General features: G+C 63.3%; 43 protein-coding genes and 1 pseudogene (2 of these 44 only partly in view). 31 read left to right on the forward strand and 13 right to left on the reverse strand.

The annotated features are described in order from the left end of the window. Together ACFWIX_RS04300 and ACFWIX_RS04305 are read right to left on the reverse strand one after the other, a co-directional pair. Positions 1 to 110, reverse strand: partial view of a tRNA (cytidine(34)-2'-O)-methyltransferase gene (locus ACFWIX_RS04300; RefSeq protein ID WP_377214847.1) — the 5' portion only. Its footprint begins 358 nt before the window's first position; the window shows 110 of its 468 coding nt (coding positions 1-110); its start codon is at positions 108 to 110; its stop codon lies off the left edge, out of view. Positions 111 to 167: 57 nt separating this feature from the next. After that, complete coding sequence (locus ACFWIX_RS04305) at positions 168 to 1,109, reverse strand: J domain-containing protein (protein WP_377214848.1); 942 nt, start codon at positions 1,107 to 1,109, stop codon at positions 168 to 170. Positions 1,110 to 1,245: 136 nt separating this feature from the next. On the opposite strand from ACFWIX_RS04305, the gene ACFWIX_RS04310 reads away from it, so the two are divergent. The 5 genes and pseudogenes from ACFWIX_RS04310 (at position 1,246) to ACFWIX_RS04330 (ending at position 6,163) form a co-directional block, all read left to right on the forward strand. Continuing rightward, on the forward strand, positions 1,246 to 2,475 hold the full coding sequence (locus ACFWIX_RS04310) for a cysteine desulfurase family protein (RefSeq protein ID WP_377214849.1): 1,230 nt from the start codon (positions 1,246 to 1,248) through the stop codon (positions 2,473 to 2,475). A gap of 165 nt (positions 2,476 to 2,640) precedes the next feature. Continuing rightward, complete coding sequence (gene mnmA / locus ACFWIX_RS04315) at positions 2,641 to 3,768, forward strand: tRNA 2-thiouridine(34) synthase MnmA (RefSeq protein WP_377214850.1); 1,128 nt, start codon at positions 2,641 to 2,643, stop codon at positions 3,766 to 3,768. A gap of 13 nt (positions 3,769 to 3,781) precedes the next feature. After that, a pseudogene (locus ACFWIX_RS04320) lies at positions 3,782 to 4,606 on the forward strand (ABC transporter ATP-binding protein); the annotation flags it as partial. Between the two features lie 91 nt (positions 4,607 to 4,697). Further along, the gene (locus tag ACFWIX_RS04325) at positions 4,698 to 5,105 is read left to right on the forward strand and encodes a chorismate mutase (protein WP_377214851.1); all 408 of its coding nucleotides are present in this window, start codon (positions 4,698 to 4,700) and stop codon (positions 5,103 to 5,105) included. Between the two features lie 35 nt (positions 5,106 to 5,140). Beyond that, positions 5,141 to 6,163, forward strand: a complete 1,023-nt coding sequence (locus tag ACFWIX_RS04330) for a hypothetical protein (protein ID WP_377214932.1) — start codon at positions 5,141 to 5,143, stop codon at positions 6,161 to 6,163. 76 nt (positions 6,164 to 6,239) lie between these two features. Here ACFWIX_RS04330 and ACFWIX_RS04335 read toward each other — a convergent pair whose 3' ends face one another. Further along, positions 6,240 to 6,962: a DUF4166 domain-containing protein gene (locus ACFWIX_RS04335; protein ID WP_377214852.1), complete on the reverse strand. Its 723-nt coding sequence runs from the start codon at positions 6,960 to 6,962 to the stop codon at positions 6,240 to 6,242. Between the two features lie 189 nt (positions 6,963 to 7,151). Between ACFWIX_RS04335 and mtrA the strand changes: the two genes are divergently transcribed. The 7 genes from mtrA to secA all read left to right on the forward strand — a co-directional run bounded on the left by mtrA (position 7,152) and on the right by secA (position 17,349). Beyond that, entirely contained in the window at positions 7,152 to 7,826 is a 675-nt protein-coding gene (gene mtrA / locus ACFWIX_RS04340) for an MtrAB system response regulator MtrA (RefSeq protein ID WP_377214853.1), read from the forward strand. A 34-nt stretch (positions 7,827 to 7,860) separates the two neighbouring features. Then, on the forward strand, positions 7,861 to 9,624 hold the full coding sequence (gene mtrB / locus ACFWIX_RS04345) for an MtrAB system histidine kinase MtrB (RefSeq protein ID WP_377214933.1): 1,764 nt from the start codon (positions 7,861 to 7,863) through the stop codon (positions 9,622 to 9,624). Continuing rightward, positions 9,621 to 11,339, forward strand: a complete 1,719-nt coding sequence (locus ACFWIX_RS04350) for an LpqB family beta-propeller domain-containing protein (RefSeq protein ID WP_377214854.1) — start codon at positions 9,621 to 9,623, stop codon at positions 11,337 to 11,339. Before mtrB ends, ACFWIX_RS04350 begins: the two co-directional genes overlap by 4 nt. A gap of 95 nt (positions 11,340 to 11,434) precedes the next feature. After that, complete coding sequence (locus ACFWIX_RS04355) at positions 11,435 to 12,397, forward strand: ComF family protein (RefSeq protein WP_377214855.1); 963 nt, start codon at positions 11,435 to 11,437, stop codon at positions 12,395 to 12,397. Between the two features lie 131 nt (positions 12,398 to 12,528). After that, on the forward strand, positions 12,529 to 13,254 hold the full coding sequence (gene hpf / locus ACFWIX_RS04360; RefSeq protein ID WP_377214856.1) for a ribosome hibernation-promoting factor, HPF/YfiA family: 726 nt from the start codon (positions 12,529 to 12,531) through the stop codon (positions 13,252 to 13,254). 31 nt (positions 13,255 to 13,285) lie between these two features. After that, a complete protein-coding gene (locus ACFWIX_RS04365) occupies positions 13,286 to 14,494 on the forward strand; it encodes a winged helix-turn-helix domain-containing protein (protein ID WP_377214857.1) in 1,209 nt (402 codons plus the stop codon). Positions 14,495 to 14,607: 113 nt separating this feature from the next. After that, a complete protein-coding gene (gene secA, locus ACFWIX_RS04370) occupies positions 14,608 to 17,349 on the forward strand; it encodes a preprotein translocase subunit SecA (RefSeq protein ID WP_377214858.1) in 2,742 nt (913 codons plus the stop codon). Positions 17,350 to 17,354: 5 nt separating this feature from the next. On the opposite strand, the gene ACFWIX_RS04375 is transcribed toward secA, so the two are convergent. Then, entirely contained in the window at positions 17,355 to 17,807 is a 453-nt protein-coding gene (locus tag ACFWIX_RS04375; protein ID WP_377214859.1) for an Rv3235 family protein, read from the reverse strand. A 66-nt stretch (positions 17,808 to 17,873) separates the two neighbouring features. After that, positions 17,874 to 18,659, reverse strand: a complete 786-nt coding sequence (locus ACFWIX_RS04380; protein WP_377214860.1) for a LysM peptidoglycan-binding domain-containing protein — start codon at positions 18,657 to 18,659, stop codon at positions 17,874 to 17,876. 179 nt (positions 18,660 to 18,838) lie between these two features. Between ACFWIX_RS04380 and ACFWIX_RS04385 the strand changes: the two genes are divergently transcribed. Further along, complete coding sequence (locus ACFWIX_RS04385; RefSeq protein ID WP_377214861.1) at positions 18,839 to 19,369, forward strand: hypothetical protein; 531 nt, start codon at positions 18,839 to 18,841, stop codon at positions 19,367 to 19,369. Positions 19,370 to 19,410: 41 nt separating this feature from the next. Here ACFWIX_RS04385 and ACFWIX_RS04390 read toward each other — a convergent pair whose 3' ends face one another. Further along, a complete protein-coding gene (locus ACFWIX_RS04390; protein WP_377214862.1) occupies positions 19,411 to 19,626 on the reverse strand; it encodes a helix-turn-helix domain-containing protein in 216 nt (71 codons plus the stop codon). Positions 19,627 to 19,780: 154 nt separating this feature from the next. Between ACFWIX_RS04390 and ACFWIX_RS04395 the strand changes: the two genes are divergently transcribed. From ACFWIX_RS04395 to ACFWIX_RS04405, 3 genes are read left to right on the forward strand one after another with little or no spacing between them, the layout of a single operon-like run. Beyond that, positions 19,781 to 21,247: a CpaE family protein gene (locus ACFWIX_RS04395; protein WP_377214863.1), complete on the forward strand. Its 1,467-nt coding sequence runs from the start codon at positions 19,781 to 19,783 to the stop codon at positions 21,245 to 21,247. A gap of 56 nt (positions 21,248 to 21,303) precedes the next feature. Next, positions 21,304 to 26,157, forward strand: a complete 4,854-nt coding sequence (locus ACFWIX_RS04400) for an NAD-glutamate dehydrogenase (protein ID WP_377214864.1) — start codon at positions 21,304 to 21,306, stop codon at positions 26,155 to 26,157. A gap of 27 nt (positions 26,158 to 26,184) precedes the next feature. Next, positions 26,185 to 27,651, forward strand: a complete 1,467-nt coding sequence (locus ACFWIX_RS04405; protein WP_377214865.1) for a sensor histidine kinase — start codon at positions 26,185 to 26,187, stop codon at positions 27,649 to 27,651. Between the two features lie 130 nt (positions 27,652 to 27,781). Here ACFWIX_RS04405 and ACFWIX_RS04410 read toward each other — a convergent pair whose 3' ends face one another. Continuing rightward, positions 27,782 to 28,030 carry a WhiB family transcriptional regulator gene (locus ACFWIX_RS04410; protein WP_003804966.1) on the reverse strand — a complete coding sequence of 83 codons (249 nt, stop codon included), beginning with the start codon at positions 28,028 to 28,030 and terminating at the stop codon, positions 27,782 to 27,784. Positions 28,031 to 28,261: 231 nt separating this feature from the next. Here ACFWIX_RS04410 and ACFWIX_RS04415 point away from each other — a divergent pair, with 231 nt between their 5' ends. Further along, entirely contained in the window at positions 28,262 to 28,792 is a 531-nt protein-coding gene (locus tag ACFWIX_RS04415; protein WP_377214866.1) for a hypothetical protein, read from the forward strand. Here ACFWIX_RS04415 and ACFWIX_RS04420 read toward each other — a convergent pair. Continuing rightward, positions 28,753 to 32,817, reverse strand: coding sequence for an FtsK/SpoIIIE domain-containing protein (locus tag ACFWIX_RS04420; protein WP_377214867.1), 4,065 nt, complete (start codon positions 32,815 to 32,817; stop codon positions 28,753 to 28,755). The genes ACFWIX_RS04415 and ACFWIX_RS04420 overlap by 40 nt on opposite strands. 229 nt (positions 32,818 to 33,046) lie before the next feature. Here ACFWIX_RS04420 and glf point away from each other — a divergent pair, with 229 nt between their 5' ends. The 6 genes from glf to ACFWIX_RS04450 all read left to right on the forward strand — a co-directional run bounded on the left by glf (position 33,047) and on the right by ACFWIX_RS04450 (position 41,201). Next, positions 33,047 to 34,234, forward strand: a complete 1,188-nt coding sequence (gene glf, locus ACFWIX_RS04425) for a UDP-galactopyranose mutase (RefSeq protein WP_377214868.1) — start codon at positions 33,047 to 33,049, stop codon at positions 34,232 to 34,234. Beyond that, a complete protein-coding gene (locus ACFWIX_RS04430; RefSeq protein WP_377214869.1) occupies positions 34,231 to 36,270 on the forward strand; it encodes a glycosyltransferase in 2,040 nt (679 codons plus the stop codon). Before glf ends, ACFWIX_RS04430 begins: the two co-directional genes overlap by 4 nt. After that, positions 36,267 to 37,136: an ABC transporter permease gene (locus tag ACFWIX_RS04435; protein ID WP_377214870.1), complete on the forward strand. Its 870-nt coding sequence runs from the start codon at positions 36,267 to 36,269 to the stop codon at positions 37,134 to 37,136. Before ACFWIX_RS04430 ends, ACFWIX_RS04435 begins: the two co-directional genes overlap by 4 nt. After that, entirely contained in the window at positions 37,136 to 37,885 is a 750-nt protein-coding gene (locus ACFWIX_RS04440; RefSeq protein WP_377214871.1) for an ABC transporter ATP-binding protein, read from the forward strand. Before ACFWIX_RS04435 ends, ACFWIX_RS04440 begins: the two co-directional genes overlap by 1 nt. Before the next feature lie 54 nt (positions 37,886 to 37,939). Then, the gene (locus tag ACFWIX_RS04445; RefSeq protein ID WP_377214872.1) at positions 37,940 to 40,105 is read left to right on the forward strand and encodes an acyltransferase family protein; all 2,166 of its coding nucleotides are present in this window, start codon (positions 37,940 to 37,942) and stop codon (positions 40,103 to 40,105) included. A gap of 355 nt (positions 40,106 to 40,460) precedes the next feature. Further along, the gene (locus ACFWIX_RS04450; protein WP_377214873.1) at positions 40,461 to 41,201 is read left to right on the forward strand and encodes a hypothetical protein; all 741 of its coding nucleotides are present in this window, start codon (positions 40,461 to 40,463) and stop codon (positions 41,199 to 41,201) included. 67 nt (positions 41,202 to 41,268) lie between these two features. On the opposite strand, the gene ACFWIX_RS04455 is transcribed toward ACFWIX_RS04450, so the two are convergent. After that, positions 41,269 to 43,317 (reverse strand): DUF6541 family protein, encoded by a 2,049-nt coding sequence (locus tag ACFWIX_RS04455; RefSeq protein ID WP_377214874.1) that lies wholly within the window; start codon positions 43,315 to 43,317, stop codon positions 41,269 to 41,271. A gap of 120 nt (positions 43,318 to 43,437) precedes the next feature. Between ACFWIX_RS04455 and ACFWIX_RS04460 the strand changes: the two genes are divergently transcribed. The 7 genes from ACFWIX_RS04460 to ACFWIX_RS04490 all read left to right on the forward strand — a co-directional run bounded on the left by ACFWIX_RS04460 (position 43,438) and on the right by ACFWIX_RS04490 (position 50,044). Continuing rightward, positions 43,438 to 44,211 (forward strand): glycosyltransferase family 2 protein, encoded by a 774-nt coding sequence (locus ACFWIX_RS04460; protein WP_377214875.1) that lies wholly within the window; start codon positions 43,438 to 43,440, stop codon positions 44,209 to 44,211. A gap of 3 nt (positions 44,212 to 44,214) precedes the next feature. Next, entirely contained in the window at positions 44,215 to 44,634 is a 420-nt protein-coding gene (locus ACFWIX_RS04465; protein WP_377214876.1) for a DUF2304 domain-containing protein, read from the forward strand. Next, the gene (locus ACFWIX_RS04470) at positions 44,631 to 45,527 is read left to right on the forward strand and encodes a glycosyltransferase family 2 protein (protein ID WP_377214877.1); all 897 of its coding nucleotides are present in this window, start codon (positions 44,631 to 44,633) and stop codon (positions 45,525 to 45,527) included. The genes ACFWIX_RS04465 and ACFWIX_RS04470 overlap by 4 nt, the downstream gene beginning before the upstream one ends. 172 nt (positions 45,528 to 45,699) lie before the next feature. Next, positions 45,700 to 46,686 (forward strand): UDP-N-acetylglucosamine 4,6-dehydratase (inverting), encoded by a 987-nt coding sequence (gene pseB, locus ACFWIX_RS04475; protein ID WP_377214878.1) that lies wholly within the window; start codon positions 45,700 to 45,702, stop codon positions 46,684 to 46,686. 4 nt (positions 46,687 to 46,690) lie between these two features. Further along, a complete protein-coding gene (locus ACFWIX_RS04480) occupies positions 46,691 to 47,815 on the forward strand; it encodes a DegT/DnrJ/EryC1/StrS family aminotransferase (protein WP_377214879.1) in 1,125 nt (374 codons plus the stop codon). Further along, positions 47,815 to 48,561: a cytidylyltransferase domain-containing protein gene (locus ACFWIX_RS04485; RefSeq protein WP_377214880.1), complete on the forward strand. Its 747-nt coding sequence runs from the start codon at positions 47,815 to 47,817 to the stop codon at positions 48,559 to 48,561. Before ACFWIX_RS04480 ends, ACFWIX_RS04485 begins: the two co-directional genes overlap by 1 nt. Positions 48,562 to 48,625: 64 nt before the next feature. After that, positions 48,626 to 50,044, forward strand: coding sequence for a GNAT family N-acetyltransferase (locus ACFWIX_RS04490; RefSeq protein WP_377214881.1), 1,419 nt, complete (start codon positions 48,626 to 48,628; stop codon positions 50,042 to 50,044). 114 nt (positions 50,045 to 50,158) lie between these two features. Here ACFWIX_RS04490 and pseI read toward each other — a convergent pair whose 3' ends face one another. From pseI to ACFWIX_RS04510, 4 genes are all read right to left on the reverse strand, one after another. Next, a complete protein-coding gene (gene pseI, locus ACFWIX_RS04495) occupies positions 50,159 to 51,211 on the reverse strand; it encodes a pseudaminic acid synthase (RefSeq protein ID WP_377214882.1) in 1,053 nt (350 codons plus the stop codon). A 52-nt stretch (positions 51,212 to 51,263) separates the two neighbouring features. Next, positions 51,264 to 52,658 carry a lipopolysaccharide biosynthesis protein gene (locus ACFWIX_RS04500; protein ID WP_377214883.1) on the reverse strand — a complete coding sequence of 465 codons (1,395 nt, stop codon included), beginning with the start codon at positions 52,656 to 52,658 and terminating at the stop codon, positions 51,264 to 51,266. After that, positions 52,651 to 53,682, reverse strand: a complete 1,032-nt coding sequence (locus tag ACFWIX_RS04505) for a hypothetical protein (RefSeq protein ID WP_377214884.1) — start codon at positions 53,680 to 53,682, stop codon at positions 52,651 to 52,653. Before ACFWIX_RS04505 ends, ACFWIX_RS04500 begins: the two co-directional genes overlap by 8 nt. Positions 53,683 to 54,053: 371 nt before the next feature. After that, positions 54,054 to 56,501, reverse strand: a complete 2,448-nt coding sequence (locus ACFWIX_RS04510) for a GH25 family lysozyme (RefSeq protein WP_377214885.1) — start codon at positions 56,499 to 56,501, stop codon at positions 54,054 to 54,056. Positions 56,502 to 57,041: 540 nt separating this feature from the next. On the opposite strand from ACFWIX_RS04510, the gene ACFWIX_RS04515 reads away from it, so the two are divergent. Beyond that, a protein-coding gene (locus tag ACFWIX_RS04515) for a S8 family serine peptidase (RefSeq protein WP_377214886.1) crosses the window boundary here: on the forward strand, positions 57,042 to 57,671 show its beginning. It continues 1,383 nt past the right edge of the window; the window shows 630 of its 2,013 coding nt (coding positions 1-630); the start codon lies at positions 57,042 to 57,044; its stop codon lies off the right edge, out of view.

A 57,671-nucleotide genomic window follows, 5' to 3' on the forward strand; every position in this document is an offset into this window, starting at 1 on the left:
AAACCCAGCGGCTCCACCAAGTGCAGTTCGGCGCCGGTGATGGCGGCGAGCCGGATGGCGTTTCCCGTGTTGCCGGGGATTTCGGGGGAATGGAAGAGGATGCGGAACACCGTTCCATCCTAGCCGCGCAGGAAAGCGGTGCGCCGGAAGCCGCCGGCGCAGCGGATTCAGTGCATTCCCCGCAGCAGCCGCGCGAGGACCGGAACATTCACCGTGTTCGGCGCCGGCCCGGAAGAAAGAAACTCCTTCACTCCGCGCACCATCCCGGCTGCGTTGACCACGTGGACGGTTTCCAGCGCGCCCGCGGCCCGGCGGTGCTGGTCGATCACGGGCTCGTGCAGGTTGCCGCCGGGGCTCAACACCACGGTCCACCCGGTCACGTTCAACTCGGGAAAGATGTCCTGCATCGCCCGCACCACTCCGGCCAGGCGCGGCGGAGGAATGGACCGGCCGCCGTGGTTCAGGGTCTGCCCGTCCCAGGCGTACGCGCCCTTGGGCAGGAGCATGGAGCCGATGAGGGCCAGCCGATATCCGGACAGTAAGGCGTGGTCGATATGGCTGTTGTCGGCGGGGGACTGCAGGCCGTTGATCAGCCGTGCCGCCGGTATGGCAGGCAGGACCTGGCGGGTAATCAGCTGCACGGTCCGCAGTTCGCGCTGGATCCGGGCTTCGGCGCCGAAAATGCCCCGCTTCCGGGGTTCCCCATGAACCTGCCGTGCCGCCACGGACAAGGGAATGAGCGGCACGGTTCCAGGTGCCAGAGCGTCGTAGGGAGGAAGATACGACGGCGGGTCGCCGGCTGTGTTGCGCTGCTTCCCGGGCCGGTGCACGGTGGCCGAAGCCCGGCTTCCCGCCGCCGGTGCGTCGAAGTGCGGTTCCTCGGGCACGGCTGCGCCTGAGCCGGCAGCGTAGGACCGGTCGTAGGCCCTGCGCCGCTGTGGGTCGATGAGCGTTTCGTAGGCCGCAGTGACCCTCCGGAACGCCGCGGGATCCCCGCCATGGTCCGGATGGGCGCTCCGGGCTGCCCGCCGGTAGGCCACTTTGATTTCCTTCTCGGTGGCGGTGACTGCCACCTTCAGGACCTGGTAGTGGCTGCTGCTCTGGGTCAAGCACTCATCCTTTGTTCGGGCGCCGTGCCGGGGCCGGCCGTGTGCCCAGTTTATGGGTCCTTCCAGACAACGAATCCCTCCCGGCTCCAGGTTCCCCGGCCCGGTCTGCCGGGACGCGGGCGGCTAGAATTACAAGGTGTCCGTTTACCTCGACCATGCAGCCACCACGCCCCTCGCGGCGGAGGCACTCGCCGCGCTGACCAGGGAGCTCGCGCGTACCGGCAATCCGTCCTCGCTCCACGGTTCCGGCCGCCGGGCCCGGCGTTCGGTGGAGGATGCGCGGGAAACCATTGCCGCCGCCGCCGGCGCCCACCCTTCCGAGGTGATCTTCACATCAGGCGGTACCGAGGCGGACAACCTTGCCGTCAAGGGCCTGTACTGGTCCCGGGTGGCGGGAAACCCGGCACGGCGGCGGATCCTGTGCTCCGCCGTCGAACATCACGCCGTCCTGGACACCGTGGAGTGGCTGGAACGCCACGAAGGGGCGGAGGTGTGCTGGCTGCCAGTTGACGCTGAGGGCACGGTGGACCTGGCATTCCTTGAGGGCGAACTCGCACGTGAGCCGGAAAACATCGCCCTGGTCACCGTCATGTGGGCCAACAACGAGGTGGGCACCGTCCAGCCCATCGGCCGGATCGTGGAGCTGGCCCATGCGGTAGCCGTTCCCGTGCACTCCGATGCCGTGCAGGCCTTCGGGTCGCTGCCGGTGGACTTCAAGGCCTCGAGGCTGGACGCGATGTCCATTTCCGGGCACAAGATCGGCGGTCCGGTGGGCGTCGGTGCCTTGCTGCTGGGCCGCGCCGTCACACTGACGCCGGTCCTGCACGGTGGCGGACAGGAACGCGACGTCCGCTCCGGAACGCTCGATACCGCGTCCATCGCGGCCTTTGCCGCCGCTGCCCGGATAGTCACCACCAACCTTGACACTGAGAGTGCGCGGCTCAGCGCGCTCCGCGACCGGCTGATCGACGGCGTGCGGGAGCGGGTCCCGGAAGCCGTCCTGCGCGGCGCCCCAGGCAGCCGGCGCCTGCCCGGCAACGCGCACTTCACCTTCCCCGGCTGCGAGGGCGATTCCCTCCTCTTCCTGCTTGACCTTGCCGGCATCGAGTCGTCCACCGGCTCTGCCTGCACTGCCGGTGTGCCGCGGCCGTCCCATGTGCTGCTCGCTATGGGACTGGACGAGGAGACCGCCCGGGGCGCGCAGCGCTTCTCGCTGGGACACGCGTCAGTAGCGGCCGACGTCGATGCCCTCCTCGCAGCCCTGCCTGACGCTTACGCCCGGGCCAGGCAGGCCGGGATGGCCGGGCACGAATCCTCCATCCAGACAGCGGCAACCGCTGCCAGGAGGGCCGGGGGAGAGCCCTGAACCATTCTCCACGATGGTGGCAGGGCAGCCGAGGGCCAGCGGGGGACTTGTACAGGTCTGTAAATTTGCGCCGGTCCGTAGAATAGAGGGGCGAGGACCTTCCCGGAGACAGCCGGCGGTCCGTTCCCCTCAGGCCACAGGGCCGACCCCCAACAGAAAGCCAGTATGCGAGTTCTAGCAGCAATGAGCGGCGGCGTGGATTCCGCCGTAGCAGCCGCCCGCGCCGTCGAGGCCGGACACGATGTTGTCGGTGTCCACCTGGCGCTGTCCCGCATGCCCGGAACTCTGCGCACCGGAAGCCGCGGCTGCTGCACCATCGAAGACTCCCGGGATGCCTGGCGCGCCTGCGACGTTCTGGGCATTCCCTACTACGTGTGGGACTTCTCGGAGCGCTTCAAGGAAGACGTCGTGCAGGACTTCATCGACGAGTACGCCGCCGGCCGCACCCCCAATCCCTGCATGCGGTGCAACGAGCGCATCAAGTTCGCCGCCCTCCTGGAAAAGGCCATTGCGCTGGGCTTTGACGCCGTGTGCACCGGCCACTATGCCAAGGTCATCGAGGACGCCCAAGGTAACCGCGAACTGCACCGCGCCGCCGACTGGGCCAAGGACCAGAGCTATGTCCTGGGCGTGCTGACCCACGAGCAGCTCAAGCACTCGATGTTCCCGCTGGCGGACACCCCATCCAAGGCCGATGTCCGCGCCGAAGCCGAACGCCGCGGACTGTCCGTTGCCAACAAGCCGGACAGCCACGACATCTGCTTCATTCCGGATGGAGACACCGCAGGCTGGCTGGCAGAGAAGATCGACATGGCCACGGGCGACATCGTGGACGAGTCCGGCGCCAAGGTGGGCGAGCATGCCGGCGCCAACGCCTTCACCGTGGGTCAGCGGCGCGGTCTGAAGCTGGGCACGCCGGCAGCCGATGGCAAACCCCGGTTCGTGCTGGAGATCCGCCCCAAGGAGAACAAGGTGGTGGTGGGCCCCGAGGCGCTGCTGGCCATCGACGAGATCAAGGGCATCAAGGTCTCCTGGGCCGGGCTGCCCATTGCCGAGGTTGCCACCGGCGCTGAGTTCGACTGCCATGCCCAGGTCCGTGCCCACGGTGATCCGGTCCCTGCCCGGGCCCGCATGGACGCCGGGGCTGATGGTGCCGGGGGCCTGGTGGTGCGCCTGGAAACGCCGCTGCGTGGTGTTGCCCCCGGCCAGACGGTGGTGCTCTACCAGGGCACCCGCGTACTGGGGCAGGCAACCATCGACGCCGCCAGGTCCCTGCAGCGGGCTGAGCTCTAAAAATTGAGGCTGTGTCTCAACTCACAGGATGTCCGCACTGGATGTCACCGTGCAGGCGGAAATCCTGGAGTTGCTGAGGGACCTGCGGGACAAGTGCGGTACCTCCATCGTGCTGATTACCCACAACATGGGAGTAGCGGCGGACCTCGCCGACCGCGTGGCCTCGCAGGCTGCGAACCCGCACGTTCCGTGCCGTGGGCGGCGTCAGCTTCACGCTCTCCCGCGGTGAGGTGTTCGGCCTGGCGGGGGAGTCCGGTTCCGGTAAGACGACCATCGGGCGGGCCATCGCCGGACTTAACCGCACCACGGGCGGAAGCCTGAAGGTCCTCGGGTACGAGATGCTCAACCTGAGGGAACGCACCTTCAAGCCCCTTCGCAAGGATATCGGGTTCGTCTTCCAGGACCCGGCCGCGTCCTTTAACCCGCAGCTGACCATCGGCGAATGCATTACCGAGCCCATGCTGATCCACACCCGGCCTTCTGCGGCGGAGGGGCGTAAACGCGTTGCTGAGCTGCTCGAGTCAGTCCAGCCGCCGGCGTCGTACGCTGCTCGCTATCCGCACGAACTCTCGGGTGGGCAGCGGCAGCGCGCGTCCCTGCCCGCGCACTAAGCCTCAACCCGCGGCTCCTGATCGCCGATGAGCCGACGTCGGCCCTCGACGTATCGGTGCAGGCGAAGGTGCTGGAGCTGGGCCGGATGGTGGAGCAGGGCATCGGCAGCCAAGTGATGGGCAATCCGCAGCATGGCTACACGCGGCGCCTCCTCGCATCTTTGCCCGTGCCCGATCCGGACGAGCAGGCGCGGCGCGAAGCGCACCGGGCGCTCCTGGCACACTGAGGTCCCTGGCGTTGGGCGCCGGTTCCGGACACCTGTCCGGGCCGGCGCTTAACACCCGCGGCGGTTCACCCGCTGCCCATAGACTGGAATCATGACGCAGCACAATCCTCCTTCTCCCGCGCCTGACGAGTACGACCCCTCAGCGAGTTCGCTGGCTGGCCAGGTGGACAATTCGGTGATGGCTGAACTGCTGTCCATCCGTTCGAGCATCGACAACATCGACGCCACGCTGGTGTATCTCCTCGCGGAGCGGTTCAAGGCGACGCAGAAGGTGGGATTCCTGAAGGCGGCCCACCGGCTGCCGGCAGGGGACCCGGGCCGGGAAACCGCCCAGATTGCCCGGCTCCGCAGGCTCGCGGAAGATGCGCACCTGGACCCGGCGTTTGCGGAGAAATTCCTGAACTTCATCATCGGCGAAGTGATCCGCCATCATGAGGCCATCGCCGAGGACCACCAGGCGGCGGCCGGGCAGCACCCGCAGGCGACGGCCCGCGCGTGAGCCTCGAAGAACAGCGCGGCGGCGGCGGGACGGGTATGCAGGCACCCCCGGCTGAAGTGACGGCCACCGCGCTGGGGCCGTGGCCGGGGGAGGATCCCCTTGAGGCGGCCCGCATCATCCGCGGCGAACTCGGCAGGCCGCACCTGCCCTTCCTCCCCGAACTCCCGGCCCGGGGCATCGGCTCCGATGCGCTGGGCCGGACAGCCTGCCTGCTTGAGGAATTGGCTGTTGACGTGCAGCCGTATGGCTGGCGGCTGGTGGACCGGCCGGGCAAGGACTTCCAGCGGGCGGCGTCAGCGCTTTCCACGGACATCAATATCCTGGCGGACGTGGCAGGCGCCGAGGATGTGCCTGCCGCCGACATCAAGCTCCAGCTGGTGGGGCCGCTGAGCCTTGCCGCCGGACTGCACCTCCATAACGGTGAACGGGCGCTGCTCGATCACGGCGCCCGTCGTGACCTGGCAGAATCCCTGGCGGCAGGCGTGGGCAGCCACCTGGCCCGGGTGGCTGCGGCGGTTCCCGGCGCCCGCCTGGTGGTGCAGCTGGATGAACCGGATATTGCCGCTGTCCTGGCCGGCGCCATTCCTACTGCCAGCGGTTATCGCACCCTGCGGGCGGTGCCTGAGTCTGAAGCCCGGGAAGCCTGGCGCCTGGTCACTGCGGCGCTGCGGGAGGCCGGAGCTGCCGAAGTCGTGGTGGCAGTCCCCGAAATCGAAGCACCGTTCGGGCAGGTCCTTTCCGCCGGTGCGGACGGGATAGCGGTGCCGGTCAGGGCGCTGACGTTCCGCCAGTGGGAACAGCTGGCCGGGGCCGTGGAAGCCGGGCACCGGCTGTGGCTTGGCGCCCTGGACGTCTCCGGCCCACAGCTCCAGTCCACGGCGGCTGCGGTGGACTCAGTATGGCGCCCGTGGCGGGAGCTCGGCCTTTCGGCCTCCGGCCTTGCGTCGCTGCGGGTCACTCCCTCGGCGGGACTTGCCGGCCACACACCGGCGCAGGCGACGGCGGTGCTCCGCAGGCTCACGCAGGTGGCGGACGGGCTCAACCAGCTGGCGCACTAAGGGCCGCCAGCCGGCTTGGCCGGTGGGTATTCCCGACTTTCTCCGTGAGGCCCGTCCCGGCTGGCGCCGGACGTTGTCAGACCCGGTTCTCCCACCGGTCCGGCTGCGCGTAGCGCGGGAGGAAACTGCGGGCCTGGCTGGCACCGCTGTAGGGCCGGAGCCGGTAGTCGAAACTGCCCGCGTAGACCAGCACCAGGCCAGCCTGGGGCTGGATGACCTTGACCTGGATCCGGTGCCTGCCCGCGGCACCGTCCCACCATTGCTCCGCGTAGGCTTTGGCGTCCAGGGCTGCCGGAAGGGCAAGCCGGAACGGGCCAACAAACAGTCTCGCGGCTTCCGAGACTCCGCGGAGCCGGCCTTCCGGAGTGACGGAGAGGTTCAGGTCGGTGACCATGTTCCGGCGCCGGCCCACATAGTCAACCAGCCGCGTATCCGGCCGGGGCACCCCGCTGCCGCGGTCCGTGACTGCGCTGGTGGTGTCCTGGAAGATCCGGGTCCTGCCGGGAAAACGGATCTCGCGGCGCGCCGTCAGGCTGGACCGGCCGAACGGATCCTGGTGTGCATGGTTTTCGATCCGGAACGGGATGTTTTCGCCGTACTCCGGGAAGAACGCCTGCTCCCCGGAGGCAAGCCGCAGGAGCGGGCGCAGCCACTCCTGCCGGCAACCCACCACGTCGAAGGTTCCTTCGCCCACGCCGTACTGGCCGGAGCCGGGAACCAGCGAAAAGTACTCCTGGAGTTCGGGCTGGAGCCGGGCATAGTCCGCACCCAGCGCCTGCCGGTAGATGGGGATGTTCATCGTTGACCTCCTGATGGGCGCCGCCGGCCGGGGACCGGGGGTGCCCGCGTGTGCCGGGTACGGGCTTCCTCCGCCGCGCACAAGTGCGCATGCCCCCAGACTATAGTTCCGGCGTCGTACGTTCCCGCCCGCGCCATGCCGGGCGCCGCTCAACACGACAAAGGCTCGCTGATAAGGGAATATATAACTATGAAGGCACGCATTCTGGTTGTTGACGATGACGAAGCGCTGGCCGAAATGATTGGGATTGTCCTCCGCAACGACGGATTTGAACCGGTCTTTTGCGCGGACGGCGCACAGGCCCTTGACGTATTCCGCTCATCCCGGCCGGACCTGGTCCTGTTGGACCTGATGCTTCCCGGTGCGGACGGCATTGAGGTCTGCCGGCAGGTCCGGGCCGAATCGGATGTGCCTATCGTGATGCTGACCGCCAAGTCGGACACCTCGGATGTCGTCCGGGGACTGGAGTCCGGTGCGGACGATTACGTGCCCAAACCCTTCAAACCGGCCGAGCTCGTGGCCCGCGTGCGCGCTCGGCTCCGTCCCGGGGACCAGAAGGCCCCCGAGACCCTGCGCATCGCGGACATCACCATCGATGTTGCGGGCCACACCGTGAGCCGCGGCAACGAACGGATCTCGCTGACCCCCCTGGAGTTCGACCTGCTGGTGGCACTGGCGCGCAAGCCGTGGCAGGTGTTCACCCGCGAGCTGCTGCTTGAGCAGGTCTGGGGTTACCGGCACGCCGCGGATACGCGCCTGGTCAATGTCCATGTGCAGCGGCTGCGGTCCAAGATCGAGCAGGACCCGGAAGCTCCCGAGGTCGTTTTGACGGTGCGTGGTGTCGGCTACAAAGCAGGGGCCTGATCCCCGGCGCGTGCCGGACCACCCTGAAGCGGTGATGCTCCGCCTTCGCCGCCTGGCCTTTCGTTCAAGGATCTGGCAGCGGCGCGCCCTGATCGTGGGCCTCCGCGTATGGCGTCTGGTCCGGATGGGCGTCCGCCGTTTTCTCCCCGGCCTCCGCTATGTGGCGCGCATGCTGCAGCGCCGGTGGCGGCGCTCCCTCCAGTTCCGCACGGTGCTCACCACGCTCCTGCTCGCCGTCACCTCCTTTGCCGTAGTGGGCGCGTACCTCTCCAACCAGATCGCGCACAACCTGTTCCAGGAACGCCTTACCCAGGCGGAATCCGAAACCCGCTACCACGTCAAGCAGGTGCAGGAAACGTTCGACGGCGCCCAGGTCACCGACCAGTCCAGCGTCATCACCCTGGTCTACGACACGCTCAACGCGGTCGAAGGCCGCGGCTCGGTAATCCAGCGCCGTTACGTGTTCGAAGCTGTTCCCGAGCAGACCAAACCGCGGAACCGCTGGGTTGAATCCCGGGCCTCGGACCAGCTGACCGTCAGCGTGATTCCGCCCGAACTGCGCAAGGCCGTGCAGCAGTCCGGCAAGGACCAGTATTGGGCATCCACCGTGATACCTGTCGGCACAGAGGACCGCCCCGGAATCGCCGTGGGCAACAAGGTGACCTTCAACGGCACTGTCTACGAGCTGTACCTGATCTACGACCTGAACACCGCCCAGCAGACCCTGGACGAAATCCAGGGCGTGCTGTGGGCCGGCGGCGCAGTCCTGGTCCTGCTGATCGGCGCCGTCGCCTGGTATGTCACGCGGAACGTGGTCAGTCCCGTCAGCCATGCGGCCACCGTCTCGGAGAAACTTGCCGCCGGACAGCTGCAGGAACGCATGGTGGTCCGCGGCGAAGACGAGGTGGCCCGCCTTGGCGCGTCCTTCAACCACATGGCTGCGAGCCTGCAGGAGCAGATCACGCAGTTGGCCACCCTGTCACAGATGCAGCAGCGGTTCGTGTCGGACGTCTCGCACGAACTGCGGACGCCGCTGACCACGGTACGGATGGCCGCGGAGGTCCTGTATGACGCACGCGAAGACTTCGATCCCATCAACAAGCGGTCGGCCGAGCTGCTGTACAACCAGGTGGAACGGTTCCAGTCCCTGCTCTCGGACCTCTTGGAGATCTCCCGCTTCGACGCCGGCGTGGCAGTTCTTGATGCCGAGCCGGAGGACATCGTCCAGGTCATTTCCCACGTGATCGACGGCGCCGCGCCCGTTGCGGCCCAATACGGCTCGGAGATCATCCTTCGTGCGCCCGCGGAGCCGATTGTCGTTGACATGGATGCCCGCCGCATCGACCGGATCCTGCGCAACCTGATCCTGAACGCCGTGGAGCACGGGGAAGGCAAGCCCGTCACAGTCACGGTGGCTGCCAACGGCAACGCCGTCGGTATCGCCGTCCGGGACCACGGCATCGGGATGGAACCGGCCGAGGCAGCGCGGGTCTTCGACCGCTTCTGGCGTGCCGATCCTGCCCGCGCCCGCACCACCGGCGGCAGCGGCCTGGGCCTTTCCATCGCGATGGAGGACACCAAGCTCCACAACGGCTGGCTGCAGGCGTGGGGAAGGAAAGGCGGCGGCGCCAACTTCCGGCTGACCCTGCCACTGCGCCAGGGCGAAGAAATCGAAGCTTCCCCGGTCCAGCTGGAGCCCGGGGACATCATGTTTCCGGGCGGATCGGAATCACGCACCATGGTGCTGCTGGAGCCCGGGTCGCTGGCCCCGGCCGCTACGTCGAAGGAGAAGGAATGAACGGCCCCGGACCGAGGCAGGCGCCGCTGCTGGCCTTCGTGCTGGTCCTGCTGGTCCTGCTGCTGCCGGCCTGCGCCCGCATTCCCACCTCCGGGCCTGTGGGCAAGAGCAGCGAGGGCAGCGCCGGCAACGTCAGTGCGCCCGTCTTCCTGCCTGCCGCACCCCAGAAGGGGGCATCGCCGGACACCATCATCGACTATTTCTACCGGGCAGGCAGTGGCTACGAAGACGACTACGCCGTGGCGCGCCAGTACCTCACGCAGGCCTCGTCCGTGTCCTGGCGTCCGGACCAGCGGGCCCTCGTCTACCGGGACGCGCGGGTGGTCCCGACGAAGACCGAGAACGTCTACAATTACGAGCTCGACGTGGCATACACGGTGGATGCGGACGGCATCGCAACCCAGTCACCGGAGGGAACCATCGAAAAAATCCCGGTGACGGTGGCCCAGGTGGATGGCGAATGGCGCATCTCCGAAATCCCGGACGGAACGGCCATCCCCGAAGAGACGTTCAAAGTCATCTACGGAGCCTTTCCCATCTACTTCTACGACCCCAGCTTCACCTACGCGGTTCCGGATGTGCGCTGGTTCATCAAGAACAAGACGGTCAAAGCGATGACCAGTGCACTGCTGGCCGGGCCCGCGCCGTACCTTCGGGGGGCCGTGGCCAGCGCATTTCCGTCAGGGATCAAGTTGGCCCGCGAATCCGTGCCGGTGGTGTCCGGAGCGGCCCAGGTGGACCTCAGCGCCAAGGAACTGATGGCCACATCCGCGGAGGACCGCCTGCGGATGCAGATGCAGCTCACACTTACCTTCCGCAGCCAGCCTGATGTGGTCAACGTGGAGCTGCGGGCCAACCAGGACCTGGTCCGGGTGGAGGACGATGGCACGGTCCTGCCGCCCGTGCAGAACAAGAGCGTTCCCTCACGCCAGATCGCCATCAGCGACAGGGAACTGGCCCGGTACGAGAACAACCGCATTTCGCCTTTGCCGGACATGCAGCCCGTCTCGTCCTTCGGTCCGCGCTACCCGGCGGAATCGCCTGTATCCCAGGCGGCCGCGTTCCTTAACGCGGGCCGGTCGACGCTCTACAGCCTCCTTCCCGGGGAGACGCCGCGCGCCCTCACAACGCGGAGCACTCTGACCAGGCCCTCGTTCGACCTCCAGGACTGGGTGTGGACAGCTGGCCCCGGTGCTTCCGGAGGAACCGAGGTGGCCGCCTTCAGGCCCGCAGGAACCGCCCCGGGCCTGGCCGCACCTGCCGTGACTTTGCGGCCGGCCTGGCTGGCCGGACGGACGGTCAAGGAGTTCCGAATCTCCCGCGAAGGAGTGCGGGCGCTGGTGATTTCCGAACAAAGCGGCCAGACCCGCGTTCAGGTTGCAGGCATCATCCGGGGCAGGGACGGCACTCCGCGGGAGCTGACCACGCCGGTGACGCTGGCTGCTTCCGGCCAGCCGGACCAGGGGATATGGGTCACGGACACCACGGTGGCTGTGATGAAGGGCTCGAAGGCTGCGAACGTCACGCCGGAGCTGCTGTCTCTCACCTCCGGCGAACCCCAGCCCTTGGCGCCGTGGCCCGGCCTGGTTGCGCTCAGCGCCGGAAACGGGCCAGACGAGATCTACGGGCAGTCAGCCGAGGGCATCTTCCAGCGTCTGGGCAACGGCTGGTCGCCCCAGATCACGGGGCCGGTTGATCCGGCATTTCCCGGCTGATCCGACCTCCCCGGCCTGACCAGACGCCGGAGGGTTTATCCACATAGGGACAGACCTCCGTGCATCATGCCCGGTGGCCCGGGCATGATGCAGGAATGAGCACCCCGCAGAACCCGCCCGGGAGGTCCGGCCGGCCGGCCGGCCAGGACCCCGACCTTGGGCCCCCGCCTGAACCCGCAGGCCGCCACCGGGCGGCGCAGCCTTCCGCCATGCTGCGTTTTGCCGATCACGCGGCCGGTGCCTGCGCGGACCTGCTGGCCCTGGCCGTCCCGGTGGACTGCGTGGCCTGCGGAGCAGAGGACCACACCCTGTGCGTTCCATGCCAACGCCGCCTCCGGCTCCTGACCAGGCAACCGTTCAGGGCGGAGTCCGGCGCGCCCGCCCTGATGGACGTGGACGGGGCGGTACTGCTGCCGGTGGTTGCCGCAGGCGTCTACCGCGAGGAACTGGCACAATCGCTCCTTTCCTTCAAGCGGCACGGTCAGCATCAACTGCGGGAGTGCTTGGCCCGGGCCCTGGCAGGGGCGGTGCAGGCAGCGGTCCCGCACGACGCCGGAGGAACCGCCCTGGTGCCTGTGCCCACCAGCACGGCCGCCTACCTGAGCCGTGGCTTCAGTCCCGTCCACCTCCTCCTTGCGGCTGCGGGGCGGCAGCTCCCCGGGATGGTGGTCGCCAACGTGCTCGCCAAGTCACGCACGGCGGCGGGCTGGCCGCCCCGACCGCTGCGTGGTCTGTCCGGCGGCGGCCAAAAAGGACTCGGGCGGGGCGCCCGGGCCAGCCGCGTCCGGGGTTCCATGCGGGTACGCCGGGCGGGCGTCGCGGGTCTCCGCTGCATCATCGTCGACGACGTCCTGACCACCGGGGCAACCCTGTCCGAGGCTGCCCGGGCACTGCACGCCGGAGGGGCCAAAGTGTCCGGAGCGGTGGTGCTGGCTGCCGCCCGGCCGCCGGATGCCGCCGTCGCCGGCCAGATCGGGGTGGGCAGGGCGCCCTTGCGTGCCGAGGCTGCCGGCCCGGAAAAAATAAACCAAGAAAAGATGAATAACGCGTGGCGATGAACTAACGTCGGTGATGGGTACAAAGAACAGAATGTACCTTTCGATGGCGGCTCGGAGAGGGGCTCGACTGTCAGGCAGATCGGCCCAGGGATGTTCCGCCGTCGTGTCACCGAAGTCATTTGGAGGGCACCATGGAGTTTATGATCAGCGGACGAAATCTGACGGTTTCAGACCGGTTCCGTGAATACGCCGGGGAAAAGATTTCAAAGATCGAATCGCTGGGGGATAAGGTCCAGCGCGTCGACGCGAAAGTGTCCAAGGAGACCAATGCCCGGCAGACCGGCGACCAGCTGACTGTCGAAGTGACGGTGCTGGGCAGGGGGCCCGTGATCCGCGCCGAAGCGAGCGCCGCTGACAAGTTCGCAGCATTCGACCTGGCCTACAACAAGCTGCTGGAACGGCTTCGCCGTGCCAAGGACCGCAAGAAGGTCCACCACGGGCGCCACACGCCCAAGGCCGTCCGCGAAGCAACTGCTTCCCTTGAGCCCGCCAGTACCCAGGAGCCGCTGTACCTTGAAGCGAGCCACCGCAATGACGCAGCTGCGGCCCCGGCAGAGAAATCACCCTACGACGTGGACAATGACATTCCGGCCGGCGATTCGCCCGTTCTGATCCGCCGGAAGGTCTTCCCGGCTGCCTCGCTGTCCCTGGATGATGCCGTGGACAACATGGAACTTGTGGGCCACGACTTCTACCTGTTCGTCGACAAGGCCACGAACACTCCCTCGGTGGTCTACCGCCGCCGTGGCTGGACCTACGGCGTGATCACCCTGGACCACGAATGCGAGCCGGGAGACACCGTCGTAGAAGAAAAGATCCTCGCCTACCGTTCGGATGACGCCGCCGCGAACGCCTAGGGTGGCGTAACCCGCTCAAGAGAGGACTGATGTGCCCGCAAAGCTGAGCCTGAACCAGGCCCGGCGGATCGCGTTGGCAGCCCAGGGACTCGACAAGGTACGGCCCGCCGGCCCCGTGACAGCACGGGCGGTGGGCCGTACCTTTGCCCGGCTCCAGCTGGTCCAGATTGATTCCGTCAACGTCCTGGCGCGGAGCCACTTCCTCCCGTTTTTCTCCAGGTTAGGGCCGTATGACCGCTCCATCCTGCAGCGGATGGCCGGTAGCCACCCCCGCCGGATGATGGAGTACTGGGCGCACGAAGCCAGTTTTATCCGGCCGGGACATTACCGGGATCTGCTCCTGTGGCAGAAGCGTGAATGGGTGGGCGCAGGACGGTTGAACCCGGAGGTGCGGGACTCCGTCGCCGCAGGAATCCTCGGCGTCCTGGAACGGTCCCGGCCCCTCACTGCCTCTGAACTCACTGCCCGGCTGGGGCATGTCGAAACCGAACCTGCCGACGGCTGGGGCTGGAAATGGAACACGGTCAAGAGGGTTCTGGAGCACCTGTTTGAAGCAGGCGTGGTGGCGGCAGCGTCCCGGACGGAACAGTTCGAGCGGAGGTATACCCTGGCTGAACGCATCATGCCTCCACTGGACACCGCCGCCCCCCTTGACCGGGCCGAGGCGCTCCATCGGCTCGTGGAGGCGGCAGCACAGGCGCATGGGATCGGCACGGTACGCTGCTTCGCCGACTATTTCCGTACGCCTGTGAAGGCCACGGCGGAGTCTGTGGATTTCCTGGTGGGCAGGGGAGTTTTGGAACCTGTGGCAGTGGAGGGATGGAACCGTCTTGTCTTCCGGCACGTTGCGGCACGGCTGCCCCGGCGCGCGGAGGGCCGCGCGCTCCTGAGCCCCTTCGACTCCGCGGTGTTCGAACGGCGCCGGCTGGAGGAACTGTTCGGGTTCCACTACCGGATTGAGATCTACACGCCGCAGCATAAGAGGCGCTTTGGATACTACGTCCTGCCGTTCCTGCTTCGGGCCACCATGGTGGCCCGCGTTGACCTGAAGGCGGACCGGCAGGGAGGTCGCCTGCTGGTGAGATCGGCGTTTGCCGAGCCGCACGCACCGGCGGACACCGCCGTCGAACTCGCTGCTGAACTGGCGTTGATGGCAGGCTGGCTGGGACTCGACGCGGTGGAGGTCCATCCGATGGGGGACCTTTCCGGTGCCTTGGCCAGGGTTGTGGCGGGCTCCTGACCGGTTCTTCGCTCTCAGGGAAACCTGCCCCTGAACGGTGGCATGTGCGGCGGGTCTCTCCCGTAGACTAAAAACGCCAGAATTCGGCGGCATCAGACTGGGAGCATCTTCACGTGGCATCACTTATCGAAAAACTTCTCCGCACGGGTGACAAGAAAACACTCCGGCAGCTGAGGAATTATGCCGACTCCATCAATGCCCTTGAGGATTCCTTTAAGACATTCACGGATGCCGAGCTCCGCGCCGAGACTGGCCGGTTGCGTGCGCGGCACCAGGACGGCGAGAAGCTGGAGGACCTGCTCCCGGAAGCGTTTGCTGCCGTCCGGGAAGCGTCATCCAGGACCTTGGGAATGCGGCACTTCGATGTCCAGCTGATGGGTGGCGCCGCCCTCCACCTTGGCAACATCGCGGAAATGAAGACCGGTGAAGGCAAGACCCTGGTGGCCACCGCTCCGGCCTACCTGAACGCGCTTTCGGGCAAGGGAGTTCACGTGGTCACGGTGAACGACTACCTTGCCGAATACCAGTCGGATCTTATGGGCCGTGTCTACCGTTTCCTGGGCCTCACCAGCGGCTGCATCCTGTCCAACCAGGACCCGTCCGTCCGCCGCCAGCAGTACGCCGCAGACATTACGTATGGCACCAACAACGAGTTCGGCTTCGATTACCTGCGCGACAACATGGCGTGGGACAAGAACGAGTTGGTGCAGCGCGGCCACAACTTCGCGATCGTCGATGAAGTGGACTCGATCCTGATCGACGAGGCCCGGACGCCGCTGATTATCTCCGGCCCCGCGCAGGGTGACACCAACCGCTGGTACAGCGAATTTGCCAAGGTGGTGCTGCGCCTCCAGCCCGGAGCCGACTACGAGGTGGACGAGAAGAAGCGTACTGTCGGTGTCCTTGAAAGCGGAATCGAAAAGGTCGAGGACTACCTGGGCATCCACAACCTCTACGAGTCCGCCAACACTCCGCTGATCGGCTTCCTCAACAACGCCATCAAGGCCAAGGAGCTCTTCAAGCGGGATAAGGACTACGTCATCCTGGACGGCGAAGTCCTCATCGTTGACGAGCACACCGGCCGCATCCTGGCCGGCCGCCGCTACAACGAGGGCATGCACCAAGCCATCGAGGCCAAGGAAGGCGTGGAGATCAAGGCGGAGAACCAGACGCTGGCAACCGTCACTCTGCAGAACTACTTCCGTATGTACAACAAGCTTTCAGGAATGACCGGTACGGCCGAGACCGAGGCCGCGGAGTTCATGAGCACCTACAAGCTGGGCGTGGTGGCCATCCCCACCAACCGCGACATGCAGCGGATCGACCAACCGGACCTGGTGTTCAAGAACGAAACCGTGAAGTTCGACGCCGTGGTGCGCGACATCGCCGAACGGCACGCCAAGGGCCAGCCGGTCCTGGTGGGTACCACCAGCGTCGAGAAAAGCGAATACCTCTCAGGGCTGCTTGCCAAGGAAGGCGTCCGCCACGAGGTCCTGAACGCAAAGAACCACGCCCGGGAAGCGGCCATCGTGGCCCAGGCCGGGCGTAAGGGTGCGGTGACCGTGGCGACCAACATGGCCGGCCGCGGTACGGACATCATGCTGGGTGGCAATGCGGAATTCACCGCGGTCGCTGAACTCGCCAAGCGGGGGCTTGATCCGGAAGAGAACTCGGAAGAGTACGAGGCCGCGTGGCCGGCAGCCCTGGAAGCCGCCAAGCAGTCGGTCAAGGACGAACACGAGGAAGTCCTGAACCTGGGCGGGCTCTACGTCCTGGGTACAGAGCGGCACGAGTCCCGCCGCATCGACAATCAGCTTCGGGGCCGGTCGGGCCGCCAGGGCGACCCCGGTGAGTCCCGGTTCTACCTGTCGCTGACCGATGACCTGATGCGGCTCTTCAACTCAGGCGCCGCCGAGCGCCTGATGAACAGTTCCGTCCCCGACGACGTGGCACTGGAATCCAAGCTGGTGTCCCGGGCCATCGCTTCCGCGCAGGGCCAGGTGGAGGGACGCAACGCCGAGCAGCGCAAGAACGTGCTGAAGTACGACGACGTCCTGAACCGGCAGCGCGAAGCTATCTACAGCGACCGCCGGAGGATCCTGGAAGGCGATGACCTGCATGAGAAGGTGCAGTTCTTCGTGGAGGACACCATCTCCGCACTCATCGACGCCGCCACGGTGGAGGGCAACGGAGATGACTGGGACTTCCAGCAGCTGTGGACCAACCTCAAGACGCTGTACCCGGTCAGCATCACGCCGGAGGAGCTCATTGAAGAAGCGGGGGGCAAGTCGAGGCTTACGGCGGAGTTCCTCAAGGAGGAAATCCTCTCCGACGCACGCTTGGTCTACCAGGCCCGCGAAGAGGCCCTCGGTTCGGAAAGCATGCGTGAACTGGAACGCCGGGTTGTGCTGTCCGTCATCGGCCGCAAGTGGCAGGAACACCTCTACGAGATGGACTACCTGAAGGAAGGGATCGGGCTTCGTGCCATGGCCCAGCGCGACCCGCTGGTGGAGTACCAGCGCGAAGGGTTCGTGATGTTCCAGAGCATGATGGAGGCCATCCGCGAAGAGAGCGTCGGATTCCTGTTCAACCTCGAAGTCGAAGTGACCCCGGCCCGCGATGTCGTGGTGCAGGACGCCGCGGGCGCGCACACCGAGCATGTTGAACCGCAGGTCCGGGCAGCCGGGCTGGAGGCTCCTGAGAAGCCTGCACAGCTGCAGTACACGGCTCCCAGCGAGAGCGGCGGAGCCCAGACCCGCGTGGAGACCCGTTCGTCGGGGTCCGGCCGGTCCGGCAATCCAGCGAAGGCTGCCGCACAGGACGCCGCCAAGCGGGCCAGGAAAAAGCGGAACTGACCTGACTAGCCAACGACGAGTTCGGTGACCCGCCAGACCTGCCTGTTCCGTTCCAGGCGGACAGCGACTGCGCGGGCGCGGACATCGTCCACGACTACGGCGCTGGCTTCGTAGACTCCCTCCGACACTTCACAGACCCGGACCGACCCGACACTGGAGTTACGGTGCAGCCGTGCAAGGACCGGGTTGGCCGTGCGTGTTGCCTCGCGGCGGATCAGGGCCGCCCTGTGCTGCAGGGTGGCCAGGCACCGCGGATCAAGCCGCCGTGCCAGTTGGTGGACGGGCCGGATACCGGCCAGCACCTCCATTGCCGCTTGGACCGTACCCCGCGTGATGGCACGGATCTCGGAAGAATCGTCGCTGGGAGTTGCTGTTTGACTCTGCGGCCGGGGTCTTGCCTGCTGTCCGGCCTTCTTCCCCAGCCCCTGTGCATTCTGGATCGGTGTTACTGCGGTCATGGGGTTCCCCTTGTCGGTGACGTGGTTGATGACTGCCTGTATGTGGTTGGTGCGGTGCCGCTGGGGTCAACGGCTCGATGGGGCCTGGAGGACCTGCCCGGGCATGAGCACATCGGGGTTCAGCCCGATAAGGCTTCGATTTGCCTGATACCAGCGCGGCCAGTGAAGTGCCACGTCCACATCGGAAGCTCCCGGTCCAAGGTCCCTTTTCGCGATGTCCCACAGGGTGTCCCCGGCCAGCACAGTCACTTCTTCACTTCGCCCATGCGGAGCGGTGTCCGCCTGAAGTCCGGCGCGGATACCCGGCGGCGCCAGCAGGCCAGGGCCCGTCACAGGCGCCGATGGCCGCCACTGTGGATCGAGGCGTGAAGGATCTCCCTCCGGGCGGGACATCGCAGTACCGGCCGGTGCCGAGACTTCCGTCCGGGTTGGCATCCACTCCGGCCCCGGCGCCATGGCGGCGTGAACCGCCGGGCCGGAAAGAAGCTGGAGCGAGAGCAGAGCGAGGATGAGCCGTCGCATGAAGGCCGGCGAGAACCGCCGGGCGGCCGCGGCGGCGCGGCCCTTACCGCAACGCTCCAGGATGATGGCGGCTGCGGACCATGCCATCGACAGCACCCACCAAGACATCACGGCGGCGCCTGCTGCCGAGGCCAGGGCACCGAGGGCATCTGCTTCGCCGGGCCACTGCAGGGTATCCAGCGCCACCGCGGAACGTCCGGGACCGGCACCGAGCTTCCACCTGTCCACGGTGGCCTTGCCGGAGAACACAAGGACAGCCCCAAGGAGCAGGATGGCGGCAGACATCGCCACGTCAGAAGCCAGGGAAACCTTTGAGTCAGGCTCAGTCATTTCAACCCCTTTGATGCAGTTTGATGCTGTTTGATGAACTTGGACCAAGTGTGAACTGTTTCCGTAAGTTTTGTCCATACGCTGGAGGCAAATACTTTGCCGCGTTGACCCCGGAGACCGCCGGGACCTACGCTGTGCGAATGCGCTGGGATGCCCTTTTTGCTGACTTGGAAAGCCAGATGACGGAACAGGACCACCTGGTCCTGGATGCGGAAGTCAGTGACCGCGTACGTGCGGAGCTGGTGGGAATCGGTATCGTGGACCGTCTGCGCGGGTCCGTGAACTGCCGGCTCACGGTGTACCTGCTGTGCGGGGAAGCGGTCCATGGAGTTCTGCGGCATGCGGGTGCGGACGCCATGGTCCTAGACGAGGGAAAGCACCAGGTTCTCGTGCCGTACATGTCGGTGGCGCACTACTCCGGGCTTGGCCGGCTGGCGCCGGGGGAGAGGTCCGGAGTGAAAAGGCGGCTGGGTCTCGCCCACGCGCTAAGGGGCCTGGCCCGGGACCGTGCCGGGCTTTCAGTGACCGTTGGCGCCGGCGCGCCGTCCATCCGCCTTGACGGGGTCATCGACAGGGTAGGTGCGGACTATTTCGATCTTGCGCTCGTGGCGCCCGGCGAGGTGCGACGGAAGGCACACGTACAGCAGGTCTCCACGGTCCCGTTTACGGCCGTCTCGCTGGTCAGGTCGAGGGTGGGCGGGGCGCTCTAGAAGTTTGGGTGTTCCGGGAACCGGCAGTGCGGACGCCTACGTCAGACCGACTTGGCCTTTGACGCCTGGATAATGCGGCTGGCTTCGGCGTAGCGCTCTTCGATGTACTGTTCAAGCATTTTTTCCTCGACCCGCCACTGGCCCCTCCCGCCCACCTGGATGGCCTTCAGCTCGCCGCTGCGGACCAGCGCGTACGCCGCCGGCGCATTGATCTGAAGCTGCTCGGCTACATCCGCGAGTGTTAGGAACCTGGGCATAAACCCATTTTGCCATCGATAGACCCCAAATGCGGGCGTTATCCACAGATTGGCAATATTTTCCCTCGTGACTTTTGTTCCCGAGCCCTTGCCGCAACAATGAGGGTGCCGGCCCACGAGGGCACGCCGGCGTAGTGGAGGGGGAAGAAACGTCATGGGTCCTGAATCGTCTGTCGCTGCGGCCCGGTTGAAGCGGCCGTCATGGAAGGATCCGCGCCTCGTTGTCGGCATCTTGCTGGTCCTGGCCAGCGTGGCGGGCGTCATCAGCCTTCTCTCCGGAGCGGACCGTACTACCGAGGTTTTCGCCGCCAGAAACAGCATCGGGGTGGGCGAACGGATCACCGCAGAGAACCTGATCCGAACCAAAGTGCGCCTGGGTGAAACCGAACAGCACTACATTACGGCAGCCTCAGGCTTGCCGGAAAATGCCGTGGCCATCCAGCGGATTGGCAAGGACCAGTTGGTGCCGCGAACGAGCCTGGGCGTCGTTGACGCCCTCGACCGCAAGCCGGTGGCGCTGACCGTTTCGGAAGCCCTGCCGGCCCAGGCCGTGGCTGGGGCCCGTGTCGATGTCTGGGTGGCCCAGCCCGATGCCCGCAATGGTTTCAACGAACCGAGACTTCTGCTCCCGGGCGCTGAAATCGCGGAGGCCGTGGAATACCTGACCGGGCAGCGGCATGATTCGGCCAGCTCGATGGCGGATACCGCAGCGTCCTTGACGACGGTACCTGCGGACCCGCGCGAGGAGCCGGACGGTCCGGGCCCGGGGCGGATTATTGCCCTGTGGGGACCCGCCGGAAGCCCAGGCCGCACTACTCTTGCCGTTAATGTCGCGGGCGAGCTTGCCGCTGAAGGAAAAGACGTCATTCTGGTGGATGCCGACAGTTACGGTGCCAGCGTTGCTGCGGTGCTTGGGCTGCTGGACGAGTCCGCGGGGCTGGCCCAGGCCTGCCGGCTGGCAGACCAGGGAGTCCTTGATGCGGCAGCCCTTGCGGGGATAGCAGCTCCGGTGGCCACAGCGCTGGGCAGGTTTCGGGTCCTTACGGGTATTACCAGGGCGGACCGGTGGACAGAACTCCGGGCGCCTGCGCTGGCCGTGGTCCTCGAGCGCGCCCGCCAGGTGGCCGACGTCGTGGTGGTTGACACAGGGTTTTGCCTTGAGGCCGACGAGGAACTTAGTTTCGACACCATGGCGCCGCGCAGGAACGCGGCGACGCTCCGCTCGCTCGAGCTTGCGGACACGTTGTTCGCCATAGGAGCAGCCGATCCGGTGGGGGTTCCGCGGCTGGTCCGCGCACTGGCCGAGCTGGAAGCAGCCGTCCCGCAGGCCTCGCCGGTAGTGGTCATGAACAAGGTCCGGGCCTCGTCAGTCGGCCGTGGGCCGGAAAGACAGCTGCAGGACGCCTGGCACCGCTATGGACCGGAGGCCGCCATCCATGCCTTCCTGCCCTTCGACGGCCCGGCGGCCGACGCCGCCCTGCTCGGAGGTTCACTCCTGCTGGAATGCGCGCCTGACTCCGGGCTGCGGCACGCCATTAGGAATCTCGTTTGTGCACCTGCCCAGCAAAATCGCAAATCCTCTGTATTTTCTTCCACCGCAGGCCGGAGGGCGAAGGACTAGGCTCGACCTATGAGCTGCGACGGTGCAGCGGATTTCTCATATGGAGGCGTGTGTCGATGTCGTCTGGATCCAGCGTGGAGGATCAGCCCTTGTCCCCGGCAGACCTGGAAGGGTTCATGGGGGACTATTATCAGCATCTTGCCGAAGAAGACGCGCGCAGCTACCCGAGGGAAGTGCTGGTCAACCGGGCCAAGAACCACCAGGCGGTCGCCGCGGAGCGCCTGCCCGGCCAGGAAAAGCTTGCCATTGTGGACGAGGAAGACAGCAGCGTCGTCTACGTCGTGACAGATGACATGCCGTTCCTGGTTGACTCCGTCAACGCCGAACTTGTCCGCCAGCATGCAGCGATCCGCCTGGTGGTCCACCCGCTCATTGTTGCCCGGCGCAACCGGTCCACGGGTGAGCTGGTCAAGGTCAGCCGGGTCCCGGCCCACCTCGGCATCTCCAGCGGAGACACTGCAGCCATGCCGAATATTTCGCACCTTATCGCGCAGGGCGAGGACGCGTCGCACATGGAGTCGTGGATCGCCGTCGAAATCAACCGCGTGTCCAACGAAGCCAAGGAATCCCTCCTTGAGGGCTTAAAGAGCGTGCTGGAGGATGTCCGGGCCGCCGTGGAGGACTGGCCCAAGATGCGCCATAAGGCGCTCGCGATCGCCGAAAGCCTTGACCAGGTGGCCCATCCTGGGCAGATTGCGGAACTGCGGCAGGCCCAGGATCTGCTTCGTTGGCTGGACGACGGAAACTTCACGTTCCTCGGCTACCGCGAATACGACCTGGTCAACGTGGACGGCGAAGACGTTCTGGAGTTGCGGGAGGAAAGCGGCCTCGGGCTGTTGCGGCCCTCCACGGAGTCGCCCCACATCCAGCACCTGACGGACACAGGCCGGAAGAAGGCGCGCGAAAAACGGGCGCTGGTCATCACGAAGGCGAACTCTCGCTCCACGGTGCACCGCTCCGCCTACCTCGACTACATCGGAGTGAAAAGCTTCGACCAGGCCGGGAACGTCAACGGCGAGCGCCGGTTCATCGGCCTCTTCGCCACCAGCGCCTACACGGGGTCCGTCCGGGATGTTCCCATCGTCCGGGACAAGGTTGACGCCGTCCTTCGCAGCGCGGGCTTCCCGCCGGACTCGCATTCCGGAAAGGACCTCCTGGGGATCCTGGAGACGTACCCCCGCGACGAGCTGTTCCAGATTGAGATTCCCGATCTGGCCGCCACGGCCCTGGGCATCCAGAAGCTCCAGGAACGCCGCCGCACCCGGCTGTTCCTCCGGCCGGACATCTACGGACGCTTCATGTCCGCGCTCGTCTATCTGCCGCGCGACCGGTACACCACCAACGTCCGGCTCCGGATCGAGCAGGAACTGCGCGAAACATTCCAGGCGGTATCCATCGATTACGAAGCGCGCATGACAGAGTCCGCGCTGGCCCGTCTGTTTTTCCGCATCCGCCTGCCTAAGAACGCAGATATCAGCCATGTAAATACGGATGACCTTGAAGCGCGGCTGGTCAGGGCGGCCCGGTCATGGAGCGAGGGCATCGCAGAAGTCCTGCGTCAGCGCGCGGACATTCCCAATGCCAAGGAGCTCGCCGCGATCTGGTCCGAAGCGTTCCCGGCCAGTTACCGGGTGGACTACGAGGTGGAAGACGCACTGGAGGATATCGCTCGATTTGAAGAACACGGCGCGGCGGCCGAGCGGGTGGAGGGGACTCCGCAGGACCGGCCAGGACTGCATGTCTACCTGCCCGAAGGTGCCGGTGCCACGCTGGAAGAGGACGCACGCGTCAAGCTCTACATGCTCGAACCCAAAAGCCTGAGCCAGATCCTTCCTTTCTTCCATAACCTTGGCCTCGAGGTGCTGGACGAACGCCCGTTCGAAATCGAGACGTCTGACGGCCGGGACTTTTTCCTTTACGACCTCGGCCTGAAGTATCCCGTCAAGGTGGACCCGGTGACCACCGGGCCGCTCCTTTCGGACTCGTTCGGTGCCGCGGTCACCGGTGCCGCCGAATCGGACAGCTTCGACAGGCTGGCACTGCGGGAAGGGCTGCACTGGCGGCAGATCGCCATGTTGCGCGCCTACGCCCGGTACATGCGGCAGATGGGAAACACCAATTCGTTCGGGTTCATGGCGGATACGCTGCTGGCCAACCCCGAAGTGACCAAGGGGCTGACGGCGCTCTTCGCCGCCCGGTTCGACCCGGCTCTCGATGCCGAGGAACGGGCACACGCACAGGGTGAAGTGCGCGCCGGGCTCACCGCCGCCATCGAGAAAGTTCCCACGCTCGACGCCGACCGCGTCCTCCGCACCTTCGTCAACCTCATCGAATCCACCCTGCGGACGAATTTCTATCAGGACAGGCCGCACCTGAGCTTCAAGCTGGATCCCGCCAAGATCGAGGGACTCCCGTTCCCCCGGCCGATGTTCGAGATCTGGGTGTACTCCCCGCGCGTGGAAGGCGCTCACCTCCGCTTCGGCAAGGTGGCCCGCGGCGGCCTGCGCTGGTCCGACCGGCGCGAGGATTTCCGCACTGAAGTCCTGGGCCTGGTCAAGGCACAGACCGTGAAGAACGCCGTGATCGTTCCCACCGGTGCCAAGGGCGGGTTCTTCGCCAAGCGCCTGCCGGATCCCACCGTTGACCGGGCCGCCTGGATGGCGGAGGGCGTGGAAAGCTACAAGACCTTCATTCGCGGGCTGCTGGACATCACCGACAACCTGCTTACGGAAGGCGGGAGCGAAAGGCTCGTGCCGCCGTCGAACGTTGTGCGCCATGACGGAGACGATTCCTATCTGGTGGTGGCTGCAGACAAGGGGACGGCAACGTTCTCCGACATCGCCAACGGGCTCGCAGCCGAGTATGGGTTCTGGCTCGGCGACGCTTTTGCATCTGGCGGATCTGTGGGCTACGACCATAAGGCGATGGGCATTACCGCGCGCGGCGCCTGGGAATCGGTCAAGCGGCACTTCAGCGAACTGGACCTGGACACGCAGACCCAGCCGTTCACCGTGGTGGGCGTTGGTGATATGTCCGGTGACGTCTTTGGCAACGGCATGCTGCTCTCCCGCCACATCCGCCTCCTCGCTGCGTTCGACCACCGCCATATCTTCCTGGACCCGTCGCCGGACGAGGAAGCTTCCTTCGCCGAGCGGCAGCGTCTCTTCGAGCTGCCCCGTTCCTCCTGGGACGACTACAACAAGGCGCTGATCAGCGAGGGCGGCGGAGTTTTCTCCCGTCAGTCCAAATCCATTCCGTTGTCTCCGCAGGTCTGCACGGCACTGGGACTGCCCGCCGGGACGAAGGAAATGAGCCCGCCGGAACTGCTCCGGGCCATCCTGCTGGCACCCGCGGACCTGCTCTACAACGGCGGCATCGGGACCTACGTCAAAGCAAGTACGGAAAGCCACGCCTCAGTGGGGGACAAGGCCAACGATGCCATCCGCGTTGACGGCAAAGACCTGCGGGTCAAGGTGGTGGGCGAAGGCGGAAACCTGGGCCTCACCCAGCGCGGCCGTATCGAAGCTGCCCTCCAGGGAGTCATCCTCAACACGGACGCCATCGACAACTCGGCCGGCGTGGACTGTTCCGACCACGAGGTCAACATCAAGATCTTCGTGGACCGGATGGTCGCGGCCGGGAAACTGTCCGCCGAGGAGCGTCCCGGGTTCCTCGCGTCCATGACCGATGAAGTGGCGCGCTTGGTGCTTGAGGACAACATCGACCAGAACATCCTGCTGCTCAACGACCGGACGCGCGTTGCCGAGTGGAGCCCCAGCTACGAGCGGCTGATGGACTGGCTGGACAAGACAGCCGGGCTGAAGCGTGACCTGGAAGCGCTGCCGAGCACCGAAGAGTTGAGGGAGAGGCTGCACCAGGGGCAGGGACTGACCTCACCCGAGCTCTCCGTGCTGGCTGCCTATGCGAAGATCGAGCTCGCCACCGCGCTGCGGAACAGCGACCTCGCGGATGATCCCTGGTTCCGGCAGACCCTGCGCAGCTACTTCCCGGCGCAGCTGCGCGAACGTTTTGATGCCGAGCTGGATACGCACCCGCTGCGCCGCGAGATCATCGCCACCGTCGTGGCCAACGACATGATTAACCTTGGTGGCATCACCTTTGCCTTCCGCGTCATGGAGGAAACGTCGGCCAGTGAGGTGGCGGTGGCCAAGGCGTTCGTGGCGCTCCGCGAGGTGTACGAGCTGGACATTATGGTGGCGGAGCTCAACAGCCTTCCGGCGTCGTTCCCCACTGAGCACTGGAGCGCGGTCCACCTCGATATCCGGCGGCTCCTCGACCGTGCAGTCCGTTGGCTCCTTGGCCAAGGGGGCGCGTCACGCCCCATCGCCGAGGTGGTGGATGAGTTCAAGCCGCTCATGGATCCGATGCGGGCAAAGCTCTTGGACTACCTCAAGGGGGACGACCACGAACGTGTGGCCGGATGGCTGGACAAGGCGCGCGAGTGGGAACTTCCGGAGGACCTTGCCTTCCGCTGGGCGGAGCTCTTCGAAAGCTATGTGCTCCTTGACATCGCCAAGATCGCGCGCGCCCGCCAGGAGCCCGTTGAGGAGATCGCTGCCGTCTACTACACCGTCTTCAACCGGTTCCATGTCGACTCGCTGCTCGAACGGATCAGCAGCCTGCCGCGGCAGGACCGCTGGCAGGCGCTGGCCCGGGCCGCATTGCGGGATGACCTGTACTCCACCATTTCGGACATGACGACGGCGGTGCTGGACGCCACCGAGCCGGCTGACTCGCCGGAGGCGCGGCTCCAGGACTGGGAGGCCCAGAACGCTGAACAGCTGGGCCGTGCCAAGACGATGTTTGACGAGGTCAACTCACTCGAAGCGGACGATATGGCGTCACTGTCGGTAGCATTGAGGCTCTTGAGGTCAATCGTCCGACGCTAGCCAGCCGGCGTCGCAACTGGAGGTGCAGTGGCAATCTTTACGGACCCCATCAGGGAACACGCTGATTTCGGGCCCGGCGATGCTGAGTGGCTGCACCTCCTGGTGGGGGACTGGCAGATGGTTGCGGACCTGGCGTTCGCCGACCTTGCATTGTGGTTTCCGCATCCGGACCTGGGCTACGTTGCCCTGGCGCACGTCCGTCCCTCCACCACGCACACAGTGTTCCACGGGGACTTCGTTGGTGAAGGGATCCGTTCGGACCTGAAGCCCCTGGTGGACAAGGCGTGGGAGAGCAAGGTTATCGAGCGTTCCAGTGAAACGAACTGGAGCAGCGACATGGCGCTGCGCGTGGAAGCCGTGCCGATGGTCCGGAACGGGCGGACCCTCGCGGTGGTCACCACGCACATGGACCTGTCCAGTTCGCGAATGCCCTCGAGGCTCGAGCTCACCTACCGCCAGTGCGCCTACGATCTGCTTCGCATGGGCACGCTGGGCCTCTGGCCCGACTTCGCCTCTCCCACCGGTTCACGCCGCGGTGCTCCCCGTGTGGGGGATGGGCTGATCCGGCTGGATGCCGAGGGTATCGTCCAGTACGCCAGCCCCAATGGCGTTTCGGCGTTCCGCCGGCTGGGTGACGGCGAATCGTTGGAAGGCCGCTCACTCGCAGAGGTCACGGCTGGTCTGTTGAAGGACCGCCGCATGGTCGATGAGACACTTCCCCTGGTGGTGACGGGCCGGATGCCGTGGCGCAGCGAGATAGAGTCGCGCGGAGTCAGCCTGTCCCTCCGCGCCATTCCCCTGCGGGATGAGCAACAGCGCTTCGGTGCTTTGGTCCTGTGCCGCGATGTGTCCGAGCTGCGGCGCCGCGAGATGGAGCTGGTTACCAAGGATGCCACGATCCGGGAGATCCACCACAGGGTTAAGAACAACCTGCAGACGGTGGCCGCGCTGCTGCGCATGCAGTCGCGGCGCATGGTGAGCGAAGAAGCCAAACAGGGCCTTGAGCAGGCCATGCGGCGAGTGGCCACCATCGCACTCGTCCACGAGACCCTGTCGCAGGGCCTGGCCCAAAGCGTTGACTTCGACGAGCTGATCGGGCGGCAGTTCAGGCTTTCGGCCGAGGTGGCGTCACCGTCCCAGCAGGTACGGACTGAGAGGTCCGGCAAGTTCGGCGAGCTCCCCAGCGACTTCGCCACCCCGCTGGCGCTGGTCATTAACGAATTGGTTACTAACGCTGTGGAGCATGGCCTCGAGGGCCGGGCCGGAACCGTATGGCTGCTTGCGGACCGGTCGGACGGCGAAGACGGCGAAGAACTGACCGTGACCATTGCCGACGACGGCGTGGGACTCCCGGACACCCCCCACGTTGAGGGGCTGGGGCTGCAGATTGTGCGCACCCTGGTGACCAGCGAATTGGGCGGTACCATCCAGTGGCAGCCACGCGAGGGTGGCGGCACTGCGGTGCAGATCAGGCTGAGCCTGGCGGGCAAGTAACGCTGCGGACTCCACGCGACGCACGGATACGGGAAAGCCCCGCATTCCCTTTGGGGGAGTGCGGGGCTTCGTTATATGGATCGTGTTGGCCCGGGTAGTGGCGCCTCAAGCGCTGCCGGGACTTTAGGGTTTAGGAGGCGCGGCGGGCGCGGGCTGCGCGGCGCTTTAGGGCGCGGCGCTCGTCTTCGCTCATCCCGCCCCAGACACCGGCATCCTGGCCGGACTCAAGGGCCCACTGGAGGCAGGTGTCCACCACGGGGCAGCGCCGGCATACGCTCTTGGCCTCTTCGATTTGCAGGAGTGCTGGCCCCGTATTTCCCACAGGGAAAAACAGTTCCGGGTCCTTATCGAGGCACGCTGCGCGGTTACGCCAATCCATGCTGATCAGTTGCTCCATTTCTGGGAAGTGCTCTTTGTGAAATTATTCACTAGTGGCTACAAAGGAAAAGGGCCCTGCGGGGCCCCCTTGGTCATCTGAATCAAGCCTGTCATGTTAACGCTGTGTAAACAAGGGGTAATAACCCTCGAAATCCCCGTAATTCTGAGCGATACATCACACCGCCGACGCCGGCCCTCACCAGTACCCGACTATGTCCGGTAGGGTGCCAGTGTGTCAAGACCCCCTGCAGACCCTGCTGATTCGTCCCCTAACCAAGACCCCGGCCGCCGTCCGAATGCCGGGCGTTCGAATGCCGGGCTTCCGGGTCAGGGCCGTCCGGACAACGACGGCCCGGCGGCGGCGCGTGACCGACCCGGGGCCGTCACCACCATCGCCGCCATAGTGGCAGCCGAAGCCACCGCACTCCTTGGCGTGGCTGTCTGGTATGGATACAACCTGCTTACCGGTAGCCCGGCGTTGTCCTTCTGGGGTGCGGTGTTCACGCTGGCACTCCTCCTGGCATTTTCTGCCTGGCTGTTTGCGGTAGCCACCTTCCATTTTCGGGGCTACCGATGGACCCGCGCCGCAGCCCTCGTAGCGCAGTTGTTTGTGCTGACCATAGGCTTTCCTACCCTCAGCGGCGGACTTATCGCGGCCGGCGCGGCTATGGTGGTCCCTGCAGTCCTGGCCTTGGTGCTCCTGTTCCACTCCCGGGTGATCAGCTATGCGTCCAGGACCGGAGGCGGGACTCCGGCGCTGTAGGACGCCAGTGCCACCTGCAGGGCGCGGCTGCCGCCGGATTCGATAAGGACGGCCCGCCCCGGGGGTGGATGGGGCTCGACGTCGAAGCGAACGCCGTAAATTTCACCGTCGGACGTTGACCGCGGGCATAACAGAAGTCCCGCACCTGAGGACCGCGCCTCCATGGCCCATGCCACCCGCTGGCCGAGCAGCGGGCCCGGCGCGGCAGTAAAGACAACCCCATGGCCCAGCCCATGAAGGTCTGCGACGTCCCGCATCGTTGAGGGGGCCAACCGATCGGCGTCGTCTATCAGGAGAATCGAATGCCTGTCCAGCGCTCCGGCCCGGGCTGATTCGAGGCACTGCTTCCAGTATCCGGTGGAGTCATCTACCGCGCCCGGCTCCGTGCCCGGGCGCAGCCACCTTCCTTGGCCAGGGTTGAGTTCCTCGATGACGCGGAGCACATTAGTCTTTCCGGTTGCCGGCCCGCCGAGGATGGCGAACACTCCGCCCGCTGTCAGCCGGATCGATGCCGGGGACACCTCGTCTCCGGTGACCCCGAGAAGTATCACCGGCCCTCCGACCGGGGTGCCACTCCTGGTGGTTTCGCTGGTCCTGAGGCGCTCCGCCGGAACCACGTCAGGCAGTGGCTCCACCCTGAAGGGGGCAGAGGCCGGTGCGGGCACGCCGGCCAGCTCCGCTAACTGAGGCTTACTCCCCCCGGTAGGGGACCCAGCGGGGTCTCCAGCGTAGAGTTGGCATGCCGATGGAACCGGCCCGGCCACCGGCCCCACCGCCACGGCACGTCCCTTAATCACGTCAACGGCAGGCAATCGTGGCCAGGCGAGCCGGCTCTCCTCTGTTGAATCGGCAGGGAAATACAGCCTGTTCGGTATAGCGGCCGTGAACCGGGCTGCCACCAGTTCACGGTCGCCCGAGAGGAGGAGGCTGATTCCGGCGGCGTGCCCGTCCCGGATCAGGTCGTGTACCAGCTCCTCAGCCCAGGAATACGGTCCGGCGCGGAAAGCGGAGACCCACGACCCCCACCCTGCAATTACTACGAGGACTGGCGGACGGACTGTGTCCCTCCTGCTGAGCCTCAGCGTGAGTTCCTCGGCCAGCCGTTCAAGGACACGGACCGCCCGCCTCAGCTCATGCAGCCCCACATAGGCGCCGGTCCTCGGGCACCCGGCGAGAGGTTGCAAGCCCGAACCGGCATCCAGGACGTAGGCGTGCGATTCGGCCGGGTGGCACAGGAGCCTCCGCGAGATAGACTCCGCCACCTCGACTGTCCCCGACGACGGGGTACCGATCAGGGCCAGATGTCCGTCCCGCCCTGGATCCCACCGGAGGAGCTTAACGCATTGCAGTTCGGGAAGATCGATCAGTCCCAGTGCAACGCCCCATCCGGAAGCTTCGGATTTAGCGTCTGTCCCGAATCCAGGCAGGTGGTGCGGCAGGGGAGCGGCCACCGGCTGCCTGGGGGCCGGGCCGCCCGCTGCGGTCCACAGGTCGCGGACCGTGGCGAGCAGCGGTTCGGCAGCCTGGGCGCGGGTTTGTGCGGGGGAGCCGGAGGCTTCTGTGTCGACGGGCTGGCCCGAGAGATATTCCGCGACGAGATGGGCGCGGACGGCCCGCCCCGCCGTCGTACGCCCGGATTGAACGGACGCTGCCTGAAATTCGCGTGGCGGCTCGGTGCCACGTACCAGGAAGGCGCGGCCGGGCCGCTCAATGCTAATGGCCGCCGCTGCGCGGTGGTTGATGACGTCCACCGACTCCATCTCAGACTGGACGCGCAAGGCGATGCTGGAGGTGACATTGGCGCGGATATCGGCGGTCAGCGCGCCTTGGGGCCGCTGCGTGGCCATTACCAGGTGGATCCCCAGTGACCGGCCGATCGAGGCAATCCGCATCAGCTCGCGCAACGCTTCGGGATGATCGTCAACCAGCATGCGGAATTCGTCGATGACTATAACCAGGTGGGGGAGCGGGGCAACGCTCGGCGGCGGTGCCGCCCTGAGTGCCGCCAGATCCGGGACCCCCGCTGCGGACAGCGTCTGTTCGCGGAACCGGACTTCGGCGCGGAGCGAAACGAGAGCCCGTTCGAAGCCGTTGCCGGACAGATCTGTCAGCAGTCCGGTGCAGTGGACCAGCCCGGCCAACGGGCCAAGTCCCGATCCGCCTTTGAAGTCAATGAAGAGGAAATTGACCCGGTCCGGCGGATAGCTGAGGGCAAGGGAGGCGACGAAGCTGCGGAGGAGCTCGGACTTGCCGGAGCCGGTGGTGCCGGCTACGAGGAGGTGGGGGCCGTCGGATTGGAGGTCCAGGATCAGAGGCCCTGATGTTCCCATACCCACTGGAACCGGAAGCCCGGTTGCTCTGGCGGCAGCCTTCCAGCGGGCGGCCGTCCGGGCCGGGTCCGACGGAAGGATTTCGTCGAGCAGGCAGGAGGCGGGGATGCCCGGAGCGCTGCCGGCGGGCGCCGTCCCGCGGGCTGCGAGGCGGCGGCAGAACGTGTCGAAGACTGCCTCAGGTGCGAGGTCCGGGACGAAGAGCACGGTGCCGTGCGGCCCCCGCAGCACCGATTCCCGCTCGGCCAGCTCCACATTGCTTTCGGTGGCCGCAGACACGCCGGCTGGCGCGAATTGCAGCACCCGCCAGCCGCGGTCCAAGGCCACTTCGGCGAGCACGTGCTCGATGTCCGGATCCGGCGAAGTGCCCGTCAGGACCAGAATCCCGGGAATCTTTGGTGCATACCCTGATGCCGCTGCCAGTGCCGTCCTGCAGGCCGATGCCGTGGCGGTGAGGATGGTCTGGGGCAGGTATCTGGCGGGTAGCGGAAGCCGGGCTGCTGCACCATGGATGACGACAGGCGTTCCGCGGCCCAGCGGGTAACCGGCAACCTGCATGAGCAGCGCCCGGATCATTCCGGCAGAGACTGCACGCGTTCCGTGGAACACCGTGTGCCGCCAGCCGGGATCCAGGAGGACGGGAACTGTCCCGGCGGGCGGCAGGGCCGCGCCCGGGGGATCCAGTTGCACGTTGGCGGACTGGACCGCCTCTCCAAGCCGAAACCACAGGCGTTCGCCGCCCTGCGGCTCCGGTACTTTCGGTGCTTCGGATGTTTCCGGAGTGTCGGTAGTCGATAGGACGTGCTCCGCCGAGAGCATCAGGACGGCGAGGGAGGGCCCCGCTTTGTTCCTGCGTTCGCGGTCCTGCGCTGCCGCGGACCTGATTGCGCCGTCCGCCCTGCGGCGCTGCTTCCGGCCGGTGAGCAGGGGGACAAGAAGTGACCCGGCGGAGGCCGCGGCGAAGGCAAGGAACAACCACATGCCCGTGGCCAGCGCGAGGGCGACGCCAAGGACCAACGGGAGCGTGGCCGTGAGGAGGAGGAGCAGACGGTTGGCGGGTTCCGGCTGGCCTCGAACGATGATGGGCTGCCGCACGGATGAACCCGCCAGCTCCAGCGCACTCCAGGGGACGTCGTCAAAGGCCAGAGCGAGACGGGTGTTGCCGCATCGGATGGTCGAAGCCGTGGAGACGACCGCGCTTCGTACTCTTTGCCCGTCGACATATGTGCCGTTGGCGCTGTCCAGGTCTGTGATGGATATGTGCGAATCGGTGACCTCCAGTCGGGCGTGGAGCCTGGAGAGCTCCGGATCCTGGATGAGGATTCGCGCTCCGCTTCGTCCGAGCGTGTAGATGCCGCGCTCCAAAGGCACGATGGTGCCGGCTCCGGGGCCGCTGTGCACCGCCAGCGACAGCCCGGCAGGGATGTTCCGCACGGCGGTGCGGGGCGGGGTCTGCTTCCCGGGGCGCTCGCCGCCGTCGACCATTACTGCGCCGTTTACCAGGGGAGGTTCCCCGAGAATGAGGCCGTCCAGCTCACGGCCTTCCACCGTGACGGCACCGGTTCCGAAGCTGGCTGCCAATTCTGCCTGAAGCGCCCGGCCCGGGGTGCCGTCCGGTGCTTCCAGCACGATCTCAACAGGCGGCCCGGCGAAGCTGGACGACGGTCCGCCTGCCAGGGTGCAGTGCAACGTCACGGACAGGCCTCCTTTTAGTTGTGGGCCCACGCTATCTACGGCCGTCAGGCGCGGGCCACAACGAGGCGGGGCTATGTGGAAAAGCTGCCGGATGCTCGCTGCTCTAGAGGGAGCTGCGCGTCCGTGGTGCGAGGCTTCCGGATTGGACGCCCTCTGCTGTCCCTCGGGTAGGCTAGAGCAGCAGACAACGCGCAACATTGCGCTGCCCGCATTCAAACCAGGAGATTTTGTGACCGCTGACCTCGTCATCGTAGGGTCTGGCTTTTTTGGCCTGACAATCGCAGAACAGGCCGCCTCTGAGCTGGGCCTGAAGGTGGTTGTCATTGACCGCCGTCACCACATCGGCGGTAATGCCTACAGCGAAAAGGAAGAGCAGACCGGTATTGAGGTGCACCGTTACGGGGCACACCTGTTCCATACCTCCAACGAGCGCGTGTGGGAGTACGTCAACAGGTTCACGACCTTCACCAATTACGTCCATAAGGTTTATGGTGTGCACAAAGGTGAGGTGTATTCCTTGCCGATCAACCTGGCCACGATCAACCAGTTCTTCCGGGCAAATCTCACGCCCGGCCAGGCTCGCGAACTCATCCAGGAACAGGCTGGGGAACTAGCAGGCACGGACCCGCAGAACCTCAACGACAAGGGGATCCAGCTGATTGGGCGCCCGTTGTACGAAGCCTTCATTAAGCACTACACCGGTAAGCAGTGGCAGACGGACCCCAAGGATCTGCCAGCCGGTATTATCTCGAGGCTTCCGGTCCGTTATAACTACGACAACCGGTACTTCAACGACAAGTACGAGGGCCTGCCCACCGACGGATACACTGCCTGGATCGAAAAGATGGCGGACCACCCCAACATTGAGGTGCGCTTAAATACCGACTTCTTCGACGACTCCCACGAGTACAGCAAGAACAAAGTTGTCGGGAAAATCCCCGTTATATACACCGGTCCGGTGGACCGCTATTTCGATTACGCCGAAGGGGATCTCTCCTGGCGCACGATCGACTTTGAGGAGGAAGTACTCGACATGGAGGACTTCCAAGGCACCTCCGTAGTGAACTATAACGATGCTGACGTCCCCTACACCCGTGTCATTGAGCCACGTCACTTCCACCCGGAGCGCGACTACCAGACCGAAAAAACGGTCATCATGCGTGAATTCTCCAGGTTTGCAGAGAAGGGCGATGAGCCGTACTACCCGGTCAACACCTCCGCCGACAGGGAGCGCCTGCTGAAGTACCGCGACCTTGCCGCGGGTGAAAAGGACGTGCTGTTTGGCGGGCGGCTGGGAACATACAAGTACCTCGACATGCACATGGCTATTGGATCTGCCCTGAGCATGTTCGACAACAAGATCAAGCCGCATTTCGAAAGCGGTGCAACGCTTGAAAGCGGCGGGGTAGACGCATGAGTCAAGGGTCCAGTCCCCGGCACCATCCGAATGACGGATCTGGATGGGTTACGTTGCAAAGGGTTGTCTTTCCGGAGCATTCAGAGCTGGATACTGCTCCGCTATACGTCGATATGGGAACTGCGGCAGGCATGCCCGCACCCACAGAGCGGGAAGCGCGGAAACAGGGCAGGCGGCCGGTTCGTCTAAGCTCCAACACCCGGGAAGCCCACGCGGAAGACTTCATCGGGCGCTGCTCCACCCGCGTCCGGCCGGGTGAACGTATTTCCTTCGGGAGCTATTTCAACGCCTTCGCCGCGGGGTACTGGCGGAAGTGGACCAAGCTCAGCAACCTGCGTCTGAGTGTCAGCACACGGGGGGAGGGCACCATAATCGTCTTCCGATCCAACGCCAAGGGCGCACTCCTGCAGCAAAAGAGCATTCCCGTGGCGGGAGAACAGACGTCGGTCGTGGATTTGGACCTGCTGCCGTTCGGCGACGGTGGCTGGTACTGGTTTGACCTCGTGGCCGGACGCGGCGAACTCGTCATGGACAAGGCCGAGTGGCAGGCGCCCGGCCCGGCTCCTGCCCCTGCGTCAGTCACGTTGGAGATCACTACCCTCAACAAGACCTCTTTCTGCCTCAACAACCTTCGGCTGCTGGCCACAAACCCCGGGTGCCTGGACCAGGTTGACGAGATCATCATCGTGGACCAAGGTACCGACAAGGTATCGGCCGCAGAGGGTTTCGGCTCCGTGGCCGACAGCCTAGGCGGGAAGCTCCGAATCATCGAGCAGTCCAATCTCGGAGGCTCCGGCGGCTTCTCCAGGGGCATGTTTGAAGCGTGCGGAAACGGCAGCGACTATGTCCTGCTGATGGACGACGACGTCGTCATCGAACCGGAGAGTATCACCCGCCTAATAACGTTCGCCGGATACTGCAGGAAGCCCACCATCGTGGGCGGCCACATGTTTGACCTCCACCACCGGACGGCCTTGCATACATTTGGCGAAATAGTTAACCCGCAGCGTATTCAGCCGGATCAGCCATACACCGAAATGGAACCCGGTCATGATTTTCTAACGTCCAACCTGCGGCACACCCCATGGATGCACCGTCGCGTTGATGTGGACTATAACGGGTGGTGGATGTGCCTGATCCCTACGTCTGTGATCCGCGAGATTGGCCTCTCCATGCCGGTATTCATCAAATGGGATGACGTGGAGTTCGGACTCCGTGCGAAAGCGCACGGCTATCAGACTGTGAGCCTGCCGGGTGCGGCCGTATGGCACATTTCATGGGGCGACAAAGACGACCTGGTCGGCTGGCAGGCCTACTTCCACAATCGGAACCGACTCATCGTGGCCTTGATGTACAGTCCATTCGCCAAGGGAGGAAAGGCGCTGGCGGCCGCATTGTTCGCCGACATCAAACACACTCTCTCGATGCAGTACGCAACTGCGCAGGGCCGGGTGTGGGCAGTGGAAGACCTCCTGAAGGGCCCGGATGGGCTGCACTCTATGTTGGACACAACTTTGCCCCGTATTCGAGGCATGCTTGCCAGCCACAGCGACACTGTCTATTTGAGCGACCCGGATGCCTTCCCAGCGGCCCGCACGGAGGAAAGTCTGGGCGGCAGCGCCGCGGTGTCTGTCCGTCCCTCATTGAAGACCCTCCTTCCATGGGGAGCCAGGACTCTCCGGAAGCAACTCTTCACAGATGTTTCCACTGAGGACCGTGCCCGGCCCCAGGCCCGCATTTCCCATCAGGATAATAAATGGTGGACCGTGTCCCAGTTCGATTCCGCCATAGTCACCAACGCTGAAGGCACGGGCGCTTCCTGGTACGTGCGCAACCCCCGGCTGGCGAAGTCGCTCCTTGGGGAAGCCTTGGGCGGAGCAGCGCAGGTAGTGCGCCGGTGGGATGAGCTCTCGCAGGAGTACAAGTCGAAGATGCCCGCGCAGTGCTCCATGGAAAGTTGGGCGGCGACGTTCGCCGAGCACACTATCTCGGACACCCGCGCCAGGAAGCCCGAGTCAGTGGGAAACAGCGGATGACATCCCTTCAAGACTCGGGCTTGGTCCGGCCGGGGACCGGGCATGGCCTGAAATATGTCTTTCGGCACAGGTATCTGCTGCGGCTGCTGGTCCGGAAAGAAATCAAACTCAGATACCGTGGCTCGGTCCTGGGCATTATTTGGTCCTATGTGAAGCCGGCCATCCAGTTCGTGGTTTTTTACGTGGCGCTGGGCATTTTCCTTGGCCTTAACCGGGACGTTGGCAACTACGCGGTTTATCTGTTCTCCGGCATCGTGCTGATCAACTTCTTCACCGAGGCCCTTAACAACGCCGCGAAGTCAATTGTCTATAACAGTGGTTTGATCAAGAAGATATTTCTTCCCCGGGAACTCTTCCCGGTGGCCTCGGTGTTCGTCTCGGCCGCGCACTTCTTTCCCCAGCTCGTAGTTCTTGTCATGGGGTGTGTGATTACGGGTTGGCGTCCCACTGTCTTAGGTCTCGCAGCAGGTATCGCAGGTTTTTTGGTGCTGGCAATGCTCTCCGTGGGGCTTGGACTCTTCTTCAGCTCCGTAAATGTCTACTTCCGCGATTCCGAAAATTTCGTCGAAATGATGCTAATGGTTGCCACCTGGGCTTCTCCGGTGATGTACCAGTGGCGCATGGTGCACGAACGCCTGGGTGACTTCTGGTTCGCTGTGTACCAGTGCAACCCTGTCACTGTCGGTGTTGAACTTTTCCACTATGCCTTTTGGTCGACGACAGCGGAGGGCGACGTCAGTTTGGCGGCTCCGCCACAGCTCTTTGAGCTGTGGCTGCCCGTGGCCATGGTCATTTCAGCTGCGGTACTGGTTCTGGGGCAGTTCACCTTCGGCAAATTAGAAGTCAAGTTCGCGCAGGAGCTGTAGTGTCTGAGCAACCAACAATTGCCGTTGAGATCAAGGGCATCAGCAAACAGTTCGTCCTTCGCCATACGCGATCGATCAAAGAAGCCCTCATATGGTTTGTGAAAGGACGTAAAGGTGACCTTTCGGCAAAGTTCCATGCCCTTCGTGATGTAAGCCTGGAAATCCGGCAAGGTGAAACGGTCGCCCTGCTAGGCCTTAACGGTTCCGGAAAGTCCACCCTGCTTAAGCATATTTCCGGCGTCATGACCCCCGACGAGGGTACTGTACGGACCCGCGGCCGGGTGGCGGGACTGATTGAGGTGGGAGCCGGTTTCCATCCGGATCTTTCTGGCCGTGACAATGTTTACCTTAACGCGGCCATCCTGGGGGTATCAGAGGCGGAGATCAAAGAACGCTTCGACTCGATCGTTGATTTCGCTGAGATCGGAGAGTTCATCGATACCGAGGTGCGCTTCTACTCGTCTGGCATGTACCTGCGCCTGGCGTTTTCCGTCGCGGTCCACTCAGACCCGGAGGTGTTTCTAGTGGACGAAATTCTCGCCGTCGGCGACGAACCATTCCAGCGAAAGTGTTTAGCGAAGATCCAGGAACTCTCCGATGCCGGTCAGACTCTCGTGGTCGTCAGCCACGACTTGGACCTCGTGCAACGGGTCTGCTCCCGGGGCGTTCTACTCGAACACGGGCGAGTGATCAAGGACGGGCCGAGTTATGACGTGGTCGAGTACCTGCGGGCCCGCAGCAGTGGTTGAGCGTCTTATACCCGCAGCCCCCATCTTTTTTAGCAGAACCCGGGAAGCATATCTTTGAGCCAGCAGACTGCCACCTACACACCCGCCGCCCAAGCGCCTCGGAAGCCGAAGCAAAAATTCCGGACGGATATCCAGGCCCTTCGGGCGCTGGCGGTCGGAGCTGTCGTCGTCAATCACCTCTGGCCAACGTACTTGCCCGGGGGATATATCGGTGTCGATATCTTTTTCGTTATTTCCGGTTTCCTGATCACGCGGCACCTCGTGGAGGAACTACAGGGAAACGGAAGGGTGCGTTTTGCAACCTTCTATGCCCGACGCATACGAAGGCTGCTTCCAGCGGCACTGCTCGTCGCCTTCGTCAGCATCATCGGCTCGTGGCTCGTGCAGCCCTACTCCCGCTGGACGGATGTTGCATGGGAAACTCTCGCTTCGGTTTTCTATGCAGAGAACTGGCTACTCGCCGCAAAATCCGTAGACTATTCCGCTGACCATGAGATGGCCACCCCCGTGCAGCATTATTGGTCGCTGTCAGTTGAAGAGCAGTTCTACCTTATCTGGCCGCTTCTTCTGGCTGCTTCATTTTTTCTTGCACTGCGTCTGCGCAGATCGCCGCTGACGCTGCTCTCGTACGCGATGGGAACAGTCTCCGTAGCGTCCCTTGCATACAGCGTGTATTTCACCACGGCCAGCAAGAGTGAGGCCTACTTCGTCACCAGCACAAGGGCCTGGGAGTTCGCCACCGGTGGACTGATCGCGATGGCAACCTTTGCGCTTGCCGGACGTGGCACACGTGCACGGGAGGTAAATCACCCCGCAGCAGTGCATCTGCTGATGGGACTGCTCGCCTTCGCCGGATTGGCAGCGCTTATCTTCGCGCTTGTCCTTTTTGACGAGCAGACCTTGTTCCCGGGGGCCATGGCATTGATTCCCGTCCTAGGCACGGGTGCGATTGTCCTTTCAGGATCCGTGCTGGGGAGAAGTGCCCTGCCCGGATCAGGGTTCCGGCCCCTGCAGTTTGTGGGAGACATTTCCTACTCGCTATACCTGTGGCACTGGCCGTTGATTATTCTGTCCGTCCCGGTCTTGGGGCACGAGCTCCGCGCGACCGAAAAGCTCGCCATAGGCGCAGCGTCCGTCGTGTTGGCGGTGCTGACCAAGCGATTCGTGGAGGATCCCGGCAGGAACGCCCTGTTCAGGGGCCGCTCTCCGCGCGTGAGCATCTTGGCCGGCATCGGCACGATGGCGGTGGCAGGGGCGCTGTCGGGGGCCATGGTACTTTCGGCGGCCCAGTCCGAGCAAGCGCAGCAGCAGCAGTTGGCGATGCTCGCAAAGTCACCTTGTTACGGTGCCGCCAGTCTCCTCCCGGGGGCATCCTGCCCGGACAGATACGGTGCTCCCGATGCGCAGAACATCGGAAAGCCTGAGTCACCCTACTTTGCCGTCTCCGGCTGCCGTTCGGCCCCGGATCAGATCATGGTCCAGGGAACGCCATACCTTCAGGACTGTGACTACTCGGGGGGGAAGACGGACGCGAAGACAGTATGGTTCGTTGGGGACTCGCATGCGGAGCACTGGAAAGTTGCTTTCTTTGATCTTGCGCGCAAACAGCAGTGGAAAGTCCGTTTGAGCCTGGCGGGGGGCTGCTCGCTTGCAGACGTCCGAAGGGTCGCATTCATGGACGCACCACGGCTGGACGCCAAGAGTCAGCAGCGCTGCCTGGACTGGAGCGAGCAGGTGTCAAAGAAAATTCTGCAGCAGCAGCCGGACCTTGTGGTGTCCTCTACCTTTTCAATCAAAGAAACGATCGACGACGGCACCGGCCGGGATCAGTTAGCACAGTACCGCTCCTCCGTGGAACGGCGAATAGCCAAATGGGCCGAGAACGGTACGCGTGTGGTCGTCATTCGTGATTCGCCGCTAACCTTGGGCAAGAGTACGCCTACCTGCGTCATCAACAACAAGGGCAATGCCATTGCCTGTGCCACCGAGCGCTCGAAAGCCCTCCTCCCCGATCCTACGGCGCAGGCCGTCGCCGAACTCAGGCATAGAAATCTGAAGGTACTGGACATGTCCGACCAGTTCTGTGATGAGGCCCGCTGCTATGCGGTAATCGGCGGACTCTTCGTGTTTTATGACGACAACCACCTTACAAAAAGTTATGTCGAGAGCCTTGCCCCGCTTTTCGCCCACAGACTGCTCCGCCTGGCGCCGGGAGAGTAGGCGGCTTGGCCATGACGAAAAGCCAATTGACACGATGGGAAAACGAGAAATGACGTCCGGACCTGAACAAATGAGTACCAGCCGTCGAGCCTTTTTGGCTCTGGCGGGGCTGGCACCCTTGGCACTGGTGTCGTGCTCAACCGGGGACAAGGGTCCAGTGGAGGTTCGCGCCTCGTCACAGGGATTTCCTAAGTCTGTGGATCATCGCTTCGGGGTAACTGAGCTGAAGGCTCCACCGGCCAGGATCGTTGCACTGGGTACAGTGGAGGCAGAGACACTTGTGGCGTTGGGACTTGCTCCTTTGTCACGCCCGGGTGTGGACTTTACACCCTGGTACCGCGCAGGCGTGCGGGCCTTGAACCCGGCAGAGGTGCCGCATACCTATGACGACGGACGCCAGCTGAGTTCTTCAGTGTTCGAAGAACTGAGGCCGGACGCTTTTCTTTCGGTCGGCGGCCGGTTGAGCCAGGAGGAGTACCAGGCGTTGTCCGAGCTTGCGCCGGTGATCATTGCCCCGAGCGACCTTCCGGCAGAATCATGGGAGGCCGTGACCCGGTTTATTGCCGAAGTCGTCGGACTGGGCGGCCCAGCCCAGGCCCTTATTGCCGAGGCCAAACAGGAGATCGTTGATGTCGCTGCTAACTATCCGGTGCTTAGAGGTGCGACTGCCCTTTTTGTTTCTGCTTCCTCAGCTTCCGGATCTGACCTGGTCCTTTCCGTGCCGGGTTCGGCGCCCGTGGCATTCTTCGCGTCAGCAGGATTGGCAGCGCCCGCCGCACTGAGCGACCTCGCGAAAAGCCTGGAACGGACCCCTCATCGCTTCCCCAAAGGTACGGTTTACTTACCGCGTGAACGAGCAGGAGAACTCAGTGCTGACGCGCTGGTGGTTTCGGTGCCGATGACTGATTTTACTGTTTACAAGGCCAACAAGAAGCTCAGCCGTGATTTTCCCGAGTTTGGGCAGGGAACCATTTACGTCGTCTCGGGCGATGAGAGAGTGGCACTGCAGCACCAATCGGTTATTGGAGCACAGTGGGCTGCCCGGAATGTCTTACCAGAGTTGGCCAAATCAGCATACAAGACTAAATTTCCCTAAAGAGCGGCGAGAGTGAAGGAGCGGGGCCGGCCATCGATATGGTGGCGAGCCCCGCTCCTTCCCGCTGTCAGTGGCAGGCGGTCATCTTGAACAGCCGGGCTTTCCCCACTTCTTTGACGAGCTGAACACCTGGTGCGGAGTCATCCGCGAGGTCCCTGGTACCCTCCAGCGGCTCACCGCGGGGTGTCATCTCCTGGTCCGCGAAGTCAAGGGCCCAGTAGGCCCGTTTTTCTTCGATCACGGGGCATACGCTGGGGTTGTATGCGGCTTCGCCCCAGTGGTTCATCAAGAGACGTTCACTCTCGCTGCGCGCCCCGAGGATGTGTGGGGCGATGACATGCCGGCCGGAAAAGGCATATGCCATGGACGCGCCGGTGCGGGGATTGCCCACTATGACGTCTGACTCCGGGACTATGTCTTCCAGCTGTTTCATGAGCGTCAGCTCATCAATTGTTACGAGGCTTGAATCGTTGCGTGTCTCGAATGTGGTGGAGATCCGCTGCTGCACCATTGACAAGGTGCCTCCCTGCGCTGCGAGACCGACGAGGAGGACGACGGCGGCGCCGGCGGCGGTTGCCCTTGTTCCCTGCATCCGGGATGCCACCCTGCGCAGGGATCTAATTGGTGCTTTGGTCGTATTGCTTCCCCGCGGGAATCGGGAAGCCCATCTGGCAGGCCAAGGACCAACATGGGTGATGATCCAGTCCAGACCGAGCGCCACAATCGGAAGCGTCGCCAACGGCAGCATTGCCGCAAAACGGTTGCTGTCCGAATACCACACGCCGGTGGCGAAGTATCGGACGAAACCGATCGGCCAGGCGGATACTATGAGGTAGAGCACGGCTGCAATGACGAACATGCCTAAGCTCCACCAATGACGCTTGATCTGGCGCGCGATGGCGTAAAGACCGACGAGTGTCAGAAGGAATATTATCCATGCCACCGTGGTGCCCATAGGTGCACTGCCCAAGACCTCACCCAACGCTTGTGCATTAGTCTGGAAGGGGCCCCAACTGGCCGCACTCCGCGGTGGCCGAGCCACAACCCACACCACAAGGGTGCCGGCAGCGTAGAGCGCAGCCGCGAGGGTCCAGAGTGAAAATGCACGTCTGGAGAGAGCGCCGCTGGTACGGGCTGTGACCGCCCTAAGATATACACCGACCACGGCGGGGAAGGCGAACATCAGCAAAGCGATGAACGCGCTGGGGTGCGTCAGGGCCAAACCGGGAACGGTCGCCACCAACAAGAGGATGGCGCTCCCGCTGAGTTTCAGCTGCGACGATCGTATGCCGATAGCCTCGATGGTCAGCGCAAGGACTGCCGGCAGCATCGTTAGCGCCGCGTGATTCGGGTAAAGGATCCCGAACGCCACCATGAGGTAGGGAAAGCCGCTGAACCCCGCAGTGAGAACACCTGCGCCCAAGAGCGTTAGCGGGCGGGTGCCGACGATACGGCTGACCAAGAACAGGGAGGCCAAGGGCCATACCACTGCGGCATAGAGGATTGATCCCCAGTTTACGGCTACCGTGATGGCTTGCCCGCCGGACATCAAAACCAGCGCGAGCAGCGCGTGCATGCCGGCGGGGTAAAGACCTTGGGAAGTCTCGGTCAGATTACCGAGCGTCAGCGTATTAGCTGCCTGGGTGTCCGCAATGTACCGCACTGCATTCAAATGGTAGACGTTGTCAAAGGTCTCGGAGAACGATTCCGGGGAGCCGAAACCGGACATGTACCGCGCACCAATAATGATCGCGGGGACCAGCACGGCGAAGACGACGATAGCTTTGTTCAATACGGTCCGGGGGTGCAGCCCGGAGTCTGGTGCACGGATCTCGAGCCTATCCTGGCCGGCGCCCCTTCTACGCATAAGGGCCCGGAGACCAACAATCACCCCTAGTAGAAAAAGAGTACCGACCGTTACTGAGACTGGATTGAACGGGATCCGAGCGAACCCGAAAACGATGCCCGTCGAAGCAACAACGCTGGTCGTGACCGGTACAGCCAAAACAGCCAGGCTCGGGCCTCGCAGACCGGCCGCCGCGAGCAGTGCCAGACCTGGAACAAAGAAGACCACTACGGCGATTGCGAGCGTGGGGACAGATTCCCACCAAGACATAGATCAACTCCTAAACGTCAACGCAAGCCTACTAGGCCGGTGGCCGGTTGCTTTCCCGGGGCTCAGCGAGCCGGCTGTGACTGCCACCCACCCGGGTTCTCCTTGATACAATCCATAATCATGGCTAACTCACGGCGTTCTGGCGTTCTCATTGTCATGCCCGCATGGAACGAAGCAGAAGCAATCGGAAACACCATCCGGAACGTGCTTGCCGTCGTGCCTTCCTATGATGTGTTGGTCGTCGATGACGGCTCCAAGGACGACACTCCCCGCATCGCCCAGGAGGCCGGGGCCACTGTCCTGAAGCTGCCTTTTAACCTTGGCGTTGGCGGAGCTATGCGGGCCGGCTTCAAGTACGCACTCCGCAACAACTACAGTGCCGTTATTCAGGTGGACGCCGACGGGCAGCACGATCCCCATGACATTGATCGCGTGCTGGACGGGCTCCAGCGGGCTGATATTTCGATCGGTGCACGTTTCGCGGGCAGGGGAAGCTACGGCGTGAACGGGCCGCGCCGCTGGGCGATGTTCTTTCTTGCTAAGGTGATTTCCGGTGTGGCCCGCACTCCATTGACCGATGTGACGTCCGGGTTCCGTGCCGCGAACGAGCATGCGATCCGGCAATATATTTCCCACTTCCCGACTGAATATCTCGGAGATACCATCGACTCCCTTGTCGTAGCCATCAAGTCCGGCTGCAGCGTGACCCAAGTCCCGGTCGAGATGAAGGCGCGCCAAGCGGGAACACCAAGCCAAGGCCCTTTCAAGGCCACGCTCTACCTTGCACGATCAGGCCTTGTGCTATGTTTCGCACTCGCCAGGCGCAGGACGCCTCGCGCTGCCGAATTGCGTGCACCAATGTCCGGGGACATCGCTGGAGAGGGAAGTGTCTAGGAGATGAGCGTCGCTGTCTCATTGGTCTTGTCTATTTCCATGGTGGTTATTGTCCTCATCATGCTGAGGAACGGCCGTCTTCGTGAGAAATATGCCATTCTTTGGCTGGTCATCGGTGGCCTGACCATTATTCTTGGTTTCTTTCCGAGACTGCTTAACTGGGCCGCTTCTATTGTCGGAGTCGTAGTCCCCGCAAACCTTCTTTTCGCGATGTCCATTCTTTTGCTGGTGGGCGTGAGTTTGCATGTTTCGCGCGAATTGACGATTTTGGAGGATGAGACCCGAATTTTGGCCGAAGAGGTTGCCATTCTCCGTGCCTCTGTAGAAGGAATACAGCGGCACGGCACTGCCCAGCCATCACCGGCCACCACCATGCGTTCCGGCAGCCAAGCCACGACTCCAACCGAGAGAGAAGACCAGTGACCATTGATGTAATGCTGCCCTACTATGGCGATGTCGCGATGATGAAGGCCGCCGTTGATTCGGTGCTGGCGCAGGACGATACGGACTTTCGCCTGACCATCGTCGACGACGGATACCCGGACGACAGTCTTCCCGGATATTTCGATCAGCTCGTCGCCAACGACGCCCGTGTCCGATATTTCCGTAACGCAGAAAACCTCGGTGCCAACGGAAATTATAAGAAGTGCATAACCCTTGTTGAGCACGAAGTCGTCGTGATCATGGGTGCTGATGACGTGATGTTGCCCAACTACGTAGGTACTGTCCGTAAGGCCTTCCAGGACCCCGCCGTGAGTATCGTTCAACCGGGTGTTGAGGTCATCGACGAAAACGGTGCTGTCTACCGCCCTCTCGGTGATCTTGTCAAGACGTTGTTGAGGACAAAATTGGTTGGCAGAAGCAATGAAGCGGTTGTATCGGGAGAGGACGTGGCCTCGAGCCTCCTGGTTGGAGACTGGCTTTACTTCCCATCGGTCGCTTGGCGGGCCGAAGCCGTGAAGAGGCATGACTTCCGCCCTCAATACAATGTCGTTCAGGACCTCGCCCTAGCGATCGACATCATCCTGCATGGCGGGAAGATGTCCGTTTTGGACACCGTTTGCTTTCAGTACCGCCGCCACAGGGAGTCCGACTCTTCTGTTCGGGCATTGGACGGGCGCCGATTTGCTGAGGAACGCGCGTTCTTCGATGAGTGCGTTCGTGACTTTCACGCCAAGGGCTGGAACCGGGCAGCACGCTCCGCGCGTTGGCACCTTACCTCCCGACTCAATGCAGTGTCTTTGACCCCGAAGGTGGTCGCGAAGGGCATGTGGCCGGGACTGCGTAAACTTGCCGCCCACGCCGTCCGCCCCTAGTGGCTGGATCCAGAATCACGAAGTCGGCGCCCGCAACCAGTCCGGCGGGCCCGGCGGCGGCCCCAAAGCCCGCGAGCTGCTGGTAGGCTGGCTAGGCATTGCCGGGCAAGGGAACTTACGTTCCGGATGCGAAAAATAAGAAATCAATTTTGAACTCAAGGTGGTTAAAAGGATGTCCCTACTGAGTGGTTCCTCGGTCTTGATCACAGGCGGTACAGGGTCGCTTGGGAAGGCTCTGATCAAAGAGATCCTGGACAATCACGACGTCCGTCGGCTTGTGATCTTCAGCCGCGACGAACTGAAACAGCACGAGGTCCGAGGCATGTTCAACAACGACCCTCGGCTGCGCTGGTTTATCGGTGACATTCGTGACCGTCACCGCTTGAACCGCGCTTTCCATAAAGTGGACTACGTAATTCACGCCGCCGCCCTGAAGCAGGTGGACACGGCCGAATACAACCCGTTCGAATACGTCCAGACCAACGTTCAGGGGTCGCAGAACGTGGTGGATGCGGCCATTGACGCCGGAGTTAAGAAAGTCGTGGCACTGTCCACGGACAAGGCATCCAGCCCCGTCAACCTTTACGGGGCAACCAAGCTTTGCGCCGACCGGCTCTTTATCTCCGGAAACCATTACGCTGCTGCCTATGACACTCGCTTTTGCGTAGTCCGTTACGGGAACGTCATGGGTTCGCGCGGATCCATCGTTCCCATCTGGAAGAGAATGGCCGCGGAAGGCAAGTCGCTGCCCGTCACCGACGACCGCATGACTCGGTTCTGGATCACGCTGGAGCAGGCGGTCAAGTTTGTTCTGGACTCATTCGAAATTATGCAGGGCGGCGAGCTCTACGTACCGAAAATTCCGTCCGTGCGGATCACTGATTTGGCAAAGGCTGTAGACGACAGCGCCACAACCCACGAGATTGGAATTCGCCCCGGCGAGAAGCTTCACGAGGAGATGATTGCGGCAGACGATTCCCGCCGCACTGTTTCCGTAGGGGACCGTTACGTGGTTATGCCTCACTTGGGCGGCTGGGGCTATGAAACTCCTGAAGGTGCCGTTCCGGTAAAGGATGGCTGGAGCTACCAGTCCGATGGCAACGAGAAGTTCCTGGATATCCAGGAACTTCGTGCAATGTTTGAAGCGGAAGGGCTCTAATATAGTGCTTCCCTATGGCCGCCAGTCCATCGACGACTCCGATATAAAAGCAGTAGCTGAGGCGCTCAGCAGTGATTGGCTGACGACGGGTCCGAAAGTTGCCGAGTTTGAAGCCGCGATCTCCGCGGTAGCGGGCGGCTCAAATGCTGTTGCCGTAACTTCCGGCACGGCGGCACTTCATGTTGCCTATGTTGCCGCAGGAATTTCGGCTGGCGACGAGATTGTCACGACCCCCCTTACATTTGTGGCGACGGCTGCAACAGCGGCTATTGCAGGAGCGAAGGTGATCTTCGCTGATATCGATCCTGCGACCGGAAACCTCGACTTGGAGGCCGCCCGTTCCGCAGTGACGTCCAAGACCCGTGCCATCACGGCTGTAGACTATGCGGGATTACCGGTAGATGCGGCAGCCTTCAAGGAAATGGCCCACCAGTCGGGTGCGCTTTTTATCGAGGATGCGGCCCATTCCGTCGGTTCCCTGCTTCACGGTGTCCCGGTGGGGCGCCTTGCTGATCTGACAACGTTCTCATTTTTTCCGACCAAGAATATGACTACCGCCGAGGGCGGCGCTGTTGTCAGCCCAGATGAACGGCTCGCCGAAAAAGCCCGCCGCTTCAAGGGGCAGGGGCTCGTCCGCGAAGCAGATCAATTGAGATTTCCGGACGAGGGACCCTGGCACCAGGAAGTCCATGAGTTTGGCCTCAATTACAGGCTTCCGGATGTCTTGTGCGCTCTTGGCATCAGTCAGATCGCCCGCCTTGAGTCTTTCCGCCGCCGGCGCCAAGCGATCCATGATGTCTACAACGAAGCTTTCTCGGGCATACCTGAGTTGACTATTCCGGGGACCGTGGAAGGTGCGGAGCCAGCGTGGCATCTTTATCCGCTGCGTGTCCCTGCCGAGCGGCGAAGGGCCATTTTCGAAGCCCTCAGGGACCGCGGCATTGGTGTGCAAGTCAATTACATCCCCGCCTACTGGCATCCTGTCTTTGAGGACCTCGGCTACAAACGGGGTATGTGCCCGGAAGCGGAGCAATACTACCGTGAGGAAATCTCACTGCCCCTTTACCCGGGGCTGACGGACTCGGAAGTGGAGCGTGTCGTTGACAACGTTCTGTCCGTAGTCGGCTGATGGGCGACGTGCAGGCCCCGCGGGTTGTAGCGGTCATCCAGGCAAGGGTTGGCTCGTCGAGACTGCCTGGCAAGGTTTTGCGCAACCTTGGCGGCACGTCAGTGCTCGAATGGGTTGTTCGCGCTGCCCAAGCCGCAACTGGGGTCGACCAGGTGGTGATAGCAACATCTACTGAGTCCGGTGATGATGCGATAGCCGGATTTGGGGAGGCCCAAGGCGTGCAGGTGGTTCGCGGAAGTGAAAATGACGTGCTGAGCAGGTTCATTCTTGCAGCCGACGCAACCCGGGCTGATGCAGTTGTGCGGTTGACGGCGGATTGCCCTTTGCTTGATCCTGCCGTTATCTCCCAGGTCGTGGCGATATGGCGGAATGACATCGGCCTCGATTACGTTTCCACTACCCAGGTCCGGTCCCTGCCTAGGGGCTTGGACGTGGAGCTGGCCACCACCGCCGCTCTGGAAAGGGCCGCCCGGCGCACGGAACCTTATCACCGTGCCCACGTGACAAGCGCCCTCTACGAGGAGGGCGCTGGCTTCAACTGCGGCGCGTTGACGTTTCGTCCTGCATCGGCCCAATACAGGGTCACACTCGATACAGTTGAAGATGCCGGGCTTCTGGACGCTCTGGTGCCCATGCTTCCAGTCATTCCGCCCAGTTGGCGGGACGTCGTTGATATCCTCACCAACCATCCCGAAATTGTTGCCATCAATGCTCACATTGAACAGAAGGCATTGAGCGAGGGTTAAGTTGAGAGTATTGCTCAGATGCGATTCTACGAAGTCGCAGGGGCTGGGCCACGTGATCCGAACGATGGCCATCGCTGAAGCTGCCAGCGCGGCCGGGCATACGGTGGAGTTTTCCGGTGAGGTGGCCAGCCCCGTGGGGCGGCAATTGATCGAGAAGACCTGTTCCGCGTTACATCCGCAAGCTGAGTCGCCGGAGGCGGTGGTGCGGCTCGCACGTGAAATCGACGCCGACGTCGTGCATATAGACACATATGCCGAGCAAGACGGTCTGAGCCGTGAACTTCGTCGGGCGGGTATCCTGCTCTCCTCAATGGAGGACGGCGATTTTGGGCGCCGGCCGGCCGATTTGGTCATCGACCCCTCGCCCGGGGCTGAGCTGCGATACCGTCCTAGCGATGGCTCACACCGCCACCTGAGGGGAGCTGGCGCAATTCCCATACGCCGATCCATTGTGAATCTGCGCGGCGGGGACGGCTTTGCCGGCGTTGCTTCCGGACCGAAATCCGTGATGATCCTCATGGGCGGGACTGACGCCCGGGATATGACTTCCCGCTGCGTGGAGCTCTGGGCCCGCGCCGGAGTTGGCTCGCATTGTATCGTTGTGAATCCCGGTGTCCGTCACGGTTTCGCCGCAAAGCTGGCCGGAGACCAGACCCTGGAAGTGTTGGAGCCTTCGCTGGAGGTTCCCCAGTGGTTCCCTGCCATGGATCTTGTCATCAGCGGTGCCGGCACGACGACGTGGGAACTGGCCACTTTGGGCGTTCCCATGGCGCTGGTGCAGCTCGTCGATAACCAAGCGGAAAACTACGCATTCGCCACCAGAGCAGGTATGGCGTTTGGTTTGGGGAACGCAAGTAGCGGCGATTTGGACGAGGAAGCCGCCATCAACGGTCTGCGCAGGATTCTTCGAGAGGATGGCATGAGAGCCCGGCTTGGAGAGCAGGGCAGGAAAGTTGTCGACGGCGGAGGTGCTGACCGCGTCGTCCGGCTCTGGGAAGAACTGGTCGACAGGCGTTCCGGTGTGGCCGTCAGGCCCGCGGACCTCGGAGATGCAGCCCAGCTTTTTGATTGGCGGAATGAACCCTCCGTCCGGGCAGTTTCCAGGGAAAAGCAGGAACTCTCCTGGGACAAGCACGTTTCTTGGGTTTCCCGCACGGTCCACAGTCCGGAAGCCTGCTTGCTCGTTGCAGAGTACGACGGTGCTGCTGCCGGAACTGTCAGGTTTCAGGTTTCGGAGAAGAATAACTGGGAGGTCTCGATCACCATAGCTCCGAGCATGCGGGGGAAAGGAAAGGCCGCCGAGATCCTTGCCGCAGCGGAGAGCCGCTTTTTTGCTTCCCATCCGGACGCCGTGCTGCACGCGGCCATGCTGACGTCGAACGAAGCGTCCTACAGGTTGTTCCTAAAAGCTGGCTATGACAAAGGCGCAGGTGACGATACCTGGCACCGGCTGATTAAGGGCAATCCGGATTTTCAGGCATAGCCGGAATGCTCGGCCTGCTCTCTGGAGAGGGGCAGCATATGGGCAGGGCCTCTGGTCCCGGCGGCACGAGTGCCGGCCCCGGGACCAGAGGCCCTGCCAAGGGTCGCGTCCGGGCTAGACGACGTCCCAGGTCAGTGGCGTTCCAGCATCGCAATCCCTGCGGAAGGGACGTCCAAGGACCGTTTCGTACATGGATGGCTCAAGCCCCCCGGCCGGCCGGATCGAGCGAACGTTCTCGGATGTCGCAGGCTCACCCTGTTTAACTGGCTTTACGATGTACAGCGACCTCCGGAGCCGCCGGCTTTCCGATTCGCCGGCGGTGTGGCGAATGACCGGAGAACCCAAGGCTTGCCATGCGGTATCACTTTCTTGGACCAGCGCTGTAAGCTCATGCGGCTCAAGGGAAAAATCGGAATCCACGCCGCCGTCAGTGCGGCTTAGTGTTACGTGCTTCTCAATCACGGTCGCGCCAAGCGCTACTGCCGCGATGGATGCACCGATACCCATAGTGTGGTCCGAGAGGCCCACTTGCACGCCAAAGGCATCCCTGAGAACCGGTATGGTGCGGAGATTCGATTCAGAGGCTGCCGCCGGGTATGAAGAAGTGCAGGCAAGCACGACTATCTGGTCGTTGCCTTCCTCCCGAATCGTGCGGACCGCGTTATCGATGTCCGTCATCGAAGCCGCGCCGTTCGAGAGAATGATTGGCTTACCAGTGCGTGCCACGAGCCTGAGGAGTGGAATATCCCCGATTTCGAGGGAAGCGATCTTGTACAACGGGGCGTCCAGTGACTCCAGAAGGTCCACTGCCGTTTCGTCGAACGGGCTGGAAAATGGGATCAGACCGTGGGAACGTGCACGCTCAAAGATGGGAGCGTGCCATTCCCACGGCGTGTGTGCCTCGGTGTACAGCTGGTAGAGATTCTTGCCACCCCAGAGCGGATGGTCCGGGCTGATCGTGAACTCGGGGTTGTGGGAATCAATGGTGATGGTGTCAGCGGTGTACGTTTGCAGTTTCACGGCCTGCGCGCCGGACGCTGCGACCATGTCGACGATATCAAGAGCGCGCTGCAGGTCACCGTTGTGGTTGCCCGACACTTCCGCAATGATGAAGGGCCGTTCCGAACTGCCGATTTTTTGGCCGGACACTTCGTAGGATGAATGCATTACTTCCCTATCTTGTTGAGACGCAGTTTTTGATCGTTGATGCTTTTGCCCTCTACCATGATGCCAGCCCCCGCCTTCGCGCGGCTAAAAAGCATCCGACGGCGGCTATGGCCGCCACGCTGATGGTGGCCGCCCCTACCGGTGCCGTGGTCGGAAGCAGAAAATTGCCGCCAATGCAGACGGCGGAGCCCAAGGCGGCCACAGCATACGTGCGCAGCGGAATCGATGCAGGGAGCATTCTGGCCGCAATGATGTAATAGGCCACGCCGAGTCCGGCGAACGAGGCGGCCTTTACCGTGCCAAGCAGCCAATAGTGGTCGCTTTGCGCCGGGAGGACTGCTACACCGATTGTCGCAATGAGGACCAAGGGCGTAACCCATGTAAACGCACCGGTCTTCTGCCGTGCAAACATCACAGACATAGCCACCAGGTACAAGGCATAGCCACAGGCAACACCTGGCAGGACTTTGGCAAGTTGCATGACCTCATGGTCGTCGCCTTTGAGCACCAACATCCCCAGGGTAGCCGCAGCGGATCCACCAATGGCTATGGCGCCGCCCATGATAGCGGCCTGATTTCCGACGGCCCTGATGTTTTCAGCGAGGCGTTCTCCTTGCGAAGCCTCGAAGATCCGGGCGGTCCACACGTTATTTAGCGCCGACAGGACGGCGAAAGGTCCCAAAGCAAACGCCGCAGCCGCGACGTATCGGCCGACCCCCCCGGAATTTTGGAAGTGCTGCAACAGGAAGGAATCACCCTGCATCAGTAGCATGATTGCCATGCTGTGCGGCACGACGGGAAGCCCCAGCCGAAAGGCGCCCTTTACCGCGGGCCAGGCTTTGCCTGGCCATAGGGGGCTTGCCAGCGCAAATGCGGCACCGGCGGTCACGAGCATGCCGATGGTGAAGGCGATGAGATACGTGACTGAGTCCGCGCCTATGAAAGCGATGGCTAACAGCCCGAACAGATGGGCGCCCAGCGACGCGCCCCCACTGAGGATCATGAAAGACAAGGCCCTGCGCTGGCTCCGAAGTATCGCTTGTGCACCGACAACGACGCTGAGGAGCCCGGTGGCCGCTATTGCCCAGGCAAAGGTGGCAGCTGACTCGCGGTCAGGGCTAAGCAGATAGTACGCCGAAGCTGCCGCGATCGAGATGCCGAGGCTGAGGGCAGTATTGGCGCCATGGATTGCCCTGGCATGCAACCTGCCCACCTTTGGAGTAAAGTACGCCCTCGTGATGGCCAGGGGCAGCCCTGCGGAAAGCACGACTTGCCCAACCTGCAGCAGAACAGCTGATAACCCGACTCGTCCCCACTCAGTGGGGTCGAGGATCCGGATGGAGAAGGGCTGGACCAGGAGGGCGCCAGTTCCTTGAAGGGCAGCGCCTAAGAGGTAGTACGCAGATTGCCTGGCAGGGGAAGCCGCAGCCGCTTTGGAATCAGCCAAGATGGTCCAGGGAGGGAGCTACCAGTGCTGTCGAGACGCTTCGGGGAAGTCTGTCCGGCAGGTGCTCCAAAGGGGACTTCAAGAAGTGCAGTGGGGATAGTTTGACCTCGTTGACCAGTGGTCCGACCTCGCGTTTTTTCCAGCCGAGGATGGCTTGTGCCTTGGCAAGCGGCGCTCCGATCCAATAATCCGTGAAAGCGCGCACGCCGGGTGAGTCCCAACCCAGCGTACGTCGGAGATCATCCGGGGCCTGCAGGTAACCGCGTCCAAGCTCGGCGTTGGCGATTTCCAGCAATTCAGAAGCGGAACTGGATTCCTCATAGAATTCCGGCCACAGCCTCTGCAGGTATTCCTCGGATGAGGTCTCCTGGATTCCTGCTATCTGAAAGTGCGGTCCATAGATGCTCACTGGTGTCCCCACCGCCGCCGCATAGACGAGAGCCGTCGCCAGCCTGTTTGAAATCACTTTGCGCGAGCTCATGATCAACCACATGACGCGCGCCAGAAAAGCGGGGTCGCGGCGCTCACCGGCGGTGGTGATCCTGTGGCCGGCGTTGGTCCAGGCCTGGACTATGTCAGGTTTCTGCAGATCATCGATGTGCATACAAACGAGCGCGGAGCCTTCCCGCTCAAATACTTCACGCGCGTAGGCTGCCTGGTCCCCATCGACGGAAATCAGCCGGGTACCGTGGAACGGAAAGACGACTGCATCGATGGAGCGCTCAACAACGGTTCCACTAGCCTTGACCATGTCGGCCAAGTAGAGAGCCGGAGACCCGATTGCGGTGCTGCGGAACCCCGTTTCGCGGTAAGACTGTTCTTCGGTCCACCCTCGGGAACTGTGCGTCCATGTGAACAGTTTTCCTGCTGGGGCAGAGCCTGCCAGATCCGCGAAGTGGGTACGGATAGGGGTTACCGGGGTCCATCCGTGTTGCAGGAGACCTGCCATGTGGCGAGGACGCGACAATCCTGCGTGGCCGGCAAGGACCGCAGAATGGCCATAGAAATGATTCTGGATGTCCATTCTGGACCGTTTCTCCTCTAAGGGTTCACATAGCTGACGTTGGGTTTTGCCTGGGGGACCGCGTTAAAGGATACGTCAACAACCCGAGTCGGACTGCGGTGCAACGACGGTCTGAAAGCCATCCCGTCTGAACAGCAGTCTATTCGCTTCAGCTGACCTCCCTCACCCCTCCGGGAAAGCGTGCACCCTAAGCGCGTCCAGACCGCCGCATTGGCGCTGGCGCCGTTCCTGGCACCCTTCTTTGCCGAGCCGGGGCCAGGTGCCGCTCCCACCAAACGACGGCGGCAGCACCGTCGTCGTGCGTTCCACTACTGAAGCAGGCCGCGGAGTCAGCTACGACCCACGTCGAGGTCGCTTGACCAGGCGCTGGTCTAACTGGTGCCAGCGTTCAGTAGCACGCTCCGGAAACCGCCCGTACCGTTCCCTGTGGTTAGCTGGAAGCTGCCGTCAGCTTGCCGTACCAAGACGTTGGGATGACCGGTGGACGCGAAGTTCTGGCTCACAAGCACACTGTCGGCGTCTTTCCATGGGGGCGTCAATGCACGTCTTGGCAGGAACCCGCCCGTGCCGCTGCCGGGGTAGAGCCACGAGGACCCGCCGCTGGTGGTGGCAAGGAGGTCAGACTTCCCATCCCCGTCGAAGTCGCCGGCCGGGACAATCGAATCGAAAACACCCCACCCGCTGCCGATCGTTCGACGGGGAAGGAACCCGCCGGATCCGTTCCCGGGATACAGCAGCAAGGCGCCATCCGATGTCCTTGCGAGGATGTCGTTGCGACCGTCCCCGTCCCAGTCGCCGGCACCAATGACCGACGTAAAGATGTGCCATCCCCTGCCAATGGCTTTGCGGGGGAGGAAGTTACCCCGGCCGTCCGTGGGGTAGAGATAGAGCGTTCCGTCGGCTGCCCTGGCGATGAGGTCGCTGCCGCCGGCACCATCGAAGTTCCGTGCATTGGCAACCCAGGTAAACGCTTGCCACCCCGCGCCGACCTGGCGGCGGGGGAGCCAACCTCCGTGCCCGTTCCCGCGGTACAAGTACAGTTCGCCCGTCTTCGCACGGGCAAGGACATCAGCTTTGGAATCGCCATCGAAATCGCCGGCATCCATCACGGTCGTAAAGGTTTGCCAGCCCGACCCGATGCGGGTAATTCCTGAGAATCCGCCGTTGCCCGCGCCGAGGTAGCTACGGAGCTGCCCGCCAGAATCCCTTGCCAGAATGTCAGGCTTGCCATCCGCGTTCAGTTGCAGCCCTCCTATGACGGATGAGAACGCGTTCCATCCCTGGCCAATGAGAGTCCGCTGCTTGAATCCCGCTGCGCCGTCACCTGGGTATAAATAAAGGTCGCCGTCCCCGGTGCGGGCGAGAAGGTCAGCGTTCTGATCGCCGGTGAAATCCCCCGCCGGCAGTACAGTTCCGAATTGCCCCCACCCGTTGCCGATAGTGCGCCTTGGTTTGAAACCCTTCTGGCCGTCGCCAGGGTACAGCCACAAGGTTCCGTCGGCTGCTATGGCTGCCAGGTCGTTCTTACCATCGGAATTGAAGTCGCCTGGGGCAAGTACGGAGTTGAAAATGGTCCACCCGGCTCCGACCTTGACGCGGGGCCGCACGCCGCCTTGGCCGTCACCGGAATAAAACCAAAGCGCGCCAGTTACATCACGGGCCAAGATATCCCCAACGCCGTCGCTATTGAAGTCTTTGGTCGCAACCACTACGTCATAGATCGTCCAGCCAGTGCCAATGCGGGTGCCGGCATCAAAGGATCCGTCGCTTCGACCTCTCTGTAGTGACAATGTGCCGTCTGACGCGCGGGTCATGAGGTCGGGCCGTCCGTCAGATGTCACATCCCCGGCGGAAAATCTCAACGGGCGTGTGTACTCAGCCAGAGGGATGCTTGTGGCGAAACGGTGAAGCCCGGCGAGATCCCCGTTCCATACATTTGAGTCACCGGCGAAAGGACCCGTGCTGCTGTACTGCCAGATGCTGTACGTGCTCCAACTGGAACTGGGAACGGGTCCCGCATTGTTCGTCGGCGAGCTGGGGTAGGCGGCAATCCACAATGGATAGTCCCCGAACCCCGCAGGATTACCGAGGCACTGGTTCCACCAACTGGTATTGGTGTAGATAACGGGCAGCCGCCCGGTCAACGACTTCATGGTTTTGCCGAAGTCCCGGACCCAAGCACCAAGTTGTGCCGGCGACATGTTGTAACAGGTGTTGCCAAAGTAGAAGCCGTTGATAGTCCGGCCCGCATAGGGGTTGAACTCGAAGTCCAAAACGGGTGGCATGGTGTAGCCATCCGCAGACCAGCCACCGCCGTTCTGCACAAAGAATCGCGCCTGGTCTGCACCTGAAGACCAGTTGGGGATGGCAAAGTGGTATGCGCCGCGGACCATCCCGACACTGCGGGACCCTTGGTACTGCGAACTGTAGGACGGATTTTTGTAGTAGTTGCCCTCGGTAGCTTTTACGTAGGCGAACCGTGCTCCCATGTCCCACTGCTGCTGCCAGTTCACGCTGGACTGATGGCCGCTGACGTCAAGCCCCGGGACACCGAAACTCGGCTTCCAGGTCCCCGCAACGCCAACTTCCTGGGTGGTCATTGTCTCCAAACTCTTGCTGGATGACGCCGCGACACGGGCCGAGCGCTGCCCCATCTCTGCGCCGCCGACTCCTACCGCCTGAGCCATGGCTGCCTTGGCGGCCTCCGACGGCGTGTCCCCGTCCGGGAATGCCCGGGTGCCCGGATCGACCGACGGCTCCAGGCCCGGCGAACTCATCGCTGGTGCAGTCGTTGCCGAAGCCGATGCTGTTTCCTCCACAGAAGCTTCGGACGGGTCCGTGGCAGGCGACGCGATTGTAGGAGACGGGGATGGTTCACCCGAAACGGCAAAGCCCGGCACCCCGGGTCCGGCGATAAGAGCAGCCGTCAAAACAGTTATCCCCACGACTCGCAGGCCTGGGCGACGGGCGGTGGACGGGTTCGGCTTCATTGGGTAGCTCCGGAGACAACAGTGCGTGTGGGCGCGTCGTATGGTTTTGCAGTTCCGAAGAGTTGGAACTGTGAATATTGAGACTTGTCGGGCCCAACCCTAACACCCACCCCGTGAGGGGGCCAGAGTTTCCATTGTTACAGCAGTGACGATTGAGCCACACTTAAATTTGAAGTTCCAGTAGTCCAAGGCGGTGCGCAGGATCTCCAAAGGAATTGCGCTGTAGTTCCCCTTGTAATGCTGGTGGGGGCTAACGTGGAAGGAGCGCGCACCACCGACCGGCTCCGGTTGATATGGAGGTACGGGCCCAGATCCAGTGGAGTTGGACTCCAGGCCGAAGGCCGAGCCGCGATCAGACAAGGAAGAAGAATGCGTTTTCAAATGCGTCGTCCAGCTAATTTGGCGGCGATCCTCGTGTCGTGTGCAGTGGTGCTCGCCACGGGGGTTCCCGCAGTGGCTGATTCTGCCAACTCCGGCAAGGTAGAAAACATGGGCGGCCAGGAGGAGACGTCGGTTGCCGACGCTTCAGCCGGGGCAGAAGTCACTTCCCAAGGTGCCTCCGGCGAGGGGCAGTACATCGTCAGGTACGCGGAAGGTACCGACGTCGTTGCAGAAGCAAAGAAACTGCGCGCGCAGAACGTTGGTGTGGGACGCACATTCTCCCACGCCATACGGGGTGCCGTCGTAGCGGCCACGCCAGCTGAAGCTGCAGCTCTGGCGCGCTCCAAGCAGGTATTGTCAGTGGAACTGGATAGTCCGGTGGCAATCACCGAAAGCCAGCAACCGGCGCCATGGGGTCTGGATCGAACTGACCAACGCACCTTGCCATTATCCCGTAGCTACGTTTACACATCATCCGGCCAGGGTGTCAGCATCTATGTCGTTGACACAGGGGTCAGGGCCTCGCATGTGGACTTCGGTGGTCGGGTCAAGGCTGGCTGGACTGCCATTAACGATGGGCGGAACGCCGGAGACTGCCATGGACATGGCACTCACGTC

Origin of the sequence: Pseudarthrobacter sp. NPDC058362 (genome assembly GCF_042723515.1) — a bacterium.
Taxonomy (GTDB): Bacteria; Actinomycetota; Actinomycetes; order Actinomycetales; family Micrococcaceae; genus Arthrobacter.

Bases quoted from the DNA above. Each gene is read 5' to 3' on its own strand.
- mnmA (WP_377214850.1), top strand. From the start codon at position 2,641: ATGCGAGTTCTAGCAGCAATGAGCGGCGGCGTGGATTCCGCCGTAGCA.
- ACFWIX_RS04325 (WP_377214851.1), top strand. From the start codon at position 4,698: ATGACGCAGCACAATCCTCCTTCTCCCGCGCCTGACGAGTACGACCCC.
- ACFWIX_RS04330 (WP_377214932.1), top strand. From the start codon at position 5,141: ATGCAGGCACCCCCGGCTGAAGTGACGGCCACCGCGCTGGGGCCGTGG.
- ACFWIX_RS04335 (WP_377214852.1), bottom strand. From the start codon at position 6,962: ATGAACATCCCCATCTACCGGCAGGCGCTGGGTGCGGACTATGCCCGG.
- mtrA (WP_377214853.1), top strand. From the start codon at position 7,152: ATGAAGGCACGCATTCTGGTTGTTGACGATGACGAAGCGCTGGCCGAA.
- mtrB (WP_377214933.1), top strand. From the start codon at position 7,861: ATGCTCCGCCTTCGCCGCCTGGCCTTTCGTTCAAGGATCTGGCAGCGG.
- ACFWIX_RS04350 (WP_377214854.1), top strand. From the start codon at position 9,621: ATGAACGGCCCCGGACCGAGGCAGGCGCCGCTGCTGGCCTTCGTGCTG.
- ACFWIX_RS04355 (WP_377214855.1), top strand. From the start codon at position 11,435: ATGAGCACCCCGCAGAACCCGCCCGGGAGGTCCGGCCGGCCGGCCGGC.
- hpf (WP_377214856.1), top strand. From the start codon at position 12,529: ATGGAGTTTATGATCAGCGGACGAAATCTGACGGTTTCAGACCGGTTC.
- ACFWIX_RS04375 (WP_377214859.1), bottom strand. From the start codon at position 17,807: ATGACCGCAGTAACACCGATCCAGAATGCACAGGGGCTGGGGAAGAAG.
- ACFWIX_RS04380 (WP_377214860.1), bottom strand. From the start codon at position 18,659: ATGACTGAGCCTGACTCAAAGGTTTCCCTGGCTTCTGACGTGGCGATG.
- ACFWIX_RS04385 (WP_377214861.1), top strand. From the start codon at position 18,839: ATGACGGAACAGGACCACCTGGTCCTGGATGCGGAAGTCAGTGACCGC.
- ACFWIX_RS04390 (WP_377214862.1), bottom strand. From the start codon at position 19,626: ATGCCCAGGTTCCTAACACTCGCGGATGTAGCCGAGCAGCTTCAGATC.
- ACFWIX_RS04395 (WP_377214863.1), top strand. From the start codon at position 19,781: ATGGGTCCTGAATCGTCTGTCGCTGCGGCCCGGTTGAAGCGGCCGTCA.
- ACFWIX_RS04400 (WP_377214864.1), top strand. From the start codon at position 21,304: ATGTCGTCTGGATCCAGCGTGGAGGATCAGCCCTTGTCCCCGGCAGAC.
- ACFWIX_RS04410 (WP_003804966.1), bottom strand. From the start codon at position 28,030: ATGGATTGGCGTAACCGCGCAGCGTGCCTCGATAAGGACCCGGAACTG.
- ACFWIX_RS04430 (WP_377214869.1), top strand. From the start codon at position 34,231: ATGAGTCAAGGGTCCAGTCCCCGGCACCATCCGAATGACGGATCTGGA.
- ACFWIX_RS04435 (WP_377214870.1), top strand. From the start codon at position 36,267: ATGACATCCCTTCAAGACTCGGGCTTGGTCCGGCCGGGGACCGGGCAT.
- ACFWIX_RS04455 (WP_377214874.1), bottom strand. From the start codon at position 43,317: ATGTCTTGGTGGGAATCTGTCCCCACGCTCGCAATCGCCGTAGTGGTC.
- ACFWIX_RS04460 (WP_377214875.1), top strand. From the start codon at position 43,438: ATGGCTAACTCACGGCGTTCTGGCGTTCTCATTGTCATGCCCGCATGG.
- ACFWIX_RS04465 (WP_377214876.1), top strand. From the start codon at position 44,215: ATGAGCGTCGCTGTCTCATTGGTCTTGTCTATTTCCATGGTGGTTATT.
- pseB (WP_377214878.1), top strand. From the start codon at position 45,700: ATGTCCCTACTGAGTGGTTCCTCGGTCTTGATCACAGGCGGTACAGGG.
- ACFWIX_RS04485 (WP_377214880.1), top strand. From the start codon at position 47,815: ATGGGCGACGTGCAGGCCCCGCGGGTTGTAGCGGTCATCCAGGCAAGG.
- ACFWIX_RS04490 (WP_377214881.1), top strand. From the start codon at position 48,626: ATGGCCATCGCTGAAGCTGCCAGCGCGGCCGGGCATACGGTGGAGTTT.
- pseI (WP_377214882.1), bottom strand. From the start codon at position 51,211: ATGCATTCATCCTACGAAGTGTCCGGCCAAAAAATCGGCAGTTCGGAA.
- ACFWIX_RS04505 (WP_377214884.1), bottom strand. From the start codon at position 53,682: ATGGACATCCAGAATCATTTCTATGGCCATTCTGCGGTCCTTGCCGGC.